Source organism: Psychrobacter sp. CoH-33_TS_01 (genome assembly GCF_058189395.1).
Genome location: NZ_JBVGQI010000008.1, coordinates 115,343 through 162,561 on the forward strand (window position 1 = coordinate 115,343; position 47,219 = coordinate 162,561).

Sequence of the window (47,219 nt, forward strand, 5' to 3'; positions counted from 1 at the left end):
GTTTAAAGTCTACTTTCCTAAGATAGGAGTTAAAGGGATTTTCTTTTACTTAGTCATAGGGCTTATAGCTTTTATCTCGAACTTAAATTAATGGAGTATTATTGTTGTAGACAGTTCTGAGATTGAGTAGCCATTAGAGTGTTAATCAACCTAGCGCAAACTTATTTTTAAAAGAATGCTCCCTTCCTTTATTAAAGGAAGGGTCGGGGATGGATTGTACAAATCATTTAAGGACTACTGACTTCAAGCTGTTCAGCAATTACTTACCCTGATAAACCGGCTTACGCTTTTGCATAAAGGCACTGATGCCTTCTTTAAAGTCTTCGGTCTGCGCCAACATGGTTTGCTGCTGCACTTCCATATCGAGGGCTTCATTAAGACCCATAAAGGCATGCGTATTGATCATATGCTTCATCGAGGCCAAGGCTTTGCCTGGTAGCGCGCTTAGGCGCTGAGCCAATGCCCAAACATGGTCGTCCAGCTCATCTGCACTTACTACGGCATTCACGAGATCTAAGCGTGCCATATCTTCGGCTTTTAGCTTATCGCCTAACATGACCAGTTCAGTGGTCTTCGCCGCGCCAATTAATTGATTCAGTAGATAGATACCACCGGCATCAGGAATCAGACCGATATTCACAAAGGCTTCCACGAATTTAGCGTTGTCCGCTGCAATACGGAAATCACAGGTCAATGCTAGGTTCATTGCAGCACCGGCGACCGCCCCTTCCAACTTAGCTATAATAGGTTTATGGATATCGCGTAGCTTTAGGCTGACATCACCGGCTTCAGCGACCATAAAGTTCAATTTATTGGCCAGCGCATCGCCTTCCATACCGTCTTCTAACATCTCACCGATATGTCCACCACTGGAGAAATGACCACCGGCACCGGCTAAAATAATTACCCGCACTTGCTCATCTTCTTGCGCTTGGATAAGGGCATCCATCATGGCAGCTTTGAGCTTGGTGCTAAAAGCATTCAGCGTCTTAGGGTCATTCATGGTGATGGTGGCGATATGCTCTTCGACCTGGTATTGCACTAGATTTTCAGACATAAAATTTCCTTTTAAGTAATTCATAATTAAGTGATTTGAGAGATATTGAGCAATTTATCAAAGCGATACAAATACACTCATTACTATAGCAGCTTGGGCTTATAAGGAAAGTGGGTTTTGTGGGCGGGTGGGGTGGATTTATTCTTTCGCGGGTGTCACGCACGCTATTATTAATAATTAATCAAAACCGAGCGATAACGTAATAGAGTTTCAAACAGTCTGTTGGGTGTCGCAAGCTTCACCCAACCTACCTTTAAAAACCTATTTTTTGCTAAATTCTCGCAACACCGCTACAAAACCATCAATTTGCGCCTGAGGCGTCGCCCAAGAGGTAACAAAACGTACGACACTGTGATTATTATCTAAATTTCCTAAATCGCTAATTAGTGTGTATTTTTAAAGCAAGCTATAAGTTGCTTAAGCACAAAAAAGCAATTAATATGTTTCTAATAGTATTAGATTAAGACAAATTATGAGCCCTTTACACTCTCAACTAAAAAAACGCCGGACTGCATTAGGACTTAAACAAAGCGATATGCTGATGCGTACCGGTATCTCCAGACAGCAGTACCAGCAGATTGAGTCTAAGGGTAATCCTCGGCTAAATACGCTTGAACTAGTAGCGCAAGGGTTACAGTGTGAGCTTATGCTCATTCCCAAAGATAAAGTGGCGCAAGTACAAGCTATTTTAGAAGGGATCGTTTTAGACAGCGCTGAAGCAAGTCATACAATAATAGGCAGTGATAGCTCGTCTCATGGTACTCAGCAATCAATGGACTATAAGGATTTGATTGATAACCCATGGCGAGACCTATTGGGAGAAAGCGATTGAAAGCCATTCAGGAAGTGAACTTTCTTAGGTTATCTTTACATGGCAGCGTAGTCGGCTATTTAGCGGGGCTACAACAGGGGAAAAATATACTGAGTTTTGCCCCTGAGTTTATAACTAATGAAAGTCGTCCAACTTTAGGATTAATCACACATCCTAAATTCCCAGTGTCTGCAAAGCTACTGGCCCAGCACTGGTCATATCAACAACGACTTCACCCCTTATTGTCAAACTTACTTCCCGAAGGCGCATTACGTTCTCTAATAGCTCAAGCACTAAAAGTACATGTGGATAATGAGTTTCAGCTATTGAGCCATTTGGGTCGAGACTTACCAGGCGCATTAATCGTTGAACCGTTATCTCTTGATGCAATACCCGATTATGTATTAGCCCAATATCCTAACAGTCAGCCTCGAGATATCAACCCTGAATTAATAGAAAACCGCTTTTCACTAGCCGGGGTACAGATGAAGTTTTCCACGCAAGAGTATGAAGGGCGCTACACCATACCTTATGATGGTCAGTTGGGCGACTGGATAGTAAAGACACCTTCCGTGCTGCATCAAGGTGTGCCGCAAAATGAATATACGGCTATGAGACTAGCGCAAATGGCAGGCGTGGATATCCCTGAAATAAAGCTGATACCACTAAATCAAGTAGATAACTTACCTGCAATTAACCTGCCAGATGAGACGCTTGCCTATGCCATTAAGCGCTTCGATCGTGAGGGGAGCTTGCGTGTCCATAGCGAAGACTTTGCCCAGATTTTAGTAAAGTATCCTCATGAAAAATATCGCGGAGGTAATTATGGGCAAATTGCTCGCATATTATATGAGTATACAGAAGACGGTTTAGCGAACGTCCAACAATTGGCAAGGCGTTTATTGGTCAATATCTTACTGGCTAACGGCGATGCCCATCTGAAAAACTGGAGTGTTCTCTATCCAGATAAAGTTACTCCGCGTCTTACTCCTGCCTATGATATTGTTTTTACTAAGGCTTATATGGCCGATGAACGAGATTTCGCTTTAAATCTTGGTAAGACAAAAAATTGGTATGAGGTAGATATGACGCAATTTGAAATTTGGGCAAAAAAATCCAGGATTCCTTGGCGAGCTATCAAACCCCATCTTGAGGACACTCTGGATAAATCACGAGCGTTATGGCCAAAAAAGCTAGAGGACTTACCGATGCTGCCACAGCAAAAGATATTGTTGAACGAGCATTGGCAGATGCTGCAGAGGGGTTTTAGGATTTAATGATATTTTATAGTCATAAATAACGTTGGGAAAAATGCCTAAGCTACTCGGACTGTTCATTCTGCCTAATAGCTTTAATCGCAAAAAGAGAAGAAATTAACGACCGTTATGATGTGATTATCATCGATGGCTATGTATTTTTAGCTGGGATAAGCAAGCCAGGTTTGGGTAAATATCTCTATGATAGCTTAGCCGGTAAACATAGGATTCCTGCTATGGCCACCGTTGTAAACCAGTTGGGACGGAATTGATTGGCAGTTAAGCATAGTTTCTCAAACAGTCTGTTGGGTGTCGCAAGCTTCACCCAACCTACCTTTAAAAACCTATTTTTTGCTAAATTCTCGCAACACCGCTACAAAACCATCAATTTGCGCCTGAGGCGTCGCCCAAGAGGTAACAAAACGTACGACACTACGCTCGTTATCCAACTTTTCCCAAGCATAAAAAGCGAAATCCTGTTGCAAATAATCAATCACCGCTTGCGGTAAAATGGCAAAGACCTGATTGCTTTGGGTTTCGACAAATAGCTCATGACCATTGTCTTGTAAAGCCGTCGCCAGTTGCTGCGCCATCGAGTTGGCATGACGACACATCTCCAGATATTTATTATCCTTGAGCAAGATTGCAAACTGTAGGGCTAGTAGGTAGCCTTTCGCCAATAAGCCACCATGTTGCTTAAGATAGACATTGAAATCTAAAGCCAAGTGCTTATTCGGGATGATGATGACTTCACCAAACATCGCACCCATCTTCGTACCGCCCAACCAAAAGATATCTGCGAACTTAGCGATATCCGCTAGGGTGACTTGTTGAGCGTCACTAGCCAATGCTGCACCGAGTCGAGCGCCATCAATGAACAAATACATATTGTGTTCACGACAATAGGCAGACAGCTGCGCCAATTCGTCGTAGCTATAGACTGTACCTAGCTCCGTTGTGTTGGAGATATAAACGGCTTTCGCGCGCACGACATGGGGCTGTGAAGTATGGCGTTGACGTATTGCTTCGATAGCAGCAACGGTAAGCTTGCCATCGGTGGCATGAGTGGTGATAACTTTATGACCCGTAGCTTCAATCGCGCCTGCTTCATTTACGGCAATATGACCGGAGGTACAAGCGATGATACCATCGATGGGCGAGAGCATAGCTGCGATACAAACCAGATTCGCCTGCGTACCCGTAATACCAAAGTGAATAGCAATATCGTCGGCATTGTTTAAATTCTTATCATTACTGCCAAGTTGACCCCGTAAGATTTCACGCACTTGCTCAGAATAGTCATCAAAGCCATAGCCAACATGTTGCTGCAAATGCGAGTCTTGCAAAGCAGCTAGAATATCAGGATGGGCACTTTCGCTATAGTCATTCAAAAAGCTATAGGTCATCAGGGGTCTCTCTTATTTATTGGTAGTAAGTTATAGTTTGGTTTACTGAAAAAAGGCTCATGCCAACCACTAAAGCTAAAAATTAAAAAGCCCAAACCCGCTCTAAGGTCATGGGACCAGAGCGTGTCATAAAGGGTTTATAGTGGCTAGAAAAATAAAGGTACAAATTAAGTGCTAACAAAGTGGTGAGTATAACCGTGTGAATGCATTAACCATACGGGCCCATACCATCGGTGACCGTGCCAAATACGGTAGCGCGTTTAATCACTTCAGCGGCCCAAGCGCGGTGAGTGGCAGGTTCTAACATAGTATTATTGTATTTAAAGACGGCTTTAGCTTCCGAGTCGAGGATAGCTTGTGCCTCATCGAGGATACTGGCGGGCACACGATAGGCTTGATGCACTAACGGAATTTGTGTGGGATGAATCACCGTCTTACCGACCAAACCTAGCCCAACGTCTTGGGTTAGCTCTTGCATAAATAAGGTCGGTTGGTCGAGGTATTCAAACACGGGCGCCGTCAAATAAAACCCGTGCGGCACAAAGCAGCCGAGCAGCTCATAGATTAGCGCACCGATAGGGGTGTTGTAGACGCTGCTATTTTTTGGACGACGTAATCGCAAAGCGGCGAATAAATCATTACCGCCAATACGTAAGGCGAAAATGGTCTGATCAAAGCCTTCGCGTAGTGCCACAGCTAGCTCTTGGTTGTGAATTGGGTTAAATAAGGCGGCGGTCTCTAAGGTCGGCATCAGTAAACTGTCATCAGCAATATACTGGCAAGCCATTCGCCAGCTAGATAAGCTAGACATATCCACTTTAGGTAAGACATAGCCATCGACCAAATCGATATGCTCAAAGTCAGCCAATTGTCTGAGCATCTGCGGGTGGCGGGGACGCACAAATACCAAGGGTCTAACAAACGCTGCGGGTTCAATACCATTCTCAGCTTGGGTTGCTAAATGCTGTGCCCAAGCGCTCAATAAACTCTGTAATTGCACCAAAGCTATCTCAACGTCGGCTTCACTGACTGCATCCTCTAAGCAAACGATAATGCTATTAATATTGGCTAGCTTGACCCGGCTGATCACTTGCCAGATATCCGTGCGGGTCGCTGGCATATAGAGACTGGCCCCTAACGTATAAGGGTGCATAGCACAGCTGCGTTGTGCAATGTGCAAGTCGGCGGTATTAACAATATCAGCATGCTTGATACTGTCAAAGGTAGCGAGCGTAGTAAGTTTGCTATGGGCCATAGAGGGGATAGTCTTCGCTATTGATAAGGGAAAAAAGCGCTATGGATATATTAAAAACGCTATAGTTATGAAAAGTTTGCATGGAGCAATAGATAAGTTTGGCATGATAAAGGATGCTTATACCCTTTGCCTAGTAAAAATACATGATTTTACTATTACAGTCGCTCTTCTTAATTGACTTAGCTATAAATAGCGCCATTCGTGGCTACTTTGACAAGGTAACAGGGAAGCAACCCTTGTCGAATTAATAGCGAGCCAGTTTTTAGTAAGCTTCTGATAAAAATGCTAAATAATAAAAGATTAGCTACGTTTTTTGATAATGGTAACTGCTTGATAAGGCAAAATTTCAGCGCCTAACACTTGCACATCGATGTTTTTCTGCGTACAAATATGGCGTAATAAGACCGTGTCAGGGTGGTCAGCGGACGCGAGTAGTACTTGCTCAGGGTCGCGGCGTAATAGGGCACGCGTTGCTTCAGCGATGGTAGGCTTAATTCTATTCATGTTAGCGATATTATAGCGTGTTGCCAATGACTTTATAATCGCTTGAGTGCTATAGCGTGGGGTCTGATGAATAGGCAGCAACGTTAGCGGCGATTCAGCAGAATCTAGTTGCCGTCTGGCAGCGTTAATCGTATCGATAAACGCTAAACTGTGGTCATAATCGATTAGATTATGATAAAGCACGCTACGATGTAGTCCCTCTTTTAAATCTGCATAGGGCTCGGTAAATAGTGTACGAGAAATCAATCCTGAGACGGTACTGCCAAGTAGTCCAGATGGAATGAGCCAATCGTCATTACTGGCGGCTAACCAAGCGACACCTGCAGGATCGGCGAGCGTCACCAACGGTATCGCATTATCGCTAGCCGATTGATTCTGATGAAAGATATTAGCGTAGTAGGGATTACTAGGATCGGCATAAACGGATAGGCTGCTAACCAACTCACCGTAAATCGCTCCTTTACCGGTCCAACCATCGATAAAGACGATAGGGCTGTCAGGGTGTTGCGATAGGATAGTGTGCATAGCGACAGGGTCGAGGCCACGGTCACGGATAATGCTCATGCCATAGTGCTTACTGGGTAGCGCATAAGGGCTAGTTTTATCACTTAGTGCTCGTTGTAATAGTACGCCAACCGGCAGACCCGCCCGCACTAAACTCACTAGAAGCAACGGCGCTGACATCGTTACCTTTACTTTAAATACATCATGCAACGTATACGCTAAGTTGCCAATGTCCGTTGCCATACGTATATGGCCTTGTTCTAAGGCCTGCTGAAATAGGTGCTCATGGGTAGCGGTCGGTGGCTGCTCTAAAGTCAGCATGTCTGAATAGTGCTGTTCACCCGACTGAATCAGCGCTTCTTTTTGCTGCACTGGCACATTAGCGACGCTAGACTCGTCGACGATATCGAGTAGTAAGGTAACGTCACTGGCAAGGTAGCTGCCGGATTGGGCGGTAAGGGTCGGGGTCTTCGCTAGCGTCATAAGATTTTAGTCAGTATCAGATAATTTTTAAGAGAATAATAAGCCCCCCTTTAGTTAAGGGGGATTTAGGGGGATTTTATTAGCACGGTCGCAAAAAAGTGAGCGGATTTAAACTACCCTTTACTCTATTCGCTAAACTTATCATGTAGCTGACCATGATTTGGTGTGCCATACCAGTCTAGTAGTTGCAAAAAGGGCAAGTCAGCTAAGCTATCACCAAAGCCAAAACTTGGGCGCTGCTGGTCTAAGCACTGCTCAAGCAAAAACTGCACTGCATGACGCTTATGCACGCAATGCGGCAGTATAGCTAGGTTATTCGCATTCACATGGATATAAAAATGCTTGGCTAGCTCGGGCAATAATTCAGGTAAGCGCTTGGCAAGAGCCGCCAAAGCCTCATGATCTTTTCGAGTATGTTTTACGGCCAGATAAATCACTAAGTCTTGGTCTAAAAAAGCATCTGAATGGACAGCTAGCTTTAATTGGCCTTCGTACTCTGCGTTTAATTGTTCAATAGAATTTATCAGCTTAGCTAAGGCAGCTTGTAGCGGAGCAAGTTTTCCCTGCATTTGCGCTTGCCAGTCTAATTGATTGCTGCCATCTGGTTGCTTAATCATTGCACCGTGGGTTAGGACTTGCCAACTATTAAATGGCAGTTTTATCCGCTGAATCTCGCTCGTATCACGTGCCGTCACTACTATCAATTCTGTGCTAGCAAGCAACCAATTAAACATTGTCGCTTGGCGCTGAGTCATAAAGCTCAAAGGCTCCCCTTGTTTATTGACCGAAGCACAGACTAAATTGGCAGGCACGCTAGTGGGCAAATTCCAAGCATCAATTTTACGCTGGGTTTGGAATAGGGTATCGTCCAAATCCATTAGCGCGTACGGTTTTATTATAGTATTTATCGAATCGGAGCTAGGCTTAAAGAGGGGAGGTGTGGCTAACGGTTGAGACATAATAACCCATGGTCGCTATAAGCAGAAGTTTGCTGGTCTACTGACAAAAAATATAAGTGTTAGTAAAGGTTGTTTGAGCCATTATAGTAGCATAAAAATATTGCAAACAGACTAGCCGCTGGTAGCAGGGATTATGAGAAAATAAAGGATGTGTTTTGCTAGGTTAGGGATAACTCCGATGCAACCATTTTCTAGCTAGTTTCTATTAAATGGGTATCTTGCCTTATAGTCATTAACAAAGACTAGCAAGCCATACCTTTTTCTGCTAGTTTGCCTCAACTATTTTGACTTTACCGGTATAAGCCTACGAATTATACCGCTGTTCTTATACAATACCCTTTATAAAATAGAGCTTTATGGAAAATACTATGATGAACACCCCGATGGAAAAAAGACCGGTATTCATGCCACGAGTGAATAGCGACAATCTGGTGAAAACGGACATGGTGCATTTTGAACGTCATGTGGGTTTTTCTAGTAAGCAAAAGAAAAAGTCGATCAATGACCATCATAGCGTCATCCGTAAAAAGTATGGCTTTAAGAACGTTTTAGAGATGTCGAGTAAGTCTAAAGAGAAGCTGAGTACTGAGCTTAGCGCCTTTTATTTAAAGCTTACAGATGACAAGACTGGTGAACAATACAGTGTTGAAAACGCCTTTCAAAGCAGTAAGGTGTTTGAGAATGGCGGCCCTTTTCGAGACCTGCTAACCGTATCCCCGCGTCAAGCTAGAAAAGATGAGCGTCTGCATAATTCTGGTGCATTAACAGGCTATGATTACTTCGGCATGGAGTGGGATGTGGGGCCATTAACCACCTTTTATGATTGGTTATATGTGAACGCCCTCAATCAAAATCCTCAGCTTCATGAAGCCGTTATGCAGTATCAGGCCTTTACCGATATGGAATTTAACCCTAAGAAATCCATCCATTGTCAGGCTTATTCTTTAGCGATGTTTGTGGCGCTGAAAAAGCGCGATTTGCTAGATAAGATTGCAGACCCTGTAGACTTTTTTGAGCTATATAGTGAGTTTGATATGAGTAATACCGAGCACTTATTAGAAGACGGTTGGTTTTAATAAGTCGCTAATAAGACCTCATTGGTTATTTATTTGCTATCAATCATAGGGCGGCATCAATTAGTCTCAGCCGCCCTATTTTTTTTAACTCAATGAGTTGTCCCATCTAAACCGCTGGACTGACCACCAGCACATTCTCTAAGTTGAGCCAAATAGCATCTACGCTATCCGCAGGTGTCTCGATACACAGCACGATTAAATCCCACTCGTTAGGATCAACGTTATAGACGAAATTTGTCATGCCCAGACCGTAATGGTCGCTGAAGCTGAGCATCGCGTAAATCGCGCCGCCCAAAGCAATCGGCGAGCGGGTTAGCGCGCTAAACTTCACGCTGCTGTCTGTATGAGCGGCTTCATCATCGTCATCTTGTCGACGCTCTAAGTGCTCAGCCAATAGAAACGGTAACCAAACAAACTCATTACTGCCCAATACTAAGATACGTTTTGGTAAGGGAGTGTCTTGCCAGTTCTTCACTTGATAGTGACTGCTGTACGCTTTCTGAAACTGGGCTAAATAATCCGCAAAACCCTCGGTGCTATCTAATGTAGGGACACGACCCCAATCACCAGTACCCAGCACAGGTTGGCTACCAGCCTCAGTAGTATCGACGCTAGGCATAGTAATAGGCTCAGGATTCGCCGCATCGGTCCATTGCCATGCGCCCGATAACAGGTGATGGCGCTCAAATTTGATACCGGGTAAGCGACTGCCAATGCTGTCATCTGCGGCGAACTCTCCCAACGACCAATCCACCAAAGTGGTGAGATGCACTTGCTGCAACTGGTCGAGTCCGGCCTCACGCAGGGCGGTCACCACATTGACACAAGTATTGCCGGTAGAGGCCTCATCGTCGACCATAATTAGGGTCTTGCTAGCGAGCAGTTGTGCTTGTATCACAGGGTCACTACTTTGATAAATCAGGTGCGAGCTGGCATGACTGTGGTCTTCGCTAAAGGTAGTGAATAGCTGGGAGTTTGGCTGCGCATGACGGGTCGAATTCAACAGCAAGGCATTGGGATAGCGTGCTTGCAAAGCTTGATGCACACCTGCGGATAGGCCGACGGCGGTCTCTGCCATGCCAATCACTAAAATAGGCTCAGGCAAGTTGTCTGGCACGAGTGTGGTCAAGTTAGTGAACGCTCGACGCATCAGCTTGGGTGAAACAGGAATATGCCGACCTAGGACTTTGGAGACGAACAGAAACGCTCGCTTGGGGTTGATACGTTGTGCAAAGCCCAGTAAGTCCTCAAGATGATAGCTCTGTTGCTGCAATAATTGGTTGTCTAAGGGCGGTTGGATTTGATAAGTCAGATCGAGATTGCCACGGGGTAGGGTAATGGTGCGTTTGTTCAGAGAAGGGGTTTTGTTATTCAAAATGGGGTACTCGTATTGATTATGGGTAATGTCTTGTTTTATTAAAAAGATATTAATAATTTTAGGTGCTTATAGGCTAGGTTAAGAGGCTAAAGATTTAGGATGGATTGAGTCAGGACAGCAATACTTTTTAAATTAGAAGCCATGCACTTTCCTTACCCTATTCTTTTATAATTTTTTTATTCTAAATTAGCCCTGGCAACCGACCAGCCATAAAGCCCCGCGACTCTGCTTGCTCAACTGCGGTGTGGTTAAAGGTAGCGACTGGCTATCTAGTTGGCCATGACGATTTGCCAAATCCGTTAAGCTCATGCCAGCGCTGCTCAGTAGGGCAGATAATAGCTGAAATTTCACCGCATAGTTCATGTTTTGTGCATGCTCGTGGCTCAGGCTAGAGGTCACCATACCGACGACCTCGCCTGAAGGCAGCAATAAAGGACTGCCGCTAGAGCCTGGCTGTATCGGGGCGGTAAATTGGATATAGCGGATATCATCACCAAAGCCAGTGAGGGCAGAAATGCAGCCCTGCGTGACTTGCAGTTGACTGCTGACGCCCGATAATGGAAAACCTAAAGTGGTAATTGTTTCTCCCAATATATCATCACATTGTTGGGCTAAGGGTAGGTAGGAGGGGAGCGGCTCGCTAACTCTAATGATGGCAGAGTCGCTACCGATGTCACTCAACACGACCTGGGCTTCACGATCCGTCTGACCTTGCTGTCGAATCGCAATGATAGCGGCAGACTCAACCACGTGATAGCAGGTCAATAAATGATAAGGGTCGATGGCAAAAGCTGTACCCGTCCAAGTCTCACCGGGTTCTACCTGTCTTGGTGGCCGCTGAGAGTCATTGGGCTGACTGTTTTGCTGTTGTTGGCTTTGAGCCTCTTGAATGAGCGCATGGGTATTAGGCGAGCGGGTATCTAGGCCAATCTGTACCCGCTGCTCTAAGCTGTCCAATCCTTGCGTCGAAGTCTCGCCTAGCGCCCGGCATTTAAACTGGCCATTGCGCTGATAGATCTCTAGCACGATAGCGGCTTTGACATGACGCTGCATTGATTTAAAGTCATACTGAATCGCATCATGATTAATGCTCAGACGAATACTATCTAGCTCGACCGCTGGCAAGTTGAGACTAGGCTCATGATAGACGTAAGCAATCAGTTGCAGATAGCTGACGCCTTGCTCATCAAATAACTTCGTTAAGTTGAGTTGCCAAGCGCTTGGGCTATTAGTACTGTCTAGTTTTGCCCAGTCTTTGGGCTCATGCAAGTAGGCAGGACTACAAGCGGCTTTACGACTCTCATCGAGGGGCAGCCATAACAGACCCAGCTGCTGACCAAAAGCACTTTGATTGCTCGCAGAAAAGGCTACCGAACACTGCGCATTTGAGATAACGGTATTTGCTCCTAGTACCAAAGTCGTCTTTGCGGTCATATGTGGCCTATTTATTATTATTTAAATGGATTGTATGTTGCGAGACTTTCTAAGTATTCATACTGTGCTTTCTTATTCTAGCGGATTTTGGTGGTAGGTCGCGGGTTTATTCACAGGACTATCAATAAGACTCTAGATAGGTCAGTAGCCTTGCTCATTTATACCAACTAAAGTACAGTATGATTAATAATAAAAAGGTCTGTTTATGAGTAATATCAACAAAATCCCCACATTCGGAGAACTGCTAAATGCGGGCATCCAAACAATAAAAAACCTAAGTAGTAGAAACTCTATTGGGCAAGCCGTGTTTTACCGTGAGTTTGAAAAGCTGGCACAAATTATACCTGAGCACAAATCGTTCATTTATGTGAGTAATCATGATATTCGTAATGAGTGTCACGCAGGCACCCCTTGCTATGACGAATTGATGGCTCTGGTATTGCTATGTTTATCCGCTATAGGGCTAGTAAAAGAAAACCGCTTTAGCTTTTCTCCTAACCTCACTCAAAACTTTGCGAACTTTATTACTTTTGATGAGAAAGTGACGCCTAAGAACTTACTAAGAATAGACCCATTTGGCAAAATATATTTTTGGATGACAGGAGATAATTTCACAAAATATATTAACGAGGGTATTCCTAATAGTGACTTTATCGCTGATTTAAGCCGACTGGAACATAAAGCTTTTGCTGATTTAAAAAAGGCTAATGTCGCAGCATATGGTAAAAATGGCGATCCTTTAATCAATCATCTGATTGAAGAGTCTATGCGCCGAACCTCTATCTTTATGAATAACTATGCGGATGCTACGGTCGCTAGTGACTATGTCAAAGTGACGCCAGACATGATTATGGTGCAGTTGGAAAGCTTATCACCGCTGCAATTTGAATGGTTCTGCCTCAAGCTAGTCGAGCGCTCTTTAGAGATTGAAAGCCCAGAGAGTAATCTGACAGCACGGCATACTGGCCGCTCTAATGACAATGGCATCGACGGATTAATCAGCCAAGACTATCCCAATGGAGAGGTGCATACCTACTATATTCAAGCCAAGCTGTATAGTGCGGGCAATAATATCTCTAACGGTGAGCTGCGCAACTTTATTGGCGCTTTACCGCCACAGAAAACTACTCATCACGGTATATTTATCACTACCACTAGCTTTACGAAGCCGGCAAAAGATTATGCTGAGTCTATAAATTCGCACAGTCTCATGCTTATTGATCAAATTAGCTTAATTGAACTAATGATGCAGAATAAGGTAGGGCTAAAGGAAGTTAGTGCTAGGCCAAAGCTAGTATTAGACAGTGATTTTTTTGCGAAGTTGAAGAACTATTAAGCGTTTTACAGGGGTGTTCAGGATTTTTATTCTGTCAGCATCCCTTATCGTAAGGTATAGAAAGAAAAAACCAATTTATATCGTAGCTATTAACCGTTACCATAAGGGCTAGATTTCCTCTTAATATAACCGTCAATTATGATTTTTATCAACGAACACATCAGCCTCGAAGACAGTGAAGTCGATACTAGCGCCATTCGCGCTCAAGGTGCCGGCGGGCAGAATGTCAACAAAGTCTCCTCGGCGATTCATTTACGCTTTGATATCCATGCCTCAAGTCTCAGCGACCTGCATAAACAACGCTTGCTAGACAGCAATGACAGTCGCATTACAAAAGAAGGCGTGCTTATCATCAAGGCGCAGCAATTTCGTACGCAAGAGAAGAATAAAGATGATGCTTTTAAGCGCCTGCAAGAGTTTATCACTAAGGCTATCCACGTGAATCCGACTCGACGACCCACTAAACCTAGCAGAAATGCTCGACGCAAGCGGGTGGATGAAAAGACTCAACGGGGCAGGACTAAGTCTTTACGGGGTAAGGTGGATTATTGATGAGGTTAAAGATAGTATTAGAGGTCGAGTTTTTTAACCGAAGAAGTATTTCATGAAGTGGGAGTTTAGTCTAACTGGCCTTATTCTTCGTTCGTTGAATGACTCTTTTAAGCAGTGGGATATCCACGTTTGATATATTGTTTTTGATGGGAGTATCTGTATCTACGCATACGGTGTGATGCCAGTCTTAAGGTGTATTCCTCTATGGCGCATCCATAGTGTTAGTCCTATTAGCGTTCATGCTATAAGCCACCAAGAGACTATTAAATAAGATGATAAATAGCTGTCTGATAAGGGATTTCATGTGCTTTACCATCAATATAATCAGCGACTGGTTTTATTAAAATAAATAATATCTATTCTCAGGAAAATATTAGACTATAAACTAGGAGGACGTAATAGCTAATTTTTATTTTTATATTACTTGTATTCTCATAAACAGTTAGTTTTACTCTATTCGTTTATAGACTCTATTAGGTATTAAAGACTCCTGACCAAGTAGCCTCATTTTTCTTTGATATATTATATAGTTAATTTTAGCTAAATCTTTATTTCCAGTTAAGTAATAGCTGTCTGCGATATTTAAGTATGCAACTATTCGTTCAGGATTAGCTTTGATAACTTTTATTAGAGTAGAAATTGAATCTTCATAGCGTTTTAATTTGCTTAGATAGACAGCAAAGTTATTTGCTTCGTTAATGTTAGAGAGGTTGATATTGGAGTATTCACATTGAAAAAGATCAATTAGACCGTCAATCTCCTTTTCTGAATTTGCATTTTTTAAGTTGTGAGATAGAGAAAAGCTATATCCTTCACTTTGTGAGCTTTCGTAAGGAATCCATACTGGATAATTACTTAAATAATCCCATTCACCTGAACAAAATAAACTTTCACCTTTGGTATTAAAAACAACAGAGTTATTGGTTTCATCAATAATTACACATTCAGATGATGTTTCAGAGGGAAAGCCATCCATTTTGACATCAAAAGTATATAATACGAAACGGAATTTATACTCGCCATGATTATAGGTAGATTGACGTTCAATATTTTTTCTATTATAGAATGCGTGCTTATCTACTATTTCTCCATTACACATATGGAGATTTTCTTCATTAGTTTCTGTATTTTTGCCGAGAGATATCGAGCAGCTAGAAATAACCAAGCTTATAGAAATGATTGCAAAATTCGTTCTATTACTAAATATCATTAAACGCATCCTTCATTTTCCTATATCTGTTTTTGGCGTCGGTCATCCTTCTATTTTTGCCATAATGCTCAATTATTATCTTCTCGTAATTCCCTCTACTAGAACCCCAGTCTTCTGGGTTCTTACTAATACTGGGGTGGTCTCTAAAGAATACCCCTAAGGATTTACCAAAATCCTTAGCGACGTATGCAGGTCTATTAATAGAGTGGTCAAGAACAGTAGCTCGGCCTAAATACCCTTGAATATAAGTTTTTATAGGATAAGGGTATTTGCCGCTACTGGGTTTTAAGGGTTTTGGACTAATTGCTCGTCGAAGCCTTTTAATTAAATCTTCAATTTGAAGCCTAACATACTTAGGATGAATAACAGCCTCAATCATGGATTCTATTGGTGAAGAAGAAACTGTTTTTTTAAAATTGGTTTTATTACTTCCTTTTCTTATAAGTGACTTTAATTTCTTTCCTTGCATGCCTTGGTATGAGACTCTTGCATTAGAACCATTCCCAGTTACCTCCCATCCACAATTAGAGAACAAAGATTTAAATAAATCAGGATTTTTAATTTTAAAATCAGACATTTGTGTAGCTAGCTCACCTCCGTTTCTACTATTAATAGTTTTTTGCATAGCACCAGCAGTGATAATTTCACTATCATACGATTGTACGGAATCAAGTTTTCCTTCATTAGGAGATACTACTTTAAGTATCATCTTTTCATCTCTAGTAAGTGCACCATTTTCAATCAATTCATCCCATTTCCCATAACCAGATAGTGGGGTTTTTCCCCAATAGACTGGTCCATAGTGGGTTTTCCATCTAGTTACTTTTACTTTCCCTCTATATTTTAAACCACATGAAGATTTTGGCTCTATCTTTTCATCTACTTCTGGCTCGCTTTCCCTAGTCTCTGTCTTCTTGATATGCACAGGTACTTTAACGGTTTTATCATGCTTCATGCGTGTGATAACAAGATTGAACTCTTTTAATAAAGTGCCATTAGGTCTGAAAATGTTGATGCCCAACTCATCTCCAATAAAACTACTTATATTGAAAATACTATCTTTATCTATATCTTGATATATGGTTTCTTTAAAACGATAATATTTTGATGTGAGCCTAAACTTAGCATTTGGATATTTCTTATTGCCCTCTTTATCAAAGATTCTTAGGGTGATTTTGCTACAATATTTTTCTAGTGGATGCTTAAGTTTAATACTGTATGTGATATGAGCAGTAATCTTATAGCTTGAGTGAACTTCAAAGGTATCGCTTGGCATCAGAGGTTTAATATCGACTATCCGATTAGGGCTCGAATATAGTTCTACTAAGCCAGTCTTATCTGTATATTTGACATCTGACTGAAGGTTGCTATTCTTATAGGCTGTTTTTAAAGGAAAGTTCGGCATAGGCTTTCCGTTACTGTCAGTCACCTGGGCATAAAAAATGATTAGATTAGATGTATTTGATGAATATTCCTCTTCTTTATAGCCAACGCCAATGATGATTGGTTGAGTGTTACCGTCCTTACTATTAATGAAGCAATTGTGTTCATAGTTACTATCAGGTGTGATAATGTCGATACCAATATCTGAGTTAGGAGAGGCGGGGAAGCTAATAGTACCCGCCGCAGTAGTAGTTCTTATCATCGTTGCGTGTGGACGGTTTTTAGGATAAGTTCGGACTTTGAAGTTGGCAAGTGGTTTCCGATTCCTATCTCTCACATAAAGGGCGACGGTAACTAAGTTAGGCATCCTTCTTTTCCTCATCATCTTCGTCATAAAAATCTACAGTGTCTTTATCTCTATAGAATCCCTCAGCATAGTCAGGCTCTATGCCGTTTAGGCTGTCTTCTTCTCCATATTCGTCTTCTCGTAACTCCTCTTCAATGTCTACTATCTCATTCAAGAACAATAGTGCAGTGACGTCTTTGGGTGTTTCAGTGTAGAAGCGTTCTGATGTATCTTTGTCTGGTTTGATTAGGTAAGACTGTTTTATGACGTTTTCAGTCTTATTATCTATGACGAAGAGCTGTTTCATCATTCGATTATCTGTTTCGAACTCTTCAACGATATCTTTCAAGAACTCGTAGTTAATTTTCTGGCTATAACTAGTTGGTTCTGAGCTAGGCAAACTCAAAACAGGCGTAAAAACCCGAGCCCCACCAACCAAACTCTTCTTAACCGCCTTAACCTTAATAGTCCCCGGACACACCAACTTCACGCCACTGCTATCAATCGTGATAGAAGCCCCACCACTCGTTTGCAGCTTAATGCGTTCAGGACTGGTCAAATGCACCTCGCCAGACTCACTACCAATCGTCATCGATTGCTGAGCGTTGAGTTGCAGCTCGCCCCCTTGTGCCTGAACCGCTAGCGCCTCTCTATTAGCACTCACATGAAAGCCTGACTTCGCTGCTTGACCCCCCACGCCAGATAGCGATTCAATCTTATCGGCTAGCAGCTGATAATTACCCGCCACAGAATCCGACTGCGTACCGCCTGACTGACGAATGATTGTCTTCGCCGACCACAGTGTACGAACGCCCGATGCCAATACACTATCGCGGCTTACTAGCATCACATCGGGTGCGCCTAATACTTCGGTACTTAATGCTTCATCGATAATCTGCGCAGTCTTCTCAAATGCTTGAAGCGTCTCATCCACCTTCTGCTGCGACTGCAGATGTGCTTGCTTAGCTTCCATTAGCGTATTAGATAGCTCATGGCTCAAATTTAACTGACGCTGGCCGGGGTCATTGACCAAAGCCGAATCATGCTGAGCTTGGCTATGACGGATGCCAAAGGTCGATAGCAGCACGCCCTCATTACCCATCACTTGCATACCATGATCACTAGCGGCTCTAAAACCTGCACCACTATCACTCGATTGATGATTACCAAATCGATGTCTCATTACCCCAAGCTCAAGCAGATGCTCACTAGGGGCGAATACGCCTTTAGCAGCCACAGTAGGGGATTCGGCATTAGCACGACTGCCCGTATTCACCGACCACTGCATACCGACTTTGTTGGAGGTATCGTCAAACAGCAGTGCCGTCTCGCTAGTATTAGTAAGTCCAAACTGACTGATACCCGAAACCCAACCGGCATGCGTATCATCGCCTTCTATTTCTGACGCACCCATAGCACCGCCATGCCATCTAGGGGATGCGCCCCCTTGTAAGTTATAGCGATGCGATTGGCCACCCTCCTGATGAGTCACATCATGCTCATCAACATCGCCCATACCAATACCGTCATAGAGACTGCGGCAGATCACCGGACTGTCGACATCACCATACCAATGTGAGAGTAGTACGGCTTGACCTTGTCTAGGGGCAAACTGCCAACCGTGCGTTGCTCCCGATGACAGCTGCAGCGATCGTAGCGCTGGGGTTGCGTCACTGGCTGAGTCGTTAGCTCCTGACCAAACAGGGGTAGTGACAACCTCATGAAGTCCTGACTCGGTGACCGTGGACGCATAGCTTGGATTAGCTTGTTTACCGGTTCGCGCTTGGGTTAAACCGTGATAGATGGCCTGTGCCCAAGCTAATGAACTGGGGTAAGGACAATAGGGTAGGGCGCTATCTAACAACTGAGCTGTCACCCAGACACCAGTGTTCCGAGCAACCTCACAGCTTTGAAGGGGAGCACCAAGGTCCACTAGCCAATCACGGATTTGAGTTTGATGATGGTAAGAGACGCTATCGCTAGCGGGCTCAATACCGATAACCTGCGCTGCTAGACAATAGGCCTCGACGCTACCGATAGAAGGCAGGTCGGTGATAACCACGGGAGAGCCACTTACTAACCCCCGCATGGATCCGGAGGCTTGCCAATGGTCACGGTGACAGCCATTGGCCATAACATACTGTTGGGCCAAGCGATCGGCGTCTGCCTCACTAGTCGCTCGAGAGGGAGTGGCAATAAGGGTAGTGCTGCCCTCGATGCTAAGCGACGACTCATCAAAGGCGTGGCCTTCATAAACGCAATCTGCCGCCATGCCATCGGCACGGATCACTACCGTCTGGCTACCGAGCTGCTGGGAGATCGGTTGTAATTCGCGAACAGTATCTTGACCGGACTGAACTGAGGTGTGTGCATAGGCGTATCTAAGGGGTTGAAGATTAAGCTCATCCAATTGGTTTATAAGCATCCAATAGCCCAAAGTGTCGACAGTCTCGTTACTGTCTTGATAGCCTCTGTCTTGAGAGCCTCTGTCCTGTGACTCACTAGCTATCCAAACGGCGCTCACGCCAATATCTGCTAAGAGTCCCATGACAAACTCCCGATCGCTGACATCATCTTGGGTACGGAACGCTAGCAGTGAATGGATAAGTTCGGAGGCATTGAGTGTCTCAGACAGCCGCCATTCAAAGTGGTAAGGCTCAAGGACGGTAGTAACAATATCTAAGGTTGATTGTTGGGTGAAGTTGCGAGTGTGAACCGACTGAGTCAGTAGCCAATCGGGTGAGACGACGACCAACTCATAGAGATGCAAGGCCCCATCTGAATGTTGATAATTAACCTCACTAATGAGGCCAGTTCGACCCGTTGAGCTGTGAGTAGCAGACAAAGTAGATAGCCGAACATATGTTCCCAATATTTCGACACAGGACTCAGGTGGCAATATTGTCTGACTGTAGGTTAGTACTCGAAATTGAGTGGGTTGATTTAGGCAAGAATGATGAATAAAAGCTAAGGGGAGTAGCCTTGGTAAGCCGCTAAGGCTAGGATTCATGGTGAGTTGATGAAGACGATGGGCTTGAGAGGGCATAAGCAAAGTTCCCCTGGCCGCAGCCTAAAAGTCAGGAACGGAAGTCAAAATGAATTATTATAAATTAGTTTTAATTAATTATTAGATAAGAAAAATTATAGAGATTATTGAAATATTGTCAAGTATCTGTATAATCAAACTTAAAATAATCGTCTAAAGTAGGTTAATTTTTAGGCCTATTTCATAACTTTTACTAAAAAAATTGGTATGTGGTCTTCACGATTATTTAGAATTTCATGGACTTATTTAATAAGAGAGGCGAGCTTAACTATTGTGTCATTTATAACAATAAACAAAATTAGGCAGGACTAGCTGCTAACAAATAAAGATAAGAGACTTCTGAGCAAGCTTTGCTTTTGACTTTTTTGATTACCTTAGATGGAATACTGGATACTTATGATTCACACCTTAATTAATCGATCGATATCCCCTAGCTTTCTACCCTCTAGCTTACTAATAGTGACTTGCAGCGCTTGTCTATTATTAACAGGCTGCCAATCAGGACCAAAAGCAGAAACTTCAGTATTGGCCATCGAGCCTTTGCCCCAGTACGTTCCTCCCGCTGAACTTAGCGCACCCTCAGTGGGAGGTTTATTGCTAGGGGAAGCTGTAGTGGATGAAAAGAGCGATGATTGGAGTGCCGAGCAATGGGTAGATATTGCCACGAGTCTCTATCAGGAACAGCATTATGCGCGGGCATTGAGGGCAGCCAATATAGCGCTAGATATCGACGAAGCGTTATTGCCAGCACGTCAGATCGCTTTATTAGCCACTATTAAAATTATGCAAAATAATAGCCATGCTTTTCATAAAAACAAAGCAATGAGCGCCGATGACAAAGCGGACTTAAAGCAGTCACTCACTGTGATGACTAGCCTAATTAATACGCAAAAAGTGGCATTAACAGACTAAAGCTATGCAAGGTTTTTATAAAAATAATTGAGAAATAGAGGGAGTAGTGGTTTGGTTAAAGCAGCAGTTACTGGCATGTTGATTATGCTTGGGGCATTAAGTGGCGCTCATGCAGAACTAACAATTCAAGAAAAGGACCCTGGGGCAAGCATTACCAATAGATACGCGCTGCTACTAGATGCTGACCCTACTTCAGTGGAACTGCATCAATTAGTTGCCGATTTGAATCAGCGGGTGACTAATAACCCGAAGGATGCCTTGGCATGGGAAATATTGGCGCAGATTTATGATCATAATGGCTATGAGCTGTATGCACTCTACGCCGCTAGTGAGGCCATAGAGCAGGGTTCTAGTACGAGCAAACTTGAAAAGATATTGCTCGATAACAGCGCTAGTGTCGCTGAACAGCAATTGCGCTCGGGCTACCTAAGTCCTGACGTTGATGCCGAATTTTTTCAAGAGTATCAGTTCGCGATAAGCAAGATGTATGGTGATGTCTATGGCTTTAACTATGACGAGTCCTTGCCAAAACCGCCAGTCGTCCGTGCCAGAGTTAATAAGAGAGCGGTAAAACGGCGAAATACTTCCAGCTCTCGACGCAGCAGTACTAGAAAACCTCGTACTGTCAGAACCACTGCAGCTACCCCTCGTAGGCGAACGCCTGCAAAACCTAGAGCTAGAGCTAGAGTTAAACCACCTGTAGTAAGACCAAAGCCGCAGGCGAGACGGCCTGTAGCAAAACCTGCTGCCAGTCGGAGACGCTCTAGCTCTGGCGATCCCTTTAAGATATTGCGGTGAGGCTAGTAAGAAAAATACGTATTACTCATTCTATTTACCTTTAAATCCATTAGCGCAAAACAACCATTACTTAGGGGACGACTATGGCCAGACAAGATAGCGTACAAAAAAAATTAGCGAAAGTTCGCGCACCCAGAGTGCATTTGACTTATGACGTAGAGATTGGGGACGCTATTGAGACCAAGGAGATTCCTTTTGTAGTCGGGGTGTTGGGGGAGTTCTCAGGTGACTCGACCCTTGAGCAACCGCGATTAAAAGATAAGAAGTTCGTCGAAGTAGATTTAGATACCTTTGATGAAGTGATGTCTGGCTTGGCACCACGAGCGACGTTTCGAGTCGATAATGAATTGAGTGAGAAGGCAGGAGAGTTTGCGGTAGATCTAGCCTTTAATAGCATCGATGACTTCCGCCCAGAAGCGGTAGCGAATCAAGTTGAGCCCTTGCGACAGCTGGTTGAGGCGCGAGATCGCTTAGCCGACTTGCGAAATAAAATATCTGCCAATGAAAAGCTAGAAGATTTATTGGACGATGTCTTAAAAAATACTGAGCAAGTCAAACAAATGGCAGAACAGAATTTAAGCGATAGCGAGGAGTAAGGTATGAATGCCCAAGCCCAACAGAGCACCGAAACCACTGAAAGTTATGACTTGCTGGAGGAGATTGTCAATGAAAGTAATATTGCCAAATCTGATGACGAAAAAATCCGTGCTAAGCACCAGATTGCAGAACTGGCCAATGAAGTCATGCAAGGTACGGTCACTATTTCTGACAATTTAGCGGCGTCTATTGACAGTCGTATCGCTCAAATAGATGCTCTGATATCGAAGCAGCTCAGTACTATTATGCATGCCCCTGAGTTTCAAAAGCTTGAGTCCAGCTGGCGCGGCTTGCACTACCTATGTAGTCAGACTCCGTCAGAGTCAATGTTAAAAATCCGTATGCTCAATACGAACAAACGCGAACTGACGAAGGATTTTCAGTCATCGATCGACTTTGACCAAAGTACGCTATTCAAAAAGATTTATGAAGAGGAGTTTGGCAGCTTTGGGGGTGAGCCTTATGCAGCCTTAGTGGGTGACTTTGAGTTTACTAGACAAAATGCGGATATGTATTTGCTTGAGCAACTCTCCCACGTTGCGGCAGCGGCCCATGCGCCATTTGTCTCCGCAGCTTCTGCGGAAATGTTTGGTCTAGAGACCTTTACGGATATTGGTCGTCCCCGTGACTTGTCCAAAATATTTGAGACGGCGGAGTATATTCGCTGGCGAGCTTTTCGTCAGTCAGAAGATGCCCGTTATGTCGCCCTAACGGTCCCACGCTTCCTAGGCCGACTTCCTTATAACCCTAAAGATGGGACGGTCGTTGAAGGCTTTAATTTCATTGAGGATGTTTCAGGGGCGGATCATTGCGATTATCTCTGGGTGAATGCGGCTTATGCCTTTGCCTCTCGTTTGACGTCAGCCTTTTCAGATTATCGCTGGTGTGCAGCTATCCGTGGTGTAGAAGGTGGTGGGTTGGTCGAAGGGTTGCCAGTGCATACTTTTAAGACCGATGAAGGGGATTTGGCACTGAAATGCCCAACAGAGATTTCGATTACCGATCGCCGCGAAAAAGAACTGAGCGATTTAGGATTCATTCCTTTAGTCCATTGTAAAAATACTAATTATGCGGCGTTCTTTGGCGCACAATCCGTTCAGAAAGCCAAGACTTATCAGAATGACGATGCCAATGCCAATGCAGTGCTCTCTACCCAACTGCAGTACATTATGGCGGTCTCACGAATTGCCCATTACTTAAAGGCCATGATGCGCGACAAAGTCGGTAGTTTTTTGGCGGCAGGTAATGTCGAAGCCTTTTTGAATGATTGGATATCCCGCTATGTCTTGTTAGATGATGGCGCCTCACAAGAAGCTAAAGCTCAGTACCCACTGCGCGAAGCTTCTGTTCAAGTTGTAGAAGTTCCCGGTAAGCCTGGGGTCTACAAGTCTGTGGTCTTTTTACGACCACATTTTCAGCTAGACGAATTGTCTGTTTCTTTGCGGCTAGTCACTCAGCTACCGCAGTCCAGTAACAGCTAATCGATAGCAACCTGTAAGGCTAAACTTAATCCACTAATAAAAGGTGCATGGTATGAAGGATATTTATATTCAGTTTCGCGGTAAATATAAGATTGATGGCGAGTCTCGAGATAGCGAGCATAGAGGCTGGCTGGAGGTCAATACTTGGGATCATTTAATTCGCCAACCTAAATCAGCTACTGCGAGTAGTGTGGGTGGTCATACCTCTGAGCGTTGCGAACATGCTGACATGACGTTTATGAAAGACTTGGATTCTACCAGTCCAAAACTTTGGGAAGCGTGTTCGGCAGGGTATACCTTTGATGAGGTCCAAGTCGACTTCTATCGTGCCAATGGTGACAAACGGGTTAAGTATCTTGAAGTTAAACTCAAGCATGCCCTGATTGCCGCTGTAGAGCCATCAGTAGAAGAAGAAGGTGTCCCGACAGAAGTCTTCGGTATTAAGTACGCTGCTGTAGAGTGGACGTATACCCAACAAGATATCGATGGGTCAGCGAAAGGCGCAGTGACGAAAAAATGGTCATTAGCGAATAATACTGCGACTTACACCGCTTAACTAAAGCGGATAAGAATGATGAGAGTCTCTGATTGTTTCACTTTACTTTATAAGAAAGGTTTGTAGGTAGGCCTTTCTTTTTCTAATTTAATTGCCGTAGTTTATTTCTATTCTCGTTATATCACCTTGGCCTTAGAGCGTTAGTTTTAAGAGTTAGCACCCATTTGATTACATTTTTGATTACATTCATTGTCTAGGAGCTCTAGAGTCATGAATTTTGGTGTCAAAGACCTTGGCTTTCGTCCCAATTTGTTTGAGCAGCTATTTGACGACAGTCCGCAGCAAGTAGGAGATCAGCTATTGATTCGTCGGCTCAATATCGATGAGTTAAAAACCTCAGTTGCTCGCGACTTAGAAGCCTTGCTCAACACCCGTTCGGTAGTTGGCAAACGCGTTGAAAAATTTGAGCTAGTACGGTCTTCCATATTAAATTTTGGGATTCTGGATTTCGTTGGGTTAAGTAGTGCTAATCCAATGGACTGTGACTACATCTGTCGGCAGATTGCCAGCACAGTAGAGCAGCAGGACTCTCGGCTAAAAAATGTTCGAGTCAGTTTGGATATTGGCGCGGTAGAAGTTAATCAACTGTGCTTTTCTATTGAAGCGTTACTCAAAGTCTATCCGGCCCAAGAGTTGGTCAGTTTTGATGCTTTTTTTGAACCGAGCTCACAGCGCTATCAAGTGAAGTAGCTATTACTGTAAACCTTATCAATTTAAACCAAAATAATTCAAACCAAAATAATGTAAACCTAAATAGCTTGAAACGTCAGTCGCTTAAAACGTAAGTTACTAAAAACGTCAGTCATAACCAATAAAAAATGCCCTTTTTAGAACGACCAATATTGAACCACTTAGAGGCAATATGGACAGTCTACTCCCATACTTTGAACATGAGCTCAGCCTATTTAATAAGCAGTCCAAAGAATTTGCTAAAAAATACCCCAAAATCGCAAATCGTTTATTAATGGCGCATGATACGGTGGAAGACCCTCATATTGAGCGGTTGATCCAAGCGTTCTCACTCATTAGCGCTCGTATTAATAAGAAATTAGATGACTCCTATGCTGACTTTACAGAGTCGTTATTAGAAGTCGTCTATCCCGATTACCTCAAGCCTTTTCCCTCAGTCTCGATCGCGCAATTTAACTTAGGCGTGCAAGCTAGCGCGTTAAGTGCCCCTGTCGAAATGCCCGTTCGTAGTGAGTTTGCGACGCAAAAAGTGAATGGTATAGCCTGTAAATTTCAGTCGACGCAAGCGGTAGCCCTCATGCCGCTCCAGATGGAGAGTGTGAGTTTTGAGACAGGCCAAGAAGTCTATGATCATCAGTATGGCTACCTGAATGGCTGTATTAGTATCAAGGTTAAGGGCCTTAACGCCAGCTTTGATTATCAAGCCCTATTACAATACCCCTTAGACCTATATATCGACGAGGATGCTAGTCAAGGAACGAGTCTTTGGGACTTGTTATGTTGTGATATCAAGCAGACCCATATCTGCGGTGAGCAAACCAAAAAGATGGTCGGCAGTCCCTTTGAGTTAGTAGGCTTTGCTACTGAACAGCAAGTGTTGCCTAATCAGCGGGTGAGCAATGCAGCAGCCAGTCTATTAAAAGAGTATTTCTACTTCCCCGAAAAGTTCAATTTCCTACGTTTAGATTTGGGTAAAGTCTGCCCGGATCTAGCAATCAACGCGTCGGGATTTGAGATTCGATGCTATTTTAAGTTTGATAAAAAAAACACCATTCGCTTAAAAAATCTTCAACAGCTGAGCATTAGCAGTATCAAACTATTTTGCACGCCCGTCGTTAATCTTTTCAAATTAGCCGCTAAACCTATCCAAGTGAGCCACAGGTCAGTCTATTACGATTTGGTCCCAGACACACGGGCACCGTATCATCACGAAATCTATGATGTCCTCAAAGTAATCGAGTCCAAACAAAACAACAACCGGTTAATCCAACGGGACTACCACCCTTTTTATGCCCTCAATCACTATGAGCAGCAAGATGAAGGCCGCTATTATCATATTAAACGAGATAAAGACTTAGCCGAATTTAAGCAGGGGTTTGACTATCAAATCCTGTTTGTAGAAAAGCATCGAGAGGACTTGGGCGGCTCGACCAGTATGAGCATAGCTTTGCAGTGCACCAATAGAGACTTGCCTTCTCAGATTGTATTTGGCCAAAATCGAGGTGATCTCTTTGCTGAGGGTATGAGCAGTTTTGGTAGCCTGTCTTTGCTCAAACAACCTACTCGAACCGCTAGGTTTGACTATACCGGTGAGGAACGTTGGCGCCTAATTTCACTAATCAGCTTAAACTTTTTATCGCTTGCTGCGCAAGATGCCGAATTGATGAAAGAGTACCTGTCACTCTATGACATCACGCAATCCGCCGCAAACAAACAGCTGGTCGAGGGGATAGTGTCCATCACCACGAGTATTAAAGCCAGACGCATTCAGCGCTCACCGCAACCGGGATTTGTTCGCGGGACGGTTGTCAATATCGCCATTAACCAAAAGCAGTTTTCCGGAGTGAGTATTCGGCAATTTACCTATTTACTGGCATTTGTCTTTGGCTATCACGCCAGTTTGAATAGCTTCGTTGAAGTGGTGATTTCTGATGCAACGACTAAAAAGGAGGTGTTCCGGTGTCAACCGCGCAGTGGTCTCAGTCCTCTTATCTAAGCGAATTAATAGCCCAACCACAAAGCTATGAGCTGCTGCAAGCAGTTCGCTTGCTGTATCACGAAAATAGCTTAGGTCATCAGCCCCTTAAGGTGCGCTATCGAGCTTCTTTGTCCTTAGCTTTTCCCCTAGCCGAAATTGAGTCGATGACTCTAGCATGGCAAGAAGGTCGCGACGCTTCGCTAAAAGCAGGCGGGCAAGAAGATACAGCCATTATGCAAAAGCTAGGACTAGGAAGTAAGCCAAAATCAACACATTCGGTAAATTACAGGCCTAGACAGGTCGAGTTATATCCAGCCGTGATAGGCCTGACTGGTCCATTGTCAGCACTACCAGCGTTATATACCGATTACTTGGCTTCACGAGTGACTCATGCCAAAGATAAGGCCGCTCCGGAGTTTCTGGACCTATTTAATCACCGTCTGACAGAGCTGTATGTGGCGTCTAGCTGGTTTTATAACCTGCCATTACAGTATGAACTCGACAGCAATAAAGACAACTATTTGCTGTGCCTGCGCGCGCTTGCCAGACAACCCAAAAAACTGACGGCCATCGATAGTCTCATTGCCTATGCTGGGATGATCGCACCGGGACGTCTGACCGCCGACCAGTTGTCACAGGTATTGAGCAACTTTTTAGACATTAAGGTGAGTGTGGAGCAGTTTGTCCCGGAATGGTTTAGTTTGCCAGATGAGGAGCAGTCAGCCCTAGGCGGTGAGTTTGCCGCACTTGGGGTCTCGGCTTTCTGTGGAGAGCGGGTCGTCCAGTTCGACAGTAAAATTCGTGTGGTGTTTCACTGTTTAGATAATGATCGCTACTTAAGATTGCTACCTGCAGGCGATATGTACCAAGTTATCGTCGATTTTATCCGGAAATGGTGCGGAGTCAGCTTGGCGGTAGAAATACAACTGGAGCTCGACAAAGCGCATATTAAGTCATTGTCGTTGTCTGAAGATAGTTTTGGCAGTTTGGGACGAGGCGGGTTTTTATTGACTGCCCCTGCTAAGTCGCATCATAGCGACACACGCTTTGCGCTACCCATTCAATAAATCTTGACGCTATTGATCCCTATAAACGATTACCTAAAGACGAAATAAAAGGATAAAGCTATGAGCCAATTAAAGGCGGTGATTACTCGACTGAGTCCTAGCAGTCGTCAATGCCTGCAGCAGGCGGCTAGATACTGTATCGATTTGGGACATAAGGAAGTCGATATCGTCCATCTCCTCCATGAGTTGGTGACTACTTCGCATAATGATGTCGTACAAATTCTCAAAACCAATAAAATCGCTAGTCAATCCGTTATAGAGGCGCTTGAGACAGCCCTAATGCAGAAGAACCAAGGGGCAGGCGAGACGCCCGTGTTTAGTCAGCAGCTAATAGCGCTTTTAGAAGATGCCTGGCAAGTCGCGAGCAGCCAACAGGGATGCAAAGGGGGTCAGGTTGAGATTCGTTCCGGTCATATACTATTAGTCTTGCTGACTTATGAGCGATATCAGGTGCGGTTGGCCGAGCTGCCCGATGAGCTGCAATATATTGATCGAATGGCGCTCAAAGATGACTATGAGCGTCAATGTAAAGGCAGTACTGAAGCCAGTGCCAGTACTATTAACAGTAGCCCTAAGCCTACTCAGAGAGAGGACGGTAGCCTAGATAAAGCGGACAGCGCCACAGTCGAGGAAGCTAAAGGCGTAGCAGCTACTCCAGCTCTCGATAAATATACCTATAATCTCACAAAAAAAGCCGACTCGGGTCAAATCGATCCCGTCATCGGTCGCGAGTTTGAAATTCATCAGTTGGTCGATATTTTAATCCGGCGCCGGCAGAATAACCCCATTTTGACGGGGGAGGCGGGCGTAGGTAAAACTGCTGTGGTCGAAGGCCTAGCACAGAAAATCGTAGACGGCAGTGTCCCCGATCAGCTAAAAGACGTGGCTATTTGCAGCTTGGACTTAGGCTTACTGCAAGCTGGCGCTAGTGTCAAAGGCGAGTTTGAAAACCGCCTAAAGCAAGTCATCGAAGAGGTTCAGTCTTCACCTAGCCCTATCATTTTATTCATCGATGAAGCCCATACGATGATTGGTGCTGGGGGGCAGGCCGGGCAGAATGATGCGGCTAACCTACTTAAGCCGGCACTAGCTCGCGGTGAGTTGCGAACTATTGCAGCCACCACTTGGTCAGAATACAAAAAATACTTTGAAAAAGATGCCGCATTATCTCGAAGGTTTCAAGTCGTCAAGGTGGAAGAGCCTGACATCGATACGGCGGTAGCAATGATTCGTGGCCTTAGCCAAAAGATGCAAGATCACTTTGACATTACTATTGAGGATGATGCCCTGCGCGCGGCCGTCGAGCTATCAGCACGGTATATCAGTGATCGTCAGCTCCCGGACAAAGCGGTCAGTGTATTGGACACTGCGGCGGCTCGAGTGAGTCTATCTAAGACGGCTACCCCAAACCCATTGGATATGCTGAACGCCCTCGACAGTCAGCTTCAACTACATCTGCACAATTTAACTCAACAACTTGAGCGAGTCGGCGGGGCAGATGACAAAGACAAGCTCAGCCAACAGATCGCTTTACTCGATGATCAGCGCCAACAGAATCAACAGAAAATCACGGATATGACGACTCAATGGCAAACGCAGCGGTCTTTGAGTGCTGAGTTAGATAGTTTAAATGCGGCGCTTATAGGGGAGCTTGAAGTTGGTGATCGCCTTGATAGGCAAGCAGCGTATCAAACGTTGGAGCAGGCGCTTAAAGAAGCCCAGACCTCTTGTCGTTTGGTACATCCTGTCCTAGATCAACTGGTGATTAAACAAATTATCTCGGACTGGACTGGGATTCCCTTGACGGATATGGCGGGGGATGAAAAAAACCATATTCTCACCCTAGCAGATACCCTGCAGCAGCGGGTCATAGGTCAGGACCATGCCATCGAGGCTATCGTCAAACGCATTCATACTGCCAAAGCACGCTTGGATGATCCCAATCGACCGCAAGGGGTGTTTATGCTAGTAGGGCCTAGCGGCGTCGGCAAGACTGAGACAGCGCTGGCTTTATCTGAGGTGCTGTATGGGGGTGAGCGTAACCTAATTACCATCAATCTGTCGGAGTGCCAAGAGGCGCACAGTGTCGCCTCGCTAAAAGGCTCACCTCCGGGTTATGTTGGCTACGGGGAAGGCGGGGTACTAACTGAAGCTATCAGACGTCGGCCTTATAGTGTCCTGCTGCTTGATGAAGTCGAGAAGGCACATCCAGATGTCTTAGACTTGTTTTATCAAGTCTTTGATAAGGGGGTGATGGAAGACAGTGAGGGGCGAGTGATTGACTTTAAGAACACTTTGATATTACTCACTAGTAATGTGGGCTCTTCAGTCATCATGCAACACTGTATTAATACCGACCTGGAAAACTCTACCTTTACCTTACCTGGTAGTCAGGCCTTAAAACAGCTGATCAATCCGCAGTTGTATAAAGTCTTTAAACCCGCATTTTTGGGTCGACTCACCGTGATTCCTTATTATCCACTTACTGATGAGGCCTTGGCCGAAATCATTCGCCTCAAACTCGATAAAATCAGCCTGCGGCTACAACAAAATTATGAGGTGCCTTGTCATATTGATGCTGAGGTGATCGAACTGATTTTATCTCGCTGCCACGAAGTGGACTCGGGAGCGCGTAATGCGGACGCCATCATTAGTCATACGTTACTACCCCAACTGGCTGCCAAGCTGTTGGCTCATGATCATCATGAAAGCGTCTTGACGAGCGTTACGGTATTCGTCGATGACAACGATCAGTTTGCTTACCGATTGGCGATAGAGGATATCGTACCTTTGAGCCAACTCGTTCATCAAAGTGAAAGGGAACAGGACGATCTTGTCATCGAGAATTCAGAGAAGGTAGCGGCTGGTAACCAGCAAGATAATCATTTGGAAAGTACTGCTAATCAGGGTGATAAGGCTCCGTCCGCTCCATCTAGCGATCTGCCACTGTCTCAGGACGAGGAGATAGCGCCATGAGCACCTCCCATCAGCAGTCAGCTCCTGAGTTTCCCTCTATAGAGACCCTCGTCGCTCCTATTACCGACAGTCGCCATGGGGTAGGAGAAGACCTTACCTTTGATCAAAGGCTCGATGCTATAGTCGCTGCCCGCCAAGCTGATGACCCGCTATTGGCTCAAGGCAATTGGGTCACTGAGCTAAAAGTTGCGGATTGGGACTTTGTGAAATCCCAATGTGCCGACTTATTGAGGCATACCAGCAAGGATTTAAAGCTAGCCCTTTGGTATACGGATGCTCTCAGTCACACGGATCATTTGGCAGGTATCAACTATGGTCTGTCATTATTACTGGCCTTGCATGAAGAGTATTGGCTCACCATGTATCCGCCACTTGATGGTGAAGAAGACAGTATGGATATCCGAGCAGGATTATATTCATGGTTTGTCAAAGCGCTCACAGAAGACCTCAAACAATTGCCTCTATCCGACCCTTCAGAGGGAGGCTCGGGGCTCTATAACTATAATCACTACCTGACAGCCCGGGATCATGACAAGCAACGTCTGCAAAATCCAGACAGTGATATCAAAGGCCAACTTAACCTCAATGACTATTACCACGCTATTAAACATAGTGACCGGGCTTGGCAGCAGACGCTGATACGTGAGCTAGGTGTTATCAGCTCACAATGGCACGCGCTCACTGATCAGCTTAATGACTTGATGGGAATGGATGCGCCAGTATTTGCGCCGGTGACAGACTTAATAGCTGCCATGATTCTGCATATAAAACCTCTGCTCCCCCAACATTTGGCAGAAGAGACTAGCGACGAGGACGCAATGGCTAATGACAATGAAGACGGAGCAGGTCAAGAGCATGATGACAGTCAGACGAGTGGCCCCTCAACTCATTCTCAGCCAATGGTTCAATCAATTAAGCCTACTAACTTTAATCCGCAAAGCCGTGACCATCGAGCCAATCGCCAGCAAGCCCTCAAGCTGTTAAGCCAAATACAAGACTACTTTGCCAGTAATGAGCCGCATAGCCCGGTAACTTATCTATTAGGACGGGCGATTGAGTGGGCTGACATGCCGCTAGATCAGTGGTTGACTCATGTCATCAAAAATGAAGAGCAGCTAACCGCTCTTACTGACATCATCGGCATCAAACCTGCAGAAGAGAGCTATTAACCGCTTATTGAATCCCTAATTAAGGAGTGTGACATGGCATGGACCCAATCGTACCGGCATCTTCAGCTCACTTGTGAGCATCCCGATATTGCTAGTAGCCTTATCAGCCAAGCTGAGCTCTGTGAAAGTCTGCTTGGCGCAGCGCTACCGGCAACGGTGTGGGATGCGGCTGCACTATTGCCCGCTCCTAATGACTATCCTAATCCCTATCATCAAGGTCAGAGCCGGGATAGAGGGGCTCATGATTTCGAGCAGTCTTTTAGAGACCAGCAGTTGGCGCTGTATTGTGGCTTTCGCTACAGCATCACGCTAATGAATGACCAAGCGGATCTAGCTGTTGAGGGCTGGATAGGGCAGGGTGTTGCACTGCACTGGGGGACCGGCGACTTGATGATGCCCACACAAACCCGCCATGGCATCATTACTGAAGTAACGGCACTGGGTAGCAATCAAGGTATGGCGGCATATCGAGTCATTTGTGAGCCGGGCTTAGCACAGCTGAGATTGGCCAGTCATAATCGCCGCCATCATCATTTAAGCCTGGCTGAGCTAATTGAAAAAATAATTAGCCCTTATGAGCTAGACATCGAAATCGATGATCAACTTAAAGACTGTCACATCCAGCATAGTGTCCAATACAATCAGACCGATCTGTCCTACCTACAATATCATTTGGCACTATTTGGCATTACGGGTTACTACCGTCATGAAGTCGATGGTCATACTCTCGTACTCGTCCCCCATGATGCTGAAGTACTGAGAGCAGATGCGGCTGACATTCATAGTATTCTCAGTCAAAATCCTGCCAACCTTGCCGATCGCCAAGACCGAGTGACTAGTATAAAACCCAAGCTTCGCCATCATCTTGGCCAGTCGCAACTGTCTCGCTATGACAATAGATTAATGGGCCAATATTCAGGCTCACATAGCAGTGACCAGCCGCTGAAATATCCTAGCGAGCATGCAAGGTTTCTACGCAGTCAGACTCGAATGGACGATGAGATGCTTACCGAGTTGGCGAGCCGCTATCAATATCTTCAAGAGCAGTATGCCCATATGGGAATGCTGCAAGGGAACATACGTCACCTGACCCTGCCCAGTGCGCATCTGGTTGAGGGCAATCCTTTTATCACGGAGCCTATCAGTCTGGCTGCTATCCATCACCGTATTAATAACCACTTGCCTATCGACTGGTTGGGCAAAGCTCAGTTTGATCCCATCACCCTGCAGCCGAAGCCAATGGCTAAAGAGGATGCAAACACTCAAGATCAAGAAGTTCATGAAATCACCGCCCTATATTTGCCATTCCCGCATCATCATCATATACCCTTTGCTACACAATTAGCGCAACTTGGCCAGCCACATCCCAGTCTCACTGGACTGATGAGTGCGAGTATTATCGACACGGATAGCCAGGCTGTCACGACAGACCGTAATCACCGAGCGCATATCCACTATCACTGGCAAAATGATGACAATGAAGCTAGCGATGACACCGCACATTGGGTCCCTATCGCTAGTCACCTAGTCGCCGATCATATGGGTCAGACCCATCCACTGCGTCATGGTCAGCACGTGTTAGTCGACTTTATCGGTGGTGATATCGCCCATCCGGTCATTGTAGGCAGTACCCATAATGGGGTCGGTAATTCTGATGCCCAACATAACAGCATAGCCAGTGACTCCGATGCCATCGATGCCACCAGTCCGGTTTGGTTTATCAATCAAAGCCATGCCCATCCTATCGACGGCATCAAAACCCAAAGTATCGACTCAAGTCGGACGGGCGATGCCAATAAGGACAGCCTGGTCAATGGCTACAACCAAATTGTATTTGACCAACATCCTGATAGCCCGCAGATCAACCTCTATAGCAGCAGTCACCAGAGCAATCTCACTCTAGGTCTACTGTACCAGCATACTGACCATTAACGCGGCCAAGCGCGAGGTCGTGGTATAAGTTTAGAGACACAAGCGGCAGGGACGCTGCAAGGGGCCAAAGGCATCCACATTAGCAGTCGCAACCATAACCAAAGCGACTCGCATATGAGTCATGATAGCCACAGCAAGCTGCAAACCGCTGATCAACATCTTCAAGCGTATCAAATGCTGGCCGAGACTCATCAACCTGTGGGGCTGGTGGAAACCACTAGCAACTCAAATAATAAAGGCTCAGGGCAATCAGGAGAGCAACAGACACCGTTTGCCAAAGTCAGCCAAGATACTAATTACAGTGTGCTCAGCGAATCCGGTCAATGGCAACAGCCGCATGTGCTTATCGACTCACAACGTCATCTTGCAATTATGACGGGTCAACATAGTCAACATACCAGCACTCAAAATACGCACTCGCATGCTACAGACGATACTCACCACCACAGTCAGACGCAGATGAACCAGCTGGCATCGGGTGACATTCACTACTACTCAAATAAATCACAAACTCATACCGCTACCCATGGCGATATGACGTTGCAGGCACATCAAAGCGAGATGCGTCTAGACAGTGAGCAGACGCTACGCATCCATAGCCGAGACAGTATCGAGATCATCGCGCCCGATACACTGACGTTAAAAGCAGCGGGCAGTGGCATTGAGATGACTGGGGGCAATGTGACCTTTATCACGCCGAGTCAAGCGGGTTATAAGGCCAGTAAGCTGGATTGGGGGAGTGGGAGTGGGTTGAGTTTGCCAATAATTCATTTACCCAAAGCAAAGTTGGCTGAAAGTCTTGATTATTATTTGCGATATATTGCATATGATCAGGACGATAATCCGATTGCACATGCTAAGTGCTTATTATTTAAGCCAGATGGGACGACTGAAATTCATACCACTGACTACGAGGGTAAGTTAAAGCTCATCGTTGATGAAGAGCCGCAGAACTATGAGCTCCATGTCATAGTACAGCAAGATGCTGAAGCTGAAGCTGAGTCTGAGTCTGAGTCTAATAAAGGGGCTTAATAGAGATGGCAACTAAATATACAGGTTTAAACCTTGCTGTATCAGACAAAGTAGATATCAATAAATTTAGATACGACCTTGTTATCACTTATGCTAGTGGAGAAGCAACTTATCAAAGAACAACTGGCTCAAAGCAAAAGGTAAGATTGGCGGAGAATAAAAGTTTTAACAATCAAGGGCTAACTCATGAATATAAGCTACCGTTACGTAAAATTGACGAAATTACTTATTATATTAAGCTGAATGGGACGGTAGTAATCAAGGTGACAGCTAAGCCTTATAGTCATAAAGGATCACATAGCAAATACAAACTGAAAACAACACCCGCATCATCAATGAAGGACTCAAATACTATTAAAGAAGTCCTTGTTGATCGTACAGAGGTGGCGTGGCATCTAGTGAAAATAGAAGAAACGTTAGATAGCTTTCTTAATAGAATCTATAAATATACCCCTAGCATTAGAGAAGAAAATATATTCCGTAAAAACAATCCCCATTTGATAGGTGATCCTGTATTACGCTTACAACCAGGTGATATTGTAATTCTTGCTAATACAAACAAAGAAAATAATGAGTTAAGAGAAGCAAAAAAGCAGGCGAAAATTGCTAAAGATAAAATTGAGGCTTTGAAAAAAGACAGAGAGTTCGATGCTGAGATACTGGCCTACAACGCTGATATCCTGCATGATATTTTATTAAATGCTGAATATGTTGCCATTACAAATAGTCCTGTAAAGAGTGCTGATAAGCCGTCTGAAGATATAAATCATGCCGCCATAGCTGCTGGTACGTCACAGGGTATAGTTACCTTTTTAGAGGCAAGTAATAAAGAAGTAGCTAAGGCTTATAAAGCAATTATTGAAGCTATGGAGTTTGAAAAAACTGCGGGGAAATCCGGAACAGCAACTAAGTATGCTAATCCTAAGCATTTTTCTAAATTTAAAAGAAAGTATGCTCATCTATTTAAAAAATATGATAATGCTTTTTCCCAGAGTTTCTTTAAAGTGGAATCAGGTGCAATAACGAATAATTTAAGACGGCAATTAAATAATAGTGCTTATGCTCGACCTACAAATTATAAAGGTGGTATTAAAGCTTACGTAAAGAACTTTGATAATATGGGTAAAATAACTAGAGCGACCAAAGTTGGTGGGAATGTATTGATTGCTGTGAGTGTGGCAGATGCAACTATCAATGTTAGTAATGCTTACAAGACTGGAGACAGTGATCATACGCAAAAAACTATTATAAAAGAGACTTTAAAGCTTGAGGGGAGTTTAGCAGGAGGTGCTGGCGGGGCGAAAATTGGAGCAGTTGCAGGAGGAGTAGCTGTTGCAGCATTTGGGATAGGAACGGGTGGGATGGGCTTTGTGTTAATTGGAGCATGTGCAGTAATTGGTGGGGCAGCAGGTGGGTACTTTGGAGGCGAAGCTGGTGTTTGGGCTGCTAATATAATAAACGAATAATGAGATAGAATAATGATAACTAAAGAGACCATAGAATGGATAGGTGTAACTATTTTCATAGGAGGAATAGTTATTTGGATGATATCTCATCAGATTGTTATTAATCATACACAAAAAAACTTAAAACCCATATGTCGTGATTTATACGGTGATGAAAATTACTATACAGGTAAGCTTGATCTGTATGAAATTATATATATTGAAGGGCTTGCTGTGGCCTTGTTTCTTATTTACCACTTTGTGTATAAGAAACTTAATAGATTTACGATTCTTAAAAAATACGAAAATAATGATGTGATTTTTCCAAATCTTAGTCCAAAGAAAGCCTTAGCTGTTATTGAAAAACATTATAAATGGTTAGTATTATGCACCGTATCAATGTTTTTAAGTTTTTTATGGATTTTAGGTACGGGCCTCTGTATGTGGCTAGCAAAAAATTTAGCATAATATTTTTCAATAGTTACAAAAACCCCTTCAAATCCAAGATAGTTGTTCATCGAGAAGCCTAATATTAAAAAAAGCGAGCCCTAAGAAAATAGAGCTCGCTTTGTCGTATAAGCAGGGTCATAAAACTAAGATAAGAAAGCAACCTATCAGGCTACCTTTCAATTTAGAGCTTATTCAGCGGCAATAACCGTCACTTCAACCAACAGGTCAGGGTGAGCAAGCGCCGACTCACCACAAGCGCGGGCAGGCGGCAACGTATCAGAAAACCACTCGTCCCACACCGCATTCATCGCAGCAAAGTCATCCATGCTCTTTAACCAAACAGTAGCAGAGAGGATTTTTGACTTATCACTGCCGACTTCTTCTAGTAGCGCTTTGACTTTATTCAAACAAGTCAAGGTTTGTGCTGAGATATCTTCTTCAACATTACCCACTTGTCCAGATAGATAAATCGTCTGATTATGGATGACGATTTGGCTCATTCTTGCGTTACTTTTAAATTTTTGCATAGTTAAGCTGCCTTTATTTTGGTTTATTGGTCTTTAATTTGATTAATATTCAAGTCTATTGATCGCCAAAGCGTTTGCTGCTGAACGGCTCTAAATCGATAAGAGGCTCTTGGCCATGCATCAGCTGCTGTACGACACGACCGGTGACTGGACCTAAGGTAAAGCCTTGGAAACTATGACCAAAAGCAAACCATAAATGGTCATGCTTATCTGCTGCACCGATGACTGGCTTCATATCGGGCATACAGGGACGTGAGCCACACCAAGCCTCTGACTCGACTGCGTTTTCTAAAGGTAAGACTTTTTTCACATGTTTCATAACGGAAGTCAGCTGACCGAAGTTCTTCGACGCATCCATCAAGGTCATTTCTGCCCCAGTAGTGATACGAATGCCTTGCTGCATGGGGCCCATCGCAAAACCGATATCCATATCAATCATACTGTGATTGATCATGTTCTTTTGCGTCACTTCAAAATGCTGATGGTAGCCGCGCATTGGGAATAAGGGGATTTTATAGCCCAAGGGTTCAATCAAATCAGAAGACCAAGGGCCCGCAGCTACAACCAAGTCATCACTATAGTAATCGCCATCGTCTGTCGTGACTTTCCAGCCGCCCTCAAAGGGCTCAATAGCTATCACACTGTGCTCAGCGATAGCACCACCCTTGGCCTCGAAGTCTTTAGCATAAGCTTTCACGAGCTCACCTGGGTTGGTCACCTGCCAAGAGTTTAACCAGTGAATACCGCCAACATAGTCTTTGAAATCAACGTTGGGCTCCATCTCTTGCAATTCTGCAACCGTTAAGACTTTATGGGTGACGCCTTGCTCAACCGCTTCGCCTGCTAATTTCACCGCGTTATTGAACTTATCTTCAGAACGGTGCAGCTCAATCCAGCCTACGCGACGAATCAGATGTTCAGCGTCAGCAGCAGTAATCATCTCTTGATGCTCGCTAGTGCAATGCTCAATCAGGGTTTGCCACTCGCGGTCAATTTTGCTGACCTCGGCAGGAGACGAGTGCTGCCAGTATTTCAATAAAGCCTGGCGATAGCGTAATACAGCAGGCCAACGATAGCGAATATCGGTGCTGTGATTGGGGAGGACACGAATCAGTTCAACGAGTTGGCGTGGGAAGGGACGAGTATGGATAGCTTCACGTTGGATTAGTCCTGCGTTACCGTAAGAGGTCTCAGAACCAGGCGGACGTTTATCTAACATTAGAACTTGAGTGCCGTTGTTCTGTAAGTGCCAAGCAATAGAAGTGCCGACCATGCCTGCACCAATGACAATGACTTGATAACGCATAAAAAGTCCTTTTAATTATGGATAAAGTAAGCAATATGGACCGGCCATATCATCGCTAATGGAATAGAAATATAAGAGTAAAACGGTTTTATACCATCAATACTATGCCGACCAGCCTTAACATAATTAGGGCTGGGTCTGCTGCGTGCATTGACGGGCTAAGGCTTTGTTTACTGGGCTGTACTCACGTATAAGTAGAGCTCGGTTAAGCGATACATAGAGCGTGCAAATCAATAGGACTAAGAAAATAGCCGCTATGATTTATAGGGCTTAATTTACCACAATTACTAGGTCTGATAATAGCCCAAATAACATAATAGTTTTTATTATAATAACTTTAAGTTATATAAGACTGGCGCGGTCAATACCAATAGTGATTGGTAAGGGTAAGCCACTATATAATAGCTAAAAAATTAATAACTACCGATACAAAACATAGCCATGAAATTAATGTGCAGCCATCGATAAGATTGAATTTTTAGGAGAGTTTTTTCGGATAAGGATTGTAAGACATTTAGTCTCACTAATCATATAAATAAGCAGAATAAAAAATACTATTGTGAATTTATCGCCTTTTATTCTGTAGAAATCACCGTTTGTCTAGAGAATTTGACTATAAACATAAGTTAACCTACTGTTATGACTGCAATTTAAAGACGTAATATTCATCAAACCGAACGATTGTTTAATTTTACTAAAGGCTTGTTAATAATTTCAATTTAAACTAAAAACAGATTAGAAATGACTAAAAAAATAGTACTAAGTCTATAGGAGCTGAATATTTTTGGTATTCAAGAAGTGCAATCTATCGCTCTGTATTTTGCTAGCAGCTCCATATAAATAATTATAACGATTTAAATAATGAGTAACTCATGCGGTTTGCTGTCTTAGAGGTGAATAGCTTCTAAGCAATAGATTTTATGGTTTATAAATGCAGTTTTCGGAGTTAAACGATGACAGTTCAGTTCAATGTAACTAATGTGACTTTGGTAATGATGGCAATTACTTTAACGGGTTGCCAGGTAATAACCCCTCAGCCTTCCTCTACTATAGACGGGGCGCGCCAAGTGAACCAAGTGGCATGGACCAAGTCCGGAGCTGCATTTGACTCGGCCAATCAAGAGCCGCTGCCTAACCATCAAAGTCGAGTTATTATTGTGCGTAAGCAGGATAATGATCCGCTAGAGACCAGTGCCAATATCGCTATTGATGGTCGCTTTCACACCAGTCTGCAACCTGGCCACTATTCAGAGGCCATTGTATGTGCGGGCCAGCATGAAATCAGTGCGCAATTAACTGGCCAAAAGACTAACTTACTGCCTGCAGTGACTCAGCAGCATGCCTTAGAGAATCAAAGTACACATTTCTTCGCCGTTGATGTCTCCGACACTACGCAAGAGCCTACTCTTCGTTCTATAAGCTTGGATGATGCTGAGCTTTTATTAGCCAATAGCACCCGCCAAACCCATCAGATTGATCGCGTAGTTACTAGCTGTGTGAATGAGCAGCCAGCCGCGGCAGCCTCTAGTATTCCAGCAACTGTTCTTACTCCTGCGTTACCACAAACCCCTGCCAATATTGATGACACCGTCACCGTTAACATGCCTATCGCATTGGATGTCTTATTCGATTTTGACAGTAGCCGTATCCAACCAACTTATTATCCACGCTTGAGCAATATAGCGCAGTTTATAACTGCTAATGCTAACACCACAGTAGTTATAGAAGGTCATACGGACAGTAAAGGTCCCGCCAGTTATAACCTCAAACTTTCTACAGCTCGCGCTAATGCCGTTAAGACCTATTTAATGCAGCAATACAGCATTGATCCCCAGCGTCTGACGACTACCGGCTATGGCGAAAGCCAACCGGTCGCTAGCAATGACACAGTGCAAGGCCGGCAGAGTAACCGGCGCGTCGTTGCCACTATTAGCCAAAACTAACTTCTTATTGAACTGCGAACCCCTACAGTGAGTCTGATGAACGTGACCTACTGACTGCAGGGAGGTTCGTGCACCTATATTTATTTAAAAAAGCTGTTTACCACACTTTAATTTATCAAAATCTTGTATCTAAACTCAATTATCTTACTAATTTATCAAGGAATTTATATGTCTACTATTATCGTTAAAGTTAATAATCAAGTTAAAACTGTCGCTGAGCATACGGTCGTCACTAAAGATGGCCAGCCTACAGTCATTAAAGCCATTAACAAGGTGAACTATGAGCTTTTTGATGAATCAATCGGCCGTGCGCCCACGCATATTATTACTAAGCGTGTCGCTAATGATTTGCATATTTCTTTTGAAGATGAAGGCGAGGCGTCTGACTTAATTATCGAAGGCTTTTATGGAGATACCGAGAGTGCACTGATTGGTATCGCTGAAGATGGCAGCTATTACTACTACATTCCTGATACTGGTGAAGTCGCCGATTATGTCACTGAGCTGGTCGCAGGCGATATCGAAGGGCAAGCTTTGGGCGGTAATTCTCAAGCCTTGCCATGGTGGGTAGGAGCTTCGCAAGAGTCTGGTTTTAATGCCTTACCTTGGTTGGCAGGACTAGCGGGAGTGGGTTTAATTGGCGCCGCTTTAGGTGGTAGCAGTAATAAAGATAACAATGACAGCCCGCAAGCGCCGGACAATAAAGCTCCTGAAGCTCCAGTATTTGAAGTGACTAATAATGGTACGCAAATTATTGGTACGGCAAAGCCGAGCTCAACCGTAAACATCGATGTGAATGGTGACGGTAAGTCTGACTATACTGTGAAGGCCGATGACAATGGTAAATTCGTCGTAGATATTAGCGATAAGCCATTGAAGAATGGTGAAACAGTCACAGGTACGGTTACTGATGCTCAAGGCAATACCAGTAAGCCGACAGAGGTTGTGGCTAAAGATACAACGGTACCAAAAGAACCTACGATTGAAGTAGGCAAGGATGGCACGGTTAACGTAACGCCAGCAGACGATGACACTTCTAACTTAACCGTTGATTTCACTGATAAAAACGGCAATGCACAAAAAATAGAAACTACCAAAAACCCAGAGACTGGCAAATGGTCACCAGTGGGCGAATTGCCTGCAGGCGTCACAGTTAATCCAGATACGGGCGCAGTTACAATTCCTGCTGGCCAAGTAGACGGCAGTAAAGACATTACAGCTACCGCTAAAGATCCGGCCGGTAATGGCTCTAACATCGTCGAAGGTGGCGATAAAACAGACCCAAAAAACCCTACTATTGATGTGAATAATGATGGCTCTATCAGTGTAACTCCTGCCGATGACGATACGTCTGATTTAACCGTTGACTATACGGATAATAATGGCAAGGCACAGAAAGTTGAAGTTACTAAAGATCCTGTATCCGGAGAATGGTCTCCAGTGGGCGAGCTGCCTGCCGGCGTCACTGTAAATCCGGAAACGGGCGCAGTCACTATTCCTGCTGGCCAGGTGGATGGCAGTAAAGATATAACGGCGACAGCAAAAGACCCGGCTAGTAATAGCTCTATGGTTACCGAAAATGGAGATAATACAGACCCACAAGCCCCTGCTATAGAAGTAGGTAAAGATGGCTCAGTCAGTGTCACTCCAGCGGACGATAAAGATACAACTGACCTAACGGTTGACTATACCGATAAAGATGGCAACGCACAGAAAGTTGAAATTACTAAGGATCCTGTAACTAACGAATGGTCACCTGTGGGCAAATTGCCTGCAGGCGTGACCGTTGATCCAACCACGGGTAAAGTCACGATTCCAGCAGAAAACGTCGATACCCGCGAAGACGTGACCGCGACCGCAAAAGATGCAGCGGGTAACGATGCTACAGCCAATCAAAATGGCGATAAAACGGATCCAAAAACCCCAACGATTGATAAAGGCGATGATGGCTCTGTCGTCGTCACTCCAGCAGATGACAAAACGTCAGATTTAACCGTCGACTATACCGATAAAGAGGGTAATGAGCAGAAAGTAGAAGTGACTAAAGACCCAGAAACGGGTAAATGGGAAGTTGTAGGCGAATTGCCACCTGGTGTCACAGTGGATACTAATACTGGTGCAGTAACCATTCCAGGCAATCAAATAGACAACCGTGAAGATGTCTCTGCGACTGTTACAACCCCTGCGGGCAACGAATCGACAGCTACTGAAGGCGGTGACAAAACGGATCCACAAAAACCGACTATCGAAACGGGTGATGATGGTGCGGTAAGTATCAAGCCTGCCGATGATGATACGTCTGATTTGACAGTCGAATACACGGATAAAGATGGCAATAAACAAACCATTGAAACGACTAAAGATGCCGAGACTGGCAAGTGGTCAGCAATAGGTGACTTACCTACAGGCGTGACTGTCAATCCTGCTACGGGTGAAGTGATTATTCCTACCGGACACGTTGATGGTCGAGAAGACATCAAAGCGACGGCAAAAGACTCTGCAGGAAACACAGCTAAAGTCACCGAAAATGGGGATAAGACGGATCCTGCCAATCCTACGATTACTGCTGGTGATGACGGCTCTGTAACCGTAACGCCAGCGGCTGATGATACTTCAGATCTCACAGTAGATTACACCGACGCTCAGGGCAAACCACAACAAGTCGAAGCTACCAAAGACCCAGTGACCGGTAAATGGTCGCCAGTGGGCAAATTGCCTGCAGGTGTCAGCGTTAATCCAGAGACTGGCGAAGTCATTATTGCTGCAGGTCAAGTCGATCGTATGAAAGACTTGACGGCTACTGCAAAAGACCCTGCCGGTAATGATGCGACAGCTAACTTAGAAGCTACTATTGATAATACGGATCCAGAAAAACCAACTATTGACGTGGGTAATGATGGTTCAGTCAGTGTCACTCCTGCCGATGATGATACATCTGGCTTGACGGTTGATTACACCGATAAAGATGGCAAGGCACAAAAGGTTGAGACGACTAAAGATCCTGTCACAGACAAGTGGTCGTCAGTAGGTAAATTGCCTGCCGGTGTGACTGTTGATCCAACGACAGGTGAAGTCACTATTGCTGCAGAGCAAGTAGATGGTCGTGAAGATGTGCAAGCAACGGCGAAAGATCCAGCGGGTAATACCGCTACTGTCACAGAAGGTGGTGATAATACAGATCCTGAGCAGCCTATCATTGTAGTGGGTAAAGATGGCTCGGTCAGCGTTACTCCTGCTGATGATGACACGGCTGACTTGACCGTTAATTACACCGATAAAGACGGCAAGGCACAAAAAGTTGAGACGACTAAAGATCCTGTCACAGATAAGTGGTCACCAGTGGGTGAGTTGCCAGCGGGTGTGACTGTTGATCCGACTACAGGTGAAGTTGCCATTGATGCAGAGCAAGTCGATGGTCGTGAAGATGTGAAGGCCTCTGCCAAAGACGCTGCGGGTAACGAAGCTATTGTCACTGAAAATGGTGACAATACCGACCCAGAAAGCCCAGTGATCGAAGCTGATAACAGTGGTGTCATTAGCGTAAAACCAGCAGAAGATGATACTTCAGACTTAACCGTTGACTACACCGATAAAGACGGTAATGAGCAAAAGGTTGAAACGACTAAAGACCCAGAAACAGGTAAATGGTCTCCTGTCACTGAATTGCCAGAAGGTGTGACGGTAAATCCTGAAACCGGAGAGGTGACTCTACCGAAGGATCAAGTAGATACGCGTGAAGATATCATCGCAAACTCTAAAGACCCTGCGGGCAACAATGCTACTGCAGTCCAAGGTGGTGATAAAACGGATCCAGCCAATCCGCTAATCGACACGGCTAAAGATGGCACAATTAGTGTGATGCCTGCTGATAAGGATACTGCTGATTTAACAGTGAGTTATGTTGATAAAAATGGCACTACTCAAAATATCGTTACTACTAAAGATGCTGAAACCGGTAAATGGTCACCAGTAGGTACTTTACCTACAGGCGTAACGGTTGATGCGGCTACAGGTACAATAAAGCTTCCTGCCGCCCAAGTGGATGGTCGTGAAGATGTGACAGCTACTGCCAAAGACCCAGCGGGCAACCAAGCCACTGCCACAGCAAATGGTGACACTACGGATCCTGCAGCCCCAGCAGTCACCGCGGATAAAGAAGGTTCAATCACTGTAAAACCTGCAAAAGATGATACGGCTGACCTGACTGTCGATTATATTGACGAGCAAGGAAAACCGCAGCAGATTGAAGCGACTAAGGACCCAGTTACGGATAAATGGTCACCAGTAGGTAAATTACCTACTGGCGTGACCGTTGATGCTACTACTGGTGAGATAAAAATTCCTGCGGAGTTAGTCGATACTAGTAAAGATGTCATTGCTACCGCTAAAGATGCGGCAGGAAATGATGCTACTACTACGCAAAATGGCGACACAACTGCTCCTGATGCACCAGCGATGACAGTCAGTAAAGACGGCAAGCAAATCAGTGGTACTACAGAACCTAATGCTAAAGTAAGTATTGATACTAATGGTGATGGTAAGCCGGATTATACTGTGACTGCTGATGCTAATGGTAAGTTCGTCGTAGATACTAGCGCGAAGCCTTTAGTTGACGGTGAAAAAGTTACAGCGACGGCAACAGATAAGGCCGGTAACACAAGTCAGCCGACGACCGTAATAGCGACAGATTCAACAGCACCTGATGCTCCGAAATTGCAAGTCAATACGGACGGCACGCAACTGACGGGTAAGGCTGAGCCTAACTCAAAGGTCACTATTGATACCAATGGCGATGGCAAACCTGACTATACGGTGATTGCGGACGCTAATGGTAAGTTCGTGGTGAACACTAGCGCAAACCCATTAGTAAACGGTGAAATCATTACCGCTACTGCGACAGATAATTCGGGTAATGTGAGTGCGCCAACTAAAGTTAATGCTAATAATAAGAATGATCTAACTGTCGACGTTGCCGAAGATGGTAGTAGCGTGGTTGTTTCTAAAGGTACTCCAGGCGCTGAAGTAGAAATCACTGCAGCAGATGGTACTGTGATTGGTAAAGGTACAGTAGGTGCTGATGGTAGCGTCAAAATCACCCTTGCTCCTGCGCAAACCAATGGTGGCGAGATTACTGCTACTACTAATGATGGTGAGCAAGCTGAAGTAGTTGCTCCCGATACTACAGCTCCTAACAAGCCAGTTGTTGAGATCAATGAAGACGGTACGTCAGTGACTGTAACGGGTGAAGAGGGTGCTACGGTAACCATCACTACGCCAAACGGTCCGATCACTGGCACTATTAAAGACGGCACATTTACCGCCGCGCTTACACCTGCCTTGACCAATGGTGAAGAAGTCAGTGCCACCTTAACGGATGCTGCTAACAACACCTCATCGCCAGGTAAAGATAACGCTGTAGACAGCACTGCGCCTAACAAGCCGGTTGTTGAGATTAATGACGACGGTACGTCAGTCACTGTGACCGGTGAAGAGGGTGCTACGGTGACCATCACCACACCAAACGGTCCGATCACTGGCACTATTAAAGACGGCACATTTACCGCTGCGCTTACTCCTGCCTTGACCAATGGTGAAGAAGTCAGTGCCACCTTAACGGATGCTGATAACAACACCTCAGCGCCAGGTAAAGACAATGCTGTAGACACTACAGCCCCAAGTGCGCCAACAGATATCACTGTTGGTAATGGCGATAACTTCATCACAGCAGATGAGATCGATGCTGAAGGCAATATCGATGTGGTTGTTGGACTGCCAACAGATGCTAAAGCTGGCGACACCGTTGTTGTTAATGGCGTTGAGCAAAAGCTAACGGCAGAGGACATCACTGCAGGTGAAGCCACGGTTAAGATTCCAGCGCCAGCTGAAGGTGTGTCACTTGATGTGACCGCAACTATTAAAGACCCTGCGGGCAACGAATCACCAGAGCTAACTGAGACTGTAGGTAGTACCGACACCACAGCCCCAAGTGCGCCAACAGATATCACTGTTGGTAATGGCGATGCCTTTATTAACGCTGATGAGATTGATGCAGACGGTAACGTTGACGTGGTGGTTGGTTTACCAGCTGATGCAGTAGCGGGTGACACGGTTGTTGTGAATGATGAAGAGCAAGTTCTAACTGAAGATGACATCACTGCCGGTAATGTGACCGTTAAGGTTCCAGCCCCAGCAGAGGGTGAGTCACTTGATGTGAACGCTACTATTAAAGATCCTGCGGGTAATTCAAGCAACCCGATTTTTGGTAGTGCCGAAGTGGATGCTGTTGAAGGCGCTATCACGGCCATCGTTACACCAAACGATACTGATGACACGGTAGCAGTTACCGGTACCACAACCGATGTGG

At 44.6% G+C, this 47,219-nt stretch carries 33 protein-coding genes and 1 pseudogene; 22 read left to right on the forward strand and 12 right to left on the reverse strand.

All coding sequences use genetic code 11. The annotated features are described in order from the left end of the window. Positions 1 to 259 precede the first annotated feature (259 nt). A complete protein-coding gene (locus tag ACZ2XM_RS12375; RefSeq protein ID WP_490588998.1) occupies positions 260 to 1,057 on the reverse strand; it encodes an enoyl-CoA hydratase/isomerase family protein in 798 nt (265 codons plus the stop codon). Positions 1,058 to 1,529: 472 nt separating this feature from the next. Here ACZ2XM_RS12375 and ACZ2XM_RS12380 point away from each other — a divergent pair, with 472 nt between their 5' ends. Next, a complete protein-coding gene (locus ACZ2XM_RS12380; RefSeq protein WP_490588997.1) occupies positions 1,530 to 1,889 on the forward strand; it encodes a helix-turn-helix domain-containing protein in 360 nt (119 codons plus the stop codon). A gap of 5 nt (positions 1,890 to 1,894) precedes the next feature. Further along, positions 1,895 to 3,145, forward strand: a complete 1,251-nt coding sequence (locus ACZ2XM_RS12385; protein WP_490589082.1) for a type II toxin-antitoxin system HipA family toxin — start codon at positions 1,895 to 1,897, stop codon at positions 3,143 to 3,145. Between the two features lie 323 nt (positions 3,146 to 3,468). On the opposite strand, the gene ACZ2XM_RS12390 is transcribed toward ACZ2XM_RS12385, so the two are convergent. The 4 genes from ACZ2XM_RS12390 to ACZ2XM_RS12405 form a co-directional block, all read right to left on the reverse strand. Then, complete coding sequence (locus ACZ2XM_RS12390; protein ID WP_490588996.1) at positions 3,469 to 4,530, reverse strand: threonine aldolase family protein; 1,062 nt, start codon at positions 4,528 to 4,530, stop codon at positions 3,469 to 3,471. Positions 4,531 to 4,738: 208 nt separating this feature from the next. Continuing rightward, entirely contained in the window at positions 4,739 to 5,683 is a 945-nt protein-coding gene (locus ACZ2XM_RS12395) for an HpcH/HpaI aldolase/citrate lyase family protein (RefSeq protein ID WP_490589081.1), read from the reverse strand. Positions 5,684 to 6,085: 402 nt separating this feature from the next. Beyond that, positions 6,086 to 7,276: a cysteine protease StiP domain-containing protein gene (locus tag ACZ2XM_RS12400; protein WP_490588995.1), complete on the reverse strand. Its 1,191-nt coding sequence runs from the start codon at positions 7,274 to 7,276 to the stop codon at positions 6,086 to 6,088. A gap of 125 nt (positions 7,277 to 7,401) precedes the next feature. Continuing rightward, entirely contained in the window at positions 7,402 to 8,235 is an 834-nt protein-coding gene (locus ACZ2XM_RS12405) for an HAD hydrolase family protein (RefSeq protein ID WP_490588994.1), read from the reverse strand. A 368-nt stretch (positions 8,236 to 8,603) separates the two neighbouring features. On the opposite strand from ACZ2XM_RS12405, the gene ACZ2XM_RS12410 reads away from it, so the two are divergent. Beyond that, a complete protein-coding gene (locus ACZ2XM_RS12410; protein ID WP_490588993.1) occupies positions 8,604 to 9,311 on the forward strand; it encodes a DarT1-associated NADAR antitoxin family protein in 708 nt (235 codons plus the stop codon). 106 nt (positions 9,312 to 9,417) lie between these two features. Here ACZ2XM_RS12410 and ACZ2XM_RS12415 read toward each other — a convergent pair whose 3' ends face one another. Beyond that, the gene (locus tag ACZ2XM_RS12415; protein WP_490588992.1) at positions 9,418 to 10,686 is read right to left on the reverse strand and encodes a phosphoribosyltransferase domain-containing protein; all 1,269 of its coding nucleotides are present in this window, start codon (positions 10,684 to 10,686) and stop codon (positions 9,418 to 9,420) included. Between the two features lie 189 nt (positions 10,687 to 10,875). Then, complete coding sequence (locus tag ACZ2XM_RS12420; RefSeq protein WP_490588991.1) at positions 10,876 to 12,123, reverse strand: S1 family peptidase; 1,248 nt, start codon at positions 12,121 to 12,123, stop codon at positions 10,876 to 10,878. A gap of 205 nt (positions 12,124 to 12,328) precedes the next feature. Between ACZ2XM_RS12420 and ACZ2XM_RS12425 the strand changes: the two genes are divergently transcribed. Together ACZ2XM_RS12425 and arfB are read left to right on the forward strand one after the other, a co-directional pair. Beyond that, positions 12,329 to 13,459 carry a restriction endonuclease gene (locus ACZ2XM_RS12425; protein WP_490588990.1) on the forward strand — a complete coding sequence of 377 codons (1,131 nt, stop codon included), beginning with the start codon at positions 12,329 to 12,331 and terminating at the stop codon, positions 13,457 to 13,459. 138 nt (positions 13,460 to 13,597) lie between these two features. Then, positions 13,598 to 14,011 (forward strand): alternative ribosome rescue aminoacyl-tRNA hydrolase ArfB, encoded by a 414-nt coding sequence (gene arfB / locus ACZ2XM_RS12430; protein ID WP_490588989.1) that lies wholly within the window; start codon positions 13,598 to 13,600, stop codon positions 14,009 to 14,011. Between the two features lie 448 nt (positions 14,012 to 14,459). Here arfB and ACZ2XM_RS12435 read toward each other — a convergent pair whose 3' ends face one another. From ACZ2XM_RS12435 to ACZ2XM_RS12445, 3 genes are read right to left on the reverse strand one after another with little or no spacing between them, the layout of a single operon-like run. Continuing rightward, the gene (locus ACZ2XM_RS12435) at positions 14,460 to 15,221 is read right to left on the reverse strand and encodes a tetratricopeptide repeat protein (protein ID WP_490588988.1); all 762 of its coding nucleotides are present in this window, start codon (positions 15,219 to 15,221) and stop codon (positions 14,460 to 14,462) included. Further along, positions 15,211 to 16,971, reverse strand: a complete 1,761-nt coding sequence (locus ACZ2XM_RS12440; protein ID WP_490588987.1) for a hypothetical protein — start codon at positions 16,969 to 16,971, stop codon at positions 15,211 to 15,213. Before ACZ2XM_RS12440 ends, ACZ2XM_RS12435 begins: the two co-directional genes overlap by 11 nt. Then, positions 16,964 to 19,996 carry a DUF2345 domain-containing protein gene (locus tag ACZ2XM_RS12445; RefSeq protein ID WP_490598338.1) on the reverse strand — a complete coding sequence of 1,011 codons (3,033 nt, stop codon included), beginning with the start codon at positions 19,994 to 19,996 and terminating at the stop codon, positions 16,964 to 16,966. Before ACZ2XM_RS12445 ends, ACZ2XM_RS12440 begins: the two co-directional genes overlap by 8 nt. Before the next feature lie 396 nt (positions 19,997 to 20,392). On the opposite strand from ACZ2XM_RS12445, the gene ACZ2XM_RS12450 reads away from it, so the two are divergent. The 15 genes and pseudogenes from ACZ2XM_RS12450 to ACZ2XM_RS12520 all read left to right on the forward strand — a co-directional run bounded on the left by ACZ2XM_RS12450 (position 20,393) and on the right by ACZ2XM_RS12520 (position 37,097). Then, positions 20,393 to 20,908, forward strand: a complete 516-nt coding sequence (locus tag ACZ2XM_RS12450; protein WP_490588986.1) for a hypothetical protein — start codon at positions 20,393 to 20,395, stop codon at positions 20,906 to 20,908. Between the two features lie 51 nt (positions 20,909 to 20,959). Then, positions 20,960 to 21,706, forward strand: coding sequence for a hypothetical protein (locus ACZ2XM_RS12455; protein ID WP_490588985.1), 747 nt, complete (start codon positions 20,960 to 20,962; stop codon positions 21,704 to 21,706). Positions 21,707 to 21,789: 83 nt separating this feature from the next. Further along, complete coding sequence (tssB, locus tag ACZ2XM_RS12460) at positions 21,790 to 22,302, forward strand: type VI secretion system contractile sheath small subunit (RefSeq protein WP_490588984.1); 513 nt, start codon at positions 21,790 to 21,792, stop codon at positions 22,300 to 22,302. 3 nt (positions 22,303 to 22,305) lie between these two features. After that, positions 22,306 to 23,784, forward strand: coding sequence for a type VI secretion system contractile sheath large subunit (gene tssC / locus ACZ2XM_RS12465; protein ID WP_490588983.1), 1,479 nt, complete (start codon positions 22,306 to 22,308; stop codon positions 23,782 to 23,784). A 52-nt stretch (positions 23,785 to 23,836) separates the two neighbouring features. Next, entirely contained in the window at positions 23,837 to 24,340 is a 504-nt protein-coding gene (locus ACZ2XM_RS12470; protein WP_490588982.1) for an Hcp family type VI secretion system effector, read from the forward strand. 210 nt (positions 24,341 to 24,550) lie between these two features. Continuing rightward, the gene (gene tssE / locus ACZ2XM_RS12475; protein ID WP_490588981.1) at positions 24,551 to 25,030 is read left to right on the forward strand and encodes a type VI secretion system baseplate subunit TssE; all 480 of its coding nucleotides are present in this window, start codon (positions 24,551 to 24,553) and stop codon (positions 25,028 to 25,030) included. Between the two features lie 172 nt (positions 25,031 to 25,202). Next, positions 25,203 to 27,026: a type VI secretion system baseplate subunit TssF gene (tssF, locus tag ACZ2XM_RS12480; protein WP_490588980.1), complete on the forward strand. Its 1,824-nt coding sequence runs from the start codon at positions 25,203 to 25,205 to the stop codon at positions 27,024 to 27,026. After that, positions 26,990 to 28,075 (forward strand): type VI secretion system baseplate subunit TssG, encoded by a 1,086-nt coding sequence (gene tssG / locus ACZ2XM_RS12485; protein ID WP_490588979.1) that lies wholly within the window; start codon positions 26,990 to 26,992, stop codon positions 28,073 to 28,075. The genes tssF and tssG overlap by 37 nt, the downstream gene beginning before the upstream one ends. A gap of 60 nt (positions 28,076 to 28,135) precedes the next feature. Continuing rightward, on the forward strand, positions 28,136 to 31,051 hold the full coding sequence (tssH, locus tag ACZ2XM_RS12490; protein ID WP_490588978.1) for a type VI secretion system ATPase TssH: 2,916 nt from the start codon (positions 28,136 to 28,138) through the stop codon (positions 31,049 to 31,051). After that, on the forward strand, positions 31,048 to 32,220 hold the full coding sequence (tssA, locus tag ACZ2XM_RS12495) for a type VI secretion system protein TssA (RefSeq protein WP_490588977.1): 1,173 nt from the start codon (positions 31,048 to 31,050) through the stop codon (positions 32,218 to 32,220). Before tssH ends, tssA begins: the two co-directional genes overlap by 4 nt. Before the next feature lie 33 nt (positions 32,221 to 32,253). Further along, positions 32,254 to 34,152: a contractile injection system protein, VgrG/Pvc8 family gene (locus ACZ2XM_RS12500; protein ID WP_490588976.1), complete on the forward strand. Its 1,899-nt coding sequence runs from the start codon at positions 32,254 to 32,256 to the stop codon at positions 34,150 to 34,152. Between the two features lie 12 nt (positions 34,153 to 34,164). Next, positions 34,165 to 34,326 (forward strand): annotated as a pseudogene (locus tag ACZ2XM_RS12505) (type VI secretion system Vgr family protein); the annotation flags it as partial. Further along, positions 34,327 to 35,184 carry a DUF2345 domain-containing protein gene (locus ACZ2XM_RS12510; protein WP_490589079.1) on the forward strand — a complete coding sequence of 286 codons (858 nt, stop codon included), beginning with the start codon at positions 34,327 to 34,329 and terminating at the stop codon, positions 35,182 to 35,184. Between the two features lie 5 nt (positions 35,185 to 35,189). Beyond that, positions 35,190 to 36,650, forward strand: a complete 1,461-nt coding sequence (locus ACZ2XM_RS12515; RefSeq protein ID WP_490588975.1) for a hypothetical protein — start codon at positions 35,190 to 35,192, stop codon at positions 36,648 to 36,650. 12 nt (positions 36,651 to 36,662) lie between these two features. Continuing rightward, a complete protein-coding gene (locus tag ACZ2XM_RS12520; protein ID WP_490588974.1) occupies positions 36,663 to 37,097 on the forward strand; it encodes a hypothetical protein in 435 nt (144 codons plus the stop codon). Between the two features lie 170 nt (positions 37,098 to 37,267). Here ACZ2XM_RS12520 and ACZ2XM_RS12525 read toward each other — a convergent pair whose 3' ends face one another. Continuing rightward, positions 37,268 to 37,606 carry a RidA family protein gene (locus ACZ2XM_RS12525; RefSeq protein WP_490588973.1) on the reverse strand — a complete coding sequence of 113 codons (339 nt, stop codon included), beginning with the start codon at positions 37,604 to 37,606 and terminating at the stop codon, positions 37,268 to 37,270. A gap of 55 nt (positions 37,607 to 37,661) precedes the next feature. Then, complete coding sequence (locus tag ACZ2XM_RS12530; RefSeq protein WP_490588972.1) at positions 37,662 to 38,912, reverse strand: NAD(P)/FAD-dependent oxidoreductase; 1,251 nt, start codon at positions 38,910 to 38,912, stop codon at positions 37,662 to 37,664. Between the two features lie 953 nt (positions 38,913 to 39,865). On the opposite strand from ACZ2XM_RS12530, the gene ACZ2XM_RS12535 reads away from it, so the two are divergent. Next, a complete protein-coding gene (locus ACZ2XM_RS12535; protein ID WP_490588971.1) occupies positions 39,866 to 40,855 on the forward strand; it encodes an OmpA family protein in 990 nt (329 codons plus the stop codon). Between the two features lie 168 nt (positions 40,856 to 41,023). After that, positions 41,024 to 47,219, forward strand: a 6,196-nt coding sequence (locus ACZ2XM_RS12540) for an Ig-like domain-containing protein (RefSeq protein ID WP_490619002.1), incomplete at its 3' end; no start/stop codon positions are given.

Excerpts from the sequence above, each read along its gene's own strand:
- ACZ2XM_RS12515 (WP_490588975.1), top strand. The coding sequence starts at position 35,190 with ATGGCAACTAAATATACAGGTTTAAACCTTGCTGTATCAGACAAAGTA.
- ACZ2XM_RS12405 (WP_490588994.1), bottom strand. The coding sequence starts at position 8,235 with ATGTCTCAACCGTTAGCCACACCTCCCCTCTTTAAGCCTAGCTCCGAT.
- ACZ2XM_RS12535 (WP_490588971.1), top strand. The coding sequence starts at position 39,866 with ATGACAGTTCAGTTCAATGTAACTAATGTGACTTTGGTAATGATGGCA.
- ACZ2XM_RS12420 (WP_490588991.1), bottom strand. The coding sequence starts at position 12,123 with ATGACCGCAAAGACGACTTTGGTACTAGGAGCAAATACCGTTATCTCA.
- ACZ2XM_RS12380 (WP_490588997.1), top strand. The coding sequence starts at position 1,530 with ATGAGCCCTTTACACTCTCAACTAAAAAAACGCCGGACTGCATTAGGA.
- ACZ2XM_RS12530 (WP_490588972.1), bottom strand. The coding sequence starts at position 38,912 with ATGCGTTATCAAGTCATTGTCATTGGTGCAGGCATGGTCGGCACTTCT.
- tssE (WP_490588981.1), top strand. The coding sequence starts at position 24,551 with ATGAATTTTGGTGTCAAAGACCTTGGCTTTCGTCCCAATTTGTTTGAG.
- arfB (WP_490588989.1), top strand. The coding sequence starts at position 13,598 with ATGATTTTTATCAACGAACACATCAGCCTCGAAGACAGTGAAGTCGAT.
- ACZ2XM_RS12525 (WP_490588973.1), bottom strand. The coding sequence starts at position 37,606 with ATGCAAAAATTTAAAAGTAACGCAAGAATGAGCCAAATCGTCATCCAT.
- tssC (WP_490588983.1), top strand. The coding sequence starts at position 22,306 with ATGAATGCCCAAGCCCAACAGAGCACCGAAACCACTGAAAGTTATGAC.
- ACZ2XM_RS12440 (WP_490588987.1), bottom strand. The coding sequence starts at position 16,971 with ATGCCTAACTTAGTTACCGTCGCCCTTTATGTGAGAGATAGGAATCGG.
- ACZ2XM_RS12410 (WP_490588993.1), top strand. The coding sequence starts at position 8,604 with ATGATGAACACCCCGATGGAAAAAAGACCGGTATTCATGCCACGAGTG.
- ACZ2XM_RS12395 (WP_490589081.1), bottom strand. The coding sequence starts at position 5,683 with ATGCACCCTTATACGTTAGGGGCCAGTCTCTATATGCCAGCGACCCGC.
- tssB (WP_490588984.1), top strand. The coding sequence starts at position 21,790 with ATGGCCAGACAAGATAGCGTACAAAAAAAATTAGCGAAAGTTCGCGCA.
- ACZ2XM_RS12390 (WP_490588996.1), bottom strand. The coding sequence starts at position 4,530 with ATGACCTATAGCTTTTTGAATGACTATAGCGAAAGTGCCCATCCTGAT.
- ACZ2XM_RS12450 (WP_490588986.1), top strand. The coding sequence starts at position 20,393 with ATGATTCACACCTTAATTAATCGATCGATATCCCCTAGCTTTCTACCC.
- ACZ2XM_RS12510 (WP_490589079.1), top strand. The coding sequence starts at position 34,327 with ATGCTGGCCGAGACTCATCAACCTGTGGGGCTGGTGGAAACCACTAGC.
- ACZ2XM_RS12470 (WP_490588982.1), top strand. The coding sequence starts at position 23,837 with ATGAAGGATATTTATATTCAGTTTCGCGGTAAATATAAGATTGATGGC.
- ACZ2XM_RS12400 (WP_490588995.1), bottom strand. The coding sequence starts at position 7,276 with ATGACGCTAGCGAAGACCCCGACCCTTACCGCCCAATCCGGCAGCTAC.
- ACZ2XM_RS12425 (WP_490588990.1), top strand. The coding sequence starts at position 12,329 with ATGAGTAATATCAACAAAATCCCCACATTCGGAGAACTGCTAAATGCG.
- tssF (WP_490588980.1), top strand. The coding sequence starts at position 25,203 with ATGGACAGTCTACTCCCATACTTTGAACATGAGCTCAGCCTATTTAAT.
- ACZ2XM_RS12375 (WP_490588998.1), bottom strand. The coding sequence starts at position 1,057 with ATGTCTGAAAATCTAGTGCAATACCAGGTCGAAGAGCATATCGCCACC.
- ACZ2XM_RS12500 (WP_490588976.1), top strand. The coding sequence starts at position 32,254 with ATGGCATGGACCCAATCGTACCGGCATCTTCAGCTCACTTGTGAGCAT.
- ACZ2XM_RS12445 (WP_490598338.1), bottom strand. The coding sequence starts at position 19,996 with ATGCCCTCTCAAGCCCATCGTCTTCATCAACTCACCATGAATCCTAGC.
- ACZ2XM_RS12435 (WP_490588988.1), bottom strand. The coding sequence starts at position 15,221 with ATGATATTTAGTAATAGAACGAATTTTGCAATCATTTCTATAAGCTTG.
- ACZ2XM_RS12520 (WP_490588974.1), top strand. The coding sequence starts at position 36,663 with ATGATAACTAAAGAGACCATAGAATGGATAGGTGTAACTATTTTCATA.
- tssA (WP_490588977.1), top strand. The coding sequence starts at position 31,048 with ATGAGCACCTCCCATCAGCAGTCAGCTCCTGAGTTTCCCTCTATAGAG.
- tssH (WP_490588978.1), top strand. The coding sequence starts at position 28,136 with ATGAGCCAATTAAAGGCGGTGATTACTCGACTGAGTCCTAGCAGTCGT.